A 55,552-nucleotide genomic window follows, 5' to 3' on the forward strand; every position below is an offset into this window, starting at 1 on the left:
AGGGGGTGTGAAGGAGAACCCCCCACACCCCAGCCCCCCCCCCCCCCCCCCACACCCCCCCCCCCCCCCCCCCCCCCCCCCCCCCGCGCCCGGTGCTCAGCCGACCTTGCGTCCCCGCAGCGGTTCCGTCGCCGCGCCCGCGCCCTCCCGGAAGCCCCGCAGGAACTCCTCCAGCACCTCCGTCGCCGTGCGCACCGGGCGCCAGCCGAGCTCCGCGCGCGCCCGCGTGCAGTCCATCAGCGGGAGCCGCAGCACCGCGTCGAACAGGTGCGGGGACGCCGGCAGCAGATGCAGCCCCCAGGCGGCGGCGATCGCCGAACGGGCCGCCGTACGGGGCAGCCGCACCGGACGGGCCCCGGTCATCTCGCCCAGCAGCTCCGCGTCGACCGGCGGGTCGGCCGCCAGGTTGTACGGGCCCCGGGCGTCCTGCGTGCGCACCGCCAGCCGGTAGGCGCCCGCCGCGTCGTCGGTGTGCAGCGCCTGCACCCGCAGCCCGGGGACGTCCGGCAGGAACGGCAGCAGCTCCGGACGGGCCAGCGGCCCGGGCAGGAACTTGCCGCCGAAGATCCGGCGCTGCTCGCTCGCCGACTCCCGCTTGAAGAGGAAGGCCGGACGCATCCGCACCACCCGGACGCCCGGGTGGTCGCGTTCGAAGACGTCCAGGGCCCGCTCCAGGTAGGCCTTCTCCCGGCAGTACGCCGCGTCCGGCCAGCCGTGCGTCGGCCACGACTCGTCCACGGCACGGTCCTTCGGCCCCGGCGAGTACGCGCCGACCGACGAGGCGTGCACCAGCGTCGGCACCCCGGCCGCGGCCACCGCCTCGAAGACCCGCAGGGAGCCGAGGACGTTCGTGCGCCAGGTCGTCGCGGGGTCGTGCGTCGGCTGGAACGCCCACGCCAGGTGGATCACCGCGTCGGCACCCGCGAAACGAGCGGCCGTGTCGGCCTGCTCGGAGGCCAGGTCGACGGCCGCCCACTCCGTCTTCGGGGGCGACCACTCGGGGATCCGCCGGGCCAGTCCCAGGATCGAACCGACCTCCGGATCCTCCGAGAGGAGCCTCACCACGCTGGTGCCCACGTTGCCGGTCGCGCCCGTGACCACGATCCTGCTGCCCGTCGTACTGCTCACCTCGTGCTCCTCCCGTCCGCCTGCCGGATAGGAGGCCACGGGTACCCCGCTCCGCCGCGGGCAAAGAAGAGCCCCGACCGGACGGGGGGATCACGGTCGGGGCGGTCTGTGGTGGATACGGATGGCGGTCGCCTCTCGGCGAGGGGCTCCACAGGGCTTCAGCCGAACGATCGTCCCTGTGGGCTACAGGTGAGGCCCGGGGACACTGTCCCATCCGTACCCACGCCCTCTTCAACGGCGGACACCCTCCCGGTGTTCCACCGTCTGTCCTGTTCTGGGGTGATCCGCGTCACTGGTCCCGGGGCTCGGGACCGACCTCGGCCCACAGGTTCTCGGCCTGGAGCAGCAGCGCACCCAGCACCGACGCCTGCGCGGCGCCCTGCCCGGCGTGCTTCCGCAGCCCGTCCTGCAACTGCAGGTGCAGCTCCTCCATCGTCTCCTCCGTCGCCTCGGCCGAGTCCTCCGGCCCGGCCGCGCCCTGCGTGTCCTTCGCGTCCTCCGGGCGGGGGACCGACGCCCCGCCCATCAGACGGCCGGCCTGCGCGTGGCAGGAGTCGCCGATCAGCTTCAGCAGACGCGCGTACAGGTCGAGCACCGGCCCCTCGGGCATGGCGGGGGTGCGGTTCTCGTCGGCCGCCACCGCCAGCGCACGGGTGAGCGCCGTGATGTTCCCGGTGACCCGGGTCCACCGCTGGTCCTCGTCCTCGGGCGGAGCCGGAGGAGGCGCCCGGTGCAGTACGCGCAGCGGGCCGTAGGTCAGCCGCAGGCTCTCCTGGCTCCAGGACCGCGCCGAGGTCAGCGCCTGCACGCGTCGCTGCAGCCGCGCGGACTCGCTCGACCAGCCGGCCGCGGTCTGCGCGTCCCACTCGTTCCCCCGCAGGTCGGCCGCGACGGTGTGCAGGACGTCGCCCGCGTCCCGGGCCAGCGCCGCGAGGTTCTCGTGGACGTCCCGCAGATGGATCGGCGGCAGCACGAACGCGTTCACCGCGATGCCGATGAGCGCGCCGAGCGCCGCCTGCCCCACCCGGTGCCCGACCACGGCCTCGGAGACCGGTGTCCCCGAGGCCAGGACGAACACCGCCGTGGTGGCCGCGTAGACGCCCTGCTGACCGAAGCGCGGCCAGTTCGCGAGCAGCATCAGCAACGGCAGGGACAGTGCCAGCGCCCCGGTGGTGTCGTCGGCGACCGCCTGGGCCCCGGAGGCCACCAGCGACCCGAGGCAGATCGCCCCGAACTGCTGTGCGCCCTGGCGCACGGAGCTGTAGACGGTGGCCTGGACGAGGACCACCGCCACCCAGGGAGCCATCAGGGCCATCGGATCGTCGAGCCAGACACCGGCCACGGCCCAGGCGATCAGAGCCGCGCCCGCGGCCTTCAGCGACTGGACGACCAGGTCGCGTTCCCGGCCCGGCCCCCGCCAGGCGGCCCGGACGGCCTGCCCGACGGCACCGGCCTCCCGCCGTGCCCAGTCCACCGGCCGTACCGCGCGCAGCGCCCGCGCCAGGGCGTTCCACCACCGCCGGCGCCCCGTCCCCACACTCCTGTCGTCGTCCCCGGCCGTTCGCCGGGTGTTGCGCTCCACGTCCGTCATACGCGCCGTGTGCTGCCGAGCGTCCCCGTGACCGGACGGCTCATGCGAGCGGGCTGTTCGCGAGCGAGGCCAGCAGGCCGGCCGGATCCGCGTACACCGCGTCCGCGCCCGCCTCCTCCAGGTCGGCCCGCGGCAGGCCCCCGCACAGCACACCCACGCACCGCACCCCGGCGCGGCTGCCCGCGCGCATGTCCCAGACCGTGTCGCCGACGAACACCGCCCGCTCGGCCGGCACCCCGGCGAGCTCCAGGGCGTGCTCCACCGGCTCCGGCGCGGGCTTGCCCGCGTCGACGTCGTCTGCGCTCGCGGTCGCGGTGATCGCGTCGTCGGCGTCGATCGCCCGCCGCAGCGCGCCCAGCTCGGCGCCGCCCGCCGAGGTGGCGAGGACGACCTTCCAGCCGTCGCCGGCCAGGCGCCGCAGCAGTTCCCCCGCCTCCGGGAACGCCGGCAGCCGGTCGAAGTACTGCCCGTACAGCGCCTTGTGGGCCGCGCTCAGCTGCGCGTCCTGGTCCTTGTCCCGGTCCTCGCCCAGCAGATGGGCGATGAGGTCGGTGGAGGCCAGACCCACGGCCCGGTGGACGGCGTGCATCGGCACCCGGTGGCCCGCCTGCCGGAACGCCTCCCACCAGGTGACCACGTGCAGATGATTGGTGTCGACGAGGGTTCCGTCGACGTCGAACACGGCCGCCCGTTCCATGCACCGTTCCTCTCTTCTCGGCTTCTCGGCTTCTCGGCTTGTCGTCTTCTCGCCGCGTGAGCCCGGCGGGTACCACGTCAGCCGCCCGCCACTCCGGCCGGTACCCGGCCCCGGCGGGTCCAGGCCGGCAGTTCGTCGAACGACCAGGTGGTCACCACCCGCTCGGCGGGCACCCCGCACTCCTCGGCCCGCACGCACCCGCGGATCTGCCGGTCCGGCTGTCCGGGCGCGTGCGCGTCGGTGTCGACGGAGAACAGCACGCCCGCCTCCACCGCCCGGCACAGCGGCCTCCACCGCCCGGCACAGCGGCCGCCGCCGCCCGGCGCAGCGGCCGCCGCGGCGGATCGAGCCGCTCCGGCCGGCTGTTGATCTCCACTGCCGTGCCCGACTCCGGCCGTCCCCGCCCGGTCAGGAGCCGTCCGGTGCGGTGCCCGAGGCCGTCCGCGTGCGGATCGTGGACGGCGGCCACCACGCGACGGGTCATCGAGCGGGCGTCCATCCGCAGCCTGGAGTGCACGGAGACCACCACGACGTCGAGCCGCTCCAGCAGCTCCGGTTCCTGGTCGAGCGAGCCGTCCTCGAGGATGTCGCACTAGATGCCGGTCAGCAGTCGGAAGGGCGCCCACGTCCCGTTCAGCTCCGCCACCGCGTCCAGCTGCTCGCGCAGCCGCTTCCGGGGACAGGCCGCGCGCCACCGTCAGCCGGGGGGAGTGGTCGGTCGGCGCCGCCCGCCCGTGCCCGAGCGCCGCCGGGGCCCGGCCCATCTCCCCGATCGGGCTGCCGCCGTCCGACCGGTCGGAGTGCGGGTGGCGGTCACCGCGCGACCGGGCCCGCGGCTCCTCGCCCCCGAGGGCGAGCGGGGCCCCGGCCTCGTCCTCCAGCTTCTCCAGGTGGCCGGGCACCCGCCCGGCCGGCGCCTCCCGGGCCGCCTGCGCCGTCTTCGGGCCGACCCCCTCGAGGGTCTCCAGCGACCCGGCCTCCGCCCGCTCGCGCAACTCGGCGCCGGGCAGCCCGCCGAGCACCCGGGCCGCGGTGCGGAAGGCGCGGACCCGGTACGTCGGCGCCTGCGACCGCTCCAGCAGGAAGGTGATCCGCTCCAGCGCCTGAACGGGTTCCGCCACCGCCTCCTCCTCCGGCACCTCCAGGGTTCCCCGGTGGACCGGGGAGCGCACGACGGTCCCGGCGGTTTGCCCGCGCGGCCCCCGGGTACTGCGATGCCCCGTCCACCGTTCGCGCCCACGAGGAGGCCCACCGTGCCCAGTCCCACGCCGACCGACACCAAGGTGGCCGTCGTCACCGGTTCCGACTCGGGGATCGGCCGTGCCACGGCCGTGCGCCTGGCCGAGGCGGGCATGGACATCGGCATCACCTGGCACGCCGACGAGAAGGGCGCCGAGCGGACCGCCGAGGAGGTCCGGGCCCTCGGACGCCGCGCCGAGGTCGCCCACGTGGACCTGACCCTGCTGCCCGAGGCCGCCGACACGGTGGACGCGCTGTGCGAACGGCTCGGCCGGATCGACGTCCTGGTCAACAACGCCGGCACGGGCACCGCCACGCCCTTCCTCGACCTCGGCCTCGACGACCTGCGCCACGTCCTGGACGTCGACCTGGCCGGGCCCTTCCTGTGCGGGCAGAACGCGGCCCGGCGCATGATCCGCCAGGGCGACGGCGGCCGGATCGTCAACGTGACGTCCGTGCACGAGCACCAGCCGCGGGTGGGCGCCGCACCGTACTGCGCGGCCAAGGGCGGCCTCGGCCTGCTCACCCAGGTCATGGCGATCGAGCTGGCCGAGCACGGCATCACCGTGAACGCGGTGGCCCCGGGCGAGATCGCCACCCCGATGACCGGCCAGGAGGACACCGACCCGCGCACCGAGCACCGCCCCGGCGTGCCGCTCGGGCGTCCCGGCGACGCCCGCGAGGTCGCCGCCGTCATCGCCTTCCTCGCCGGTCCCGAGGCCTCGTACGTCACCGGCGCGTCCTGGAGCGTGGACGGCGGCATGCTCCGCATGGGCCCGATGGCCGGATCGCACCTGACGGGCGACGACTGGCGGCGCCCCTGAGCGGGCGCTCGCGGATCCGGCCACGAGGCCGCCACCGGGGTTTGCGGCCTACCCTCTAGTCATGACCGAAATCGCGAGCCCGCACATCGGCAGTCCGCGGATCCTCGTGCTCGGGGTACAGCCGGGCACGCCACCGTTCCGGATCGTGGAGATCGACGGACAGGTGGTCGGAGAGGCGACGACCGTCATCGACGTCCTGGAGGCCGCCGCCGCCTTCGGCATCAGGGTCCACGACCTCGACGACCCCGACGTGGTCCGCTGGGTCGGCGGGGACAAGTTCACCTGGACGCCGCGCACCTAGGGCCCGTCGCCGGACTCCCGCCGTCGTCGCCGGCCGGTGCCCGGCGGGCCGGGCGCGCCGGCGCACGGCGGCCCGGGCTCCGGCCCCGCGGCCGCGGACCCGGCGGGGAGGGCCCCGTTCCCGCCCGCCCGCCCGCCCGCGCGGGCGGGCCGGGCCGCGAAGCCCGGCGCACGCATAACCGGTTGCCCGCCGTCGGCGGCGGTGGATGCAATGTCCGCCATGACCACCCGGATACGCCCGCCACGGCGGGACGAGACGAACGTCAGGATCGGAGCGCTCGTTCCGCTCACCCCGCCCGGCTGGACCGAGGCGGGACGGCACCTGCTCGCCGGGCTCGAACTGGCCGCGCGCGAGGTCAACGAGGTCGGCGGGATCCTCGGACGACCGCTCGAACTGGTGGTCCGGGACACCGCGGGCGACCCGGACAGGGCCGCGGCGGCCGTAGAGGAACTGGCCGGCCTGGGCGCGGCCGCCGTGGCGGGGGAGTACCACAGCGTCGCCGCCCGCGCCGCCGCCACCAGGGCCGACGCCCTCGGCCTGCCGTTCCTGTGCTCGTCGGCGGTTCTCGACGCGCTCACCGACCGGCCGACGGACTGGGTCGCGCGTCTTCCGCCGGCGCAGTCCCGCGGCTGGCGGCTCTACGGGGACTTCCTCCTCGAGGCGGGGCACCGCCGGATCGCCGTCGCGACCCGGCCGAGCGTGTACTGGGAGTCCGGGACCCGCATCCTGCGGGACCACCTCGCTCCGCACGGCGGCACGGTCGTCGAGCTCGACATGAACGTGCTGGAACCCGCGGCGGTGTGCGACGAACTCGTCGCACACCGCGCGACGGCACTCCTGCTGCTGGTCGGTCACCCGGAGCCCGCGGTGCCGATCGTCAGGGCCGTCCGCCGGGACGAACGCCTCGCCCGGGTCCTGGTCGGCGCTCCCGCCGGACAACCGGAGTTCGCCGGATGGGCGGCGGAGCTGGGCGACGACGGCGCCGGGATCCCGTTCCTGCGCTATCTGCCCGAGCGCCTCGGCGCACTCGGCACGCGCGTCGGGACGGCGCTGCGGGAGCGGCTGGCCGAAGCGCCCTCGTTCGTCGCCTTCGAGGGATACGACGCCGTCGTCGTCCTCGCCGAAGTGCTGCGCGCGCACGGCGTGGACCGGGCGCGCACGGCCGCGTCCTGGTCACGGGCCGAGGTCGAGGGCACCCGCGGACGGATCCGGTTCTCCCGCACGCCGGGCACCGGCGTCTGGCAGTGGACGTGGCCGCCCGTCCAGGTCGTCGACCGGGACCCGGCGGAACCCGGCCGCTTCCGGGTCCTCCACGCCGGCTGAGAGCACCGGGCCCCGGCCCGGCCCCCGGCTCGGTGCCGGAGCCGGCTTCCGAAGGTGACGGGACCCGTCCCGTCGAGGGGAGGACGTTCGCATCCTTCGCCGTGCCGCCCGGGGGCCTGCCGGCCGGGGCTCGGGCCGGAGCCGCTGCGGCTGCCGCGCGCCCGAGGGGTCCGAGCGGGGGAGCGAGCCGCCCCCGCACCAGCACGGACCCTTCGACGGGGGTCAGTCGCGAGGCCGGCGCGCGTGCACCGCGCGGCTCGTCCGCCGGCCCAGGAGCAGGTAACCGATCAGCGCGCCCGTGCTGTTGAGGATCACGTCGTCGATGTCGAAGGCCCGCCCGGTGACCAGGGCGCCCTGCGCGAACTCCACCAGCAGCATCACCACGGCGGTCAGCAGCAGCACCCGCAGCACCCCGCGCGTGCGCGGAGCGACCACCGGGACCAGGACGCCGAAGGGGACGCCCAGCAGCAGGTTGCCGCCGATCTGCTTCCCGGCGTCGCGCAGCGCGGGCTGGTCCAGATAGGCCCGCAGGGAGCGGCCGGGATGCATGTTGGTGTGCGTCAGCGCCTCCGAGGCGGGGGAGGGGTGCAGGGTCAGCCGGGCCAGCACGGCCGCGAACGCCACCATGAACACGAACGCGCACGCCATCGCCAGCAGGCGCAGCGGCAGGGGGAGCGGGCGCCGTTCGCGCCGGTCGGCGTCCCGCGTCCTGGCGGCGCGGGGGCGCCACAGGGAACTCGGTCGTGAGACGGCACGAGCCATGCGGTCCTCCAGTCGTCGACTTCCCCGCGTGCCGGTGCGGTTACCCGCGAAGCCGCCGAGGATGCGGGGGCGTTCCCCGGCGCGGCCCCTGCGGTTCAGGAGCCGTAGGTCACCCGTACCTCCTGGAAGCCGAGGGAGTGCAGCAAACCCTGGAGCATCGCCGTGGTGTTGCCCTCGGCGCGCGCGGTCAGTTCGCTGTCCTTCGCCGCGTCTCCGATGTGCCGGGCGGCGAGCTTCTGCACGGCCTGCTCGCCGTTGGGGTTGTCCGAGAACAGGTCGCCGAGCCGGTCGAGGAGGCCCCGCCGCTTGGAGACGGCGTACGAGTGCTCGGGGTCGAGAGCCGGTTCGCCGAGCGCGGCGTGCGGCAGCCGCAACGTGGCCGACGTGCGGTCGTCGTCCACCGTCACGTCGTCCTCGCCCACCTTCCCGAGGTCGACGTAGGCGTCGACGGTGCCGGCACCGACGTACAGGGTGCGGGTGCCGCGGATCGCGTCGGGCAGGAACTTGGCGTCCTTCTCCAGGTCCACGACGACCTGGAAGGAGCCGGAGGCGGCCTCGTAACGGCTGATGTCCTGGATGGACTTCAGCAGCGCGGGTCCCGACCGGTCGTGGGTCTCGGAGCCGAACAGGTCCTTCAGGCCCGGCAGGACGCTCAGCCGCAGTCCCGCGAAGAGCACGACGAGCACCAGCACGATCGCACTCAGCGCCTTGGCCCAGCCGGGCATCCGTCCGGGGCGGTGCCTGATGGGAGTCGTCATGGCGGCGGCCCTCCTTCCTCCAGTCCGCTTGCCCCCCATCTCCCGCGCCAGGCACGGGAGTTGATGATCAAGTCTCTTCGACGGCCGGCCCTGGGAAGGGTCGGAGGACCACACCGCCTCCCCGCGCGTGGGCCCCGGCAGGCGCAGTTCGGCCTCCCGCACCCGCCGGGCCGGCAGCTCGCCGGTGATCAGCCGGGCGGGATCGCCCCCCGTCGTCCCGGCGAAGTCGGCGCCCGGCGACGCGAGGCGGGCGGTCACGGACGCCGGCGCGTCCGGCGGCACCTCCGCCTCACCGTCGTGGAGCCGCAGATACGCGGTCCGCTCACCGCCCGGACCCGGGCGTACGGCGAACACCGTGCAGCGCGGGGCACGGGAGCGGCCTTCGGCGTACGGGCCGGGACCAGGCGGACCAGGCCCTCGGTCAGCTCCGCGACGCCCTGGCCGCCGAGTGCCGAGCCGAAGCGCAGCGGGTGGGACGAGCCGTCGGCGGTACGGGCGGCGAGTGCGGCGCGCACCTCGTCCGCGGTCGGCTCCGGGCCGTCCACGACCGCGGCCGGCATGCCCGTGTCCACCTCGGCGAGCGCCTCGGCGGTACGGGCGCGGACCGGCGGACCCGTCAGGCGGCAGGGCCGCACGCGCGCACCGGCGCCGCCGAGCCCGGCGGCGACCTCCGTCAGGGGCACGACGTGCGGGGTCAGCCGGTGCCGGACGTCGGCGAGCAGGCCTCCGGCGCGGGCACCGGCCCGGTCGGTCTTGTTGACGAAGACGAGCGTGGGCCGCCGCAGGGCGCGCGTCAGCACCCGCGTCCGCGCCTGGACGCCCTCGACGGCGGACAGCAGCGGCACCGCGCCGTCGAGGACCTCCGGGGCGTGCTTCGACCTCGGCGGTGGAGCCGGAGCGGCCGGGGGTGTCGATCAGGTTGCCCCGGGTGTCGCCGGCGGTGAACGCGGCGACCGCGGAGCGGACGGTGATGCCGCGCCGGCGTTCGATCCCGCCGCCGTCGGTACGGGTGTCACCGGCGTCGACGCCGCCGAGCCGGTCGACGGCACCGGGGTCGCACGGCAGCCGTTCGGTGGGGCTGGTCCCGCCGGCGTCGACGTGGGCCGGAATTCCGATGTCCAGGGTGTGCGTGCGCGCGGGAGTCCTCGAGAACCGTGGGCCGGGAGGGGCACCGGGTGATGTCGAGGAGTCGGCGCACGCGAGGGATCCCGGCCTGAGGGAACACGGACGGCGCCGTCACGACGCCTGCCCCCGGGGCCGCCGCAACCGGATTTCCGTAAGCTGGGACTCCGGCCGGACAGGATCACGCGAGGAGCGGTCCGTGCGAGACATCGCCGTGTTCAGCGGTAGTGCCCACCCCGGGCTGGCCGAGGAGGTCTGTGCCCATCTGGGCGTGCCCCTCAGCCCCGTCCGGGTCAGCCGGTTCGCCAACGACTGCCTGGAGGTGCAGCTTCGGGCCAACTGCCGGGAGCGGGACGTCTTCCTGGTCCAGCCGCTGGTCAAGCCGGTGCAGGAGCACCTGGTCGAGCTGCTGCTGATGTGTGACGCGGCCCGCGGGGCGTCGGCCGGGCGCATCACCGTCGTCCTGCCGCACTACTCCTACGCCCGCTCGGACAAGAAGGACGCGCCGCGCATCTCGCTCGGCGGGCGCCTGGTCGCCGAGCTGCTGGTGGCGGCGGGCGCCGGCCGGGTCCTCGCCATGACCCTGCACTCGCCCCAGGTGCACGGCTTCTTCCCGGTCCCGGTCGACCACCTGCACGCGCTGCGCGAACTGGCCGCGCACTTCCGCCGGTACGACCTGTCCCGCACCACGGTCGTCTCGCCGGACCTCGGCAACGCCAAGGAGGCCGCCGCGTTCGCCCGGTTGCTCGGCGCCCGGGTGGCGGCGGGCGCCAAACAGCGGTTCGCGGACGACCGGGTCAGCGTCAGCGCCGTGATCGGGGACGTCGCCGGGCGCGACGTCATCGTGCTCGACGACGAGATCGCGGGCGGCAGCACCGTACTGGAACTCCTCGACCGGCTGCGGGAGCAGGGTCCGCGCACGATCCGGCTCGCCTGCACGCACGGGCTGTTCGCGTCCGGTGCGCTCGGCCGGCTCAGCGAACAGCCCGACGTGCTGGAGATCGTGTGCACCAACACCGTCCCGGTGCCGGCCGACGGCCACACGGAGAAGCTGCGGGTCCTGTCCATCGCCCCCGCCCTGGCCGAGGCCGTGCGCCGCATCCACAACGGCGAGTCGGTCAGCGCCCTGTTCGGCGCTCCTGTCGCGGCGGACTGACGCCGAGCACCTCCGCCAGGGCCGGTCGCGGGGGCAGCAGCCGCGCGAGTCCGGTGATCCGCAGCATGCGCAGCGTCAGCGGATGGACGCACACCAGGTGCACCTCGCCGCCCCCGTCGAGCACCCGGCGCCGTGCCCGGTACAGCAGCCGCAGTCCCGAGCAGTCGAAGAACTCGACCCCGCCGAGATCGAGCACGATCCGGGCGCCGGGACGCCCCGTCTCCCGGTCCAGGTGCGGGACGATCTCGTCGGCCGACGCGATGTCGATCTCGCCGAGGAACTCCAGCACCGTGTGCCCCCGGTCGCGGCGGACGCGCAGATGTCTGGTGAGCGACGCGGATTCCTGTCGCACGACGCCAACGCCTCCAGTCTGCTCCGGGGGCCCAACTGCCCAACCTCACTCGCAAGTTACCCCGAACGAGCGAATCTGAGCATGTTCGATTGACATATGTCGTCGAATTCTCACAGTGCGGTCCGTCAGTCGACCACGAGGACCAGCTTCCCCGTCGTGCGTCCCGTCTCGCCGAGCTCGTGGGCCTTCGCCGCCTCGGCCAGCGGGAACGTCTTCTCGATCGTGGCCCGCAGCCTGCCCGACTCGACCAGGCCGGCGATCTCCCGCATGTCGGCCCGGTCCGCGTCGACGAGCATCCGCACCGCCCGCACGCCGAGCCGCTCCGCCTCCTCGAAGAACTCGTCCGAACCGACCGGCAGGATCGACACCACGATCCCGCCCGGCCGCAGCACGCGCAGGGACCGCAGCGAGGTCTCGCCGCCGATCGTGTCCAGGACGACGTCGACGTCCTTCACGGCCTCGGTGATGTCCGTCTCCCGGTAGTCCACCGTCTCGTCCACGCCGAGGGAGCGCAGGAACTCGTGCTTGCCCGCGCTCGCCGTGCCGATCACGTGCGCGCCCCGGGCCTTCGCGATCTGCACCGCCACGTGCCCCACGCCGCCGGCGGCCGCGTGGACCAGCACGCGCTGCCCCTCCCGCAGGCCGGCCCGCTCCACCAGGGCCTGCCACGCCGTCAGCGACACCAGTGGGAGCGCGCCGGCCTGGACGTGGTCGACCCCGGCGGGCTTGTGGACGAAGGTGCGGGCCGGGGCCGTGACGTACTCCGCGTGGGAGCCGTGGCCGAACGGGTAGGACAGCATGCCGAAGACCTCGTCGCCCGGCCGGAACGCGGCGACGCCGATCCCCACCGCCTCCACCACGCCCGAGACGTCCCAGCCCAGGACGAAGGGCGGCTCGCCGAGGAAGCCGCCGTTCGCCCGGTGCTTCCAGTCGGTGGGGTTCACTCCGGCGGCGCGCACCCGCACCAGCACCTCGTTCGGGCGCGGTTCGGGGCGTTCCAGCCGTACCTCGCGCAGCACCTCGGGACCGCCGAGGGTGTCCTGGCTGATGGCTCGCATCGTGTTCACATCGTTCATGGTGACCCAGCCTGCCGTCCTCCGCCCCTCAGGGAAATGGCATGATTGCCACGCTCCGATAGAATCGTGCCATGCGACATGCGAAGCGCCCGGCGGGGCGGACGGAACGGGTCGTGGTACTGGCACTCGACGGCGCCTATCCCTTCGAGCTCGGCATCCCCAGCCGGATCCTCGGCGCCGCCGACGGCCGGTACGAGGTGATCACCTGTACCGTCGACGGCCGGCCGGTGCGCACCGACGCGGACTTCACCGTCACCGCCGACCACGGACCCGAGGCGCTGGACTCGGCCGACACGGTGGTCGTCCCCGCCGTCCGGCCCTCCCTGGTCACCGGCGAACCGGTCCCCGAGGTCACGGCCGCCCTCGCGCGCGTCCGCCCCGACGCCCGCATCGTCTCCATCTGCACCGGCGCCTTCGTCCTGGCCGCCGCCGGGCTCCTCGACGGGCGCCGGGCGACCACCCACTGGCAGCTCGCCGACCGGTTCCGGCGCATGTTCCCGCACATCCCCCTCGACCCGGACGTCCTCTTCGTGGCCGACGGCCGCATCATCACCTCGGCGGGCGCGGCCTCCGGCGTCGACGTCTGCCTCCATCTCGTGCGCGAGGACCACGGCAGCGAACTGGCCAACAAGGTCGCCCGCCGTTGCGTGGTCCCGCCCTTCCGGGACGGCGGACAGGCGCAGTACATCGAGCAGCCGGTGCCCGAGCAGGGCGCCGCGAGCACGGCGGCGACCCGGGCCTGGGCCCTGGACCACCTCGACGAACCCCTGACGCTGGCCCGTCTCGCCGCGCACGCCCGGATGAGCCTGCGCACCTTCGCCCGGCGCTTCCACGACGAGGTGGGCACGAGCCCCGGCCGCTGGCTGACCCAGCAGCGCATCGCCCGGGCCCGGCACCTGCTGGAGTCCAGCGACCTCCCGGTCGACCGGATCGCCGGCCAGGTCGGCTTCGCCACGGGCGCCTCGCTGCGCCAGCACCTGCACGCGTCGATCGGCGTCTCGCCCCAGGTGTACCGCCGGACGTTCCAGTCGGCGCGCTGAGCGGGCACCCGGCGGGCCGGCGTCTCGTCGCGGCTCGTGAGGGGTGGTCAGGAGCCCCGCCGCACCACGTCGTCGGCCGGTGACCGACTGAATCCGCCGGGCCGGGATATGCGCAAGGCAGAGGGCCGCGGGGTCCGACGCCCCGTGCCCGGAACCCTTCGGAGGAGACATGGCACTGGTCAACGCGGGCGTCGTGGTGCTCGACTGCGCCGAACCCGAGAAGCTCGCCGAGTTCTACAAGGGCCTGCTGGGCGCGGAGGAGACCGACGCGTCCGCCAACCGCATCGAGATCGAGGGTCCCGGAGGCTTCCGCATGGCGTTCCGACGGGACGTCAACGCGACCCCGCCCAGCTGGCCCCGCCCCGAGAACTCCCTCCAGGCCCACCTGGACTTCGTGGTGGAGGACCTGGACGCGGCCGAGCGCGGGGTCGTGGGGCTCGGCGGGCGCCCGCTGGAGGCGAAGGACGCGGCGGGCCCGCACGAGGAGCGCGGCTTCTCCGACCCGGCGGGCCACTCCTTCACCCTGCGCCGCAGCACGCCGCCGACGGCGCCCAAGCAGGGCTGAGGCCCCAGGGCCCGGGTGCCGTCGGCGCGGTGGGTGCGGCCAGGGGCCGGACTCCGGTCCGGTCAGTCCCGTCCGCCCTTGTCGCCGCCCGGCCAGACCCCGGTCGACCGTTCGATCGCCTTGGCGCCCGTCCGGTCCACGGCACTGCGCACCGCGGCGAAGATGGCGCCCTGGACCGCCGCGGCCAGGAGGATCTCGCCCCAGCCGCGGTCCGGGTCCAGGGCGTCGGGCGCGTCGTCCTCGTGCCGGATCAGCTTCCACGTCTTCTGGAAGGCCATCCCGGCCAGCGCGCCGCCCGCCCAGCCCAGGACGAAGCCGACGGGCTTGTACGCGAGGGGGAGCTTCTGCTTCTTCTTCTTGCCCACGTGGGTCTCCTTCTGGTTCGCTCGGTGATGTCGGGGCGTGACGAGCACGGCCCGCGGGATCAGGGCCTGCCGGCCGCCGGTACCTCCTCGCCGGCGGGCACCGGCCCGGGCGGCGTGCCGTCGCCGAACGGGCGGCCGCCCAGCTCCTGCCGGTGGTGCGGCGCGAGCCAGCCGGACAGGTCCGGGCCCAGCGGTACGATGCCGGTCGGGTTGATGCCGGTGTGGACCCGGTAGTAGTGGCGCTTGATGTGGTCGAAGTCGACGGTGTCGCCGAAGCCGGGCGTCTGGAACAGGTCGCGGACGTAGGCCCACAGCACCGGGTTCTCCGCCAGCTTCCAGCGGTTGCACTTGAAGTGGCCGTGGTAGACGGCGTCGAAGCGCACCAGCGTGGTGAACAGCCGGATGTCCGCCTCCGTGATGGTGTCCCCGACCAGATAGCGCTGCCGCTCCAGCCGGGGCGTCAGCTGCTCCAGGCGGCGGAACACGCCCGAGCAGGCGGCCTCGTACTCCTCCTGGCCGGTGGCGAAGCCCGCCCGGTACACACCGTTGTTGACGTCCTGGTAGACGTCCGCCATCACCTCGTCGATCTCGTCGCGCAGGGCGTGCGGATACAGGTCGGGCGCGCCCGGCCGGTGCAGGGACGTCCACTCGGTCGCGAAGTCCAGGGTGATCTGCTGGTAGTCGTTGGTCACCAGTTTCCTGCTGGGCACGTCCACGATCGCCGGCACGCTCACCCCGCCCGGGTAGCCGGTCTCCCGTTCGTCGTAGGCCTCGCTGAGGTGGCGGATGCCGAGGACCGGGTCGCGGCCGTCCGGGTCCAGGGTGAACCGCCAGCTGCGGTCGTCCTGGATCGGATCGGCGACCGCCAGGGACAGGGCGTCCTCCAGGCCGAGCAGCCGCCGGGAGACCAGGGCCCGGCTCGCCCACGGACAGGCGCGGCTGACCACCAGTCGGTAGCGGCCGACCGCCACCGGCCAGCCGTCCCGGCCGTCCGCGGTGATCCGGTCGGCGAAGTGGCTCTTGGAGCGCTTGAACGCCTTCCTGCCGTAACCGCTGTTGCCGGGCGTCCCGTCGTCGCCGCTCATGGGACGTACCTCCCTGTCGTCGGTGGATCCTGGTAACGCGTTCCCCGTTTTCGGCCGTCGGCACGGGCGGGCCACCCACAAGAGGGGTGTGAGCCCGGCCCGCAGGGGGCAACCGGCGAATCGTGAGCCGGACAACCTCGAACAGGACAGCGAACGAACGGACCGACGGAGAGGAGGACGGGGCCGGCGGGCCCGCCGGCAAGGCGGACCGCAGGACGCGGGTCACCGTGCTGGTCGCCCTGGCGGCCAACCTGGTGATCGCGGTCGCCAAGGCGGTCGGCGGCTTCCTCGCGGGGTCCCCCGCCCTGCTGTCGGAGGCCGCGCACTCGGTGGCCGACAGTCTGAACGAGGTCTTCCTCCTCGCCGCGCTGCGCCGCAGCCGCCGCCCCGCCGACCGTCGCCACCCCTTCGGCTACGGCAAGGAGCGATTCTTCTGGTCCCTGCTGGCGGCCGTCGGAATCTTCGTCATGGGCGGCTGCTTCTCGGTCTTCCAGGGCGTCGAGGCCCTCCGGACGGGAGCCGAGGAGGAACTGAGCGGGTACGTGGCCGGGCTGATCGTGCTCGGCGTCGCCCTGCTCGCCGAGGGGGCCTCGCTGCTGCGGGCGCTGCACCAGGTGCGCCGCCAGGGCGGTGCCGCCGCCGGGATGCGCGACCCGGCCCTGCGCACGGTCGTCGCCGAGGACGGCACCGCGGTGCTCGGCGTCACCCTCGCCATGATCGGCATGGTCCTGCACATGGTCACCGGACAAGTGGTCTGGGAGGCCTGCGCCTCGCTCGCCATCGGCGCGCTGCTCGTGTACGTGGCCTACCGGCTGGGCCGCGAGGCCCGCGACCAGCTGATCGGCGAGGCCGCGGACCCGGAGGCGAGCGGCCGCATCTGCGCGCTGCTCCGCGCCCAGCCGGAGATCGACAGCGTCGAGGCGCTGTTCACCATGAAGACGGGCCTCGACTCCACGTTGGTGGCCGCCCGCATCGACCTGGTGCCCGGTCTGGACAGCGAGCGGGTGGAGGAGGTGTCCGTGCGCATCAAGAGGTCCATCGCGCACACCGTCCCCGAGGCCCGGCAGATCTTCCTCGACGTCACCGACCGGACCGCGCGCGAGGCAGCGGAAAGCCCCGCCGCGACGGGGGAACGCGGCGGGGCCTGACCCACGTGTGCCCGGCGTCAGCCGGGCCATGCACGCGGATCCGGGACTTTCCCGTCCGGTCCGGGATCAGCTCCCGCCGGCCGGTTCCAGCACGAAGACCGGGATCTCCCGGTCGGTCTTCTCCTGGTACTCGGCGTACGTCGGGAACGCCGCGACGGCCCGCTCCCACCACTCGGCCTTCTCCGCGCCGGTGACCTCACGGGCCGTCATGTCCTGCTTCACCGGGCCGTCCTGGAGCTCCACGTGGGGATCGGCCTTGACGTTGTGGTACCAGACGGGGTGATCGGGCGCCCCGCCCAGGGAGGCGACCACCGCGTAGCGGCCCTCGTGCTCGACGCGCATCAGCGGCGTCTTGCGGATCTTGCCGCTGCGGGCGCCCCGCGTGGTCAGCACGATCACGGGCAGGCCCGTGTCCAGGAGGGTCGTCCCCTGCGTGCCGCCGGAGCTCTCGTAGAGCTCCACCTGCTCGCGCACCCACTGCGTCGGGCTGGGTTCGTACTCGCCCTCAAGAGGCATGGTTTCCGTCCCATCGTCGCGTCGTACGGCTGACTGGCACCGCGGTCCGACACCGGCCGGTGCACGCTCCATCCATACCGCATCCCGGCCGTGGACCGCCGACGTCCGCGCGACACGCGGTGCCCGGCGCGGAGCCGGAAGGCAGCGCGGTCACGGCGCCGGCGCGCCCGCCCCGGCGGCCGTCAGGAGCATCCGGGCGGCTTCCCGTGCCTCCTGTGCGGGCTCCGGGCCGCCCGTGAGGCCCGCCGTCGTCATGGCGCCCTCGGCCAGCAGGAACAACTGCGCGCCCACCGCGGCGGACAGGCCCGCCTCGGCCGCCAGACCGTCGAGGAACTCCCGGAACGCCCGCTTGTGCGCCCGCACGTGCTCCGCGACCCGGGGCGAGCCGGCGCCCAGCTCGCCGTACGCGTTCAGCCACGCGCAGCCGCGGAAGTCCGGCTCGGCGAACCACTGCGCGAGCCAGTCGAAGACGGCCAGGATCCGGGGGACCGCGCCCTCGTGCCGGTCGACGTACCGCGCCAGCCGGCCCCGCCAGCGCACGTCGCGCCGCTCCAGGTACGCCAGCACCAACTGCTCCTTCGCCGGGAACAGCTGGTAGAGGCGCTTGAGGGAGACCCCCGAGGCGCCGCGGACGTCGTCCATGCCGACGGCCTGGACGCCCCGCCCGTAGAAGAGCCGCTCCGCGGCGTCCAGCGCCCGTTCACGGGCGGCCTCGCTGTCCATGAAGGGCCTCTTCCTTGACGTGAGAACGATCGTTCTCCTACCGTAACAGGCACAGTGGAGAACGACCGTTCTCCGGTCTGTCGACGGAGGGTCCGCCATGTCCACCGACCGCCCGCCCCTGCCACCGTTCAGCCGTGAGACCGCCGCCCGGAAGGTCCAGGCGGCCGAGGACGCCTGGAACACCCGCGACCCCCACAAGGTCGCGCTCGCCTACTCCGAGGACTCGGTCTGGCGCAACCGCGACACCTTCCTCACGGGCCGGGCCGCCATCGTCGAGTTCCTGACCGCCAAGTGGGCGCGCGAGCGCGAGTACGCGCTGCGCAAGGACCTGTGGGCCTTCGACGGCAACCGCATCGCCGTCCGCTTCCAGTACGAGTCGCGCGACACCGAGGGGCAGTGGTGGCGCTCCTACGGCAACGAACTGTGGGAGTTCGACGAGCACGGCCTGATGACGCGGCGGGAGGCGAGCATCGACGACGTCCCCATCGAGGAGGCGGACCGCCGCATCCGCGGCCCGCGGCCCGAGGCGGAGCGGGGACTGTCCTTCCCCCTGCGGTAGGCCCGGCCGGCCGGTTGAGTAGGGTTCCGGCGTGACCCGAGCGGCCCGAAGCACCGAGAAGCCCTTCCTCTACGTCGTCGTCTGCGCCGCCGGGGTGGCCTTTGGCGTCGGCAGGCTGATCACCGCCGCGCAGGAACGCGGCTGGGAGGTCGGCGTCCTCGCCACCCCGGTCGCCATGAACGGCTTCTTCGACGCCGCCGCCGTCGAGGCGCGGACCGGCCGTCCGGTCCGCTCGGCCTGGCGCCGGCCGGACGACCCGCGCCCCTTCCCGGCGCCCGACGCCGTCGTGGTCGCGCCCGCCACCTTCAACACGGTCAACAAGTGGGCCGCCGGTCTGGCCGACACCCTCGCCGTGGCCACCCTGTGCGAGGCGTGCGGCCTCGGCGTCCCCGTCGCCGCCCTGCCCTGCGTGGCCGACGCGCTGGCCGCCCACCCCGCCTACCGGGACAGCCTGGAGAGGCTGCGCGGGATGGGGGTGCGCTTCGGCGACCCGTACGCGGGGCAGGCCGAAACGGACGGCAGCCGCCGGGAGTTCGGCTGGGAGCGGGTCCTCGACCTGATCGAGGGGCCCTGACCCGCGCCGGATCCGGGCCCGCACGAGGACGTACGCTCGCCTGGTACCGATCCGGAAGGCAGGAGCAGCAACGATGCAGTACGTGAAGCTCGGTTCGACGGGCCTGGACGTCTCGCGGATCTGTCTGGGGTGCATGACCTACGGCGTGCCCGACCGCGGCGCGCACGAGTGGACCCTCGACGAGGAGGCCTCGCGTCCGCTGATCCGGCAGGCGCTGGAGGCCGGCGTGACCTTCTTCGACACCGCCAACGTCTACTCCGACGGCACCAGCGAGGAGATCGTCGGCAAGGCGCTCGCGGACTTCGCCCGCCGGGACGAGATCGTGCTCGCGACCAAGGTGCACGGCCGGATGCGGCCCGGGCCCAACGGCGCCGGACTGTCCCGCAAGGCCGTCATGAGCGAGATCGACCACAGCCTGCGCCGCCTGGGCACCGACTACGTCGACCTCTACCAGATCCACCGCTTCGACCCGCACACGCCGGTCGAGGAGACGATGGAGGCGCTCCACGACCTGGTGAAGGCGGGCAAGGTGCGCTACATCGGGGCCAGTTCGATGTACGCCTGGCAGTTCTCCAAGATGCAGTACACCGCCGAGCGGCACGGCTGGACCAAGTTCGTCTCCATGCAGAACCACTACAACCTCCTCTACCGCGAGGAGGAGCGCGAGATGCTGCCGCTCTGCGCGGACCAGGGCGTCGGCGTGCTGCCCTGGAGCCCGCTGGCCCGCGGCCGCCTCACCCGGGACTGGGGGGCGCAGACCGGGCGCAGCGCCACCGACGCCTTCGGCAGCACGCTCTACCAGGAGGGCGACCGCGCCGTCGTCGAGGCCGTCACCCGCATCGCGCAGGAGCGCGGCGTGCCGCGCGCCCAGGTGGCCCTCGCCTGGCTGCTGCACCAGGACACGGTGACCGCGCCCATCATCGGCGCCGCCAAGCCGCGGCACCTCGAGGACGCCGTGGCGGCGGTCGAACTCACCCTCACCGACAAGGAGGTCGAGGAGCTGGAGCGGCCGTACGCGCCGCACCCGATCGCCGGTCACTGACCGCGGGGCGTCCGGGCGCTCAGGGGCCCGTCCCGGGGGCCAGGGCGGTGACGGACACCGACGACTCGTTGCCGCCCACCGGGACCTCACCGGCCGTCCACGTCACCTCGATCGGCTCCCGCTCGTCCGGCGGGGTGACGAGCAGCTCCGCCGGGGTCGCCGTGCGGGCGCCGCTGATCTGCGGGCTGGAGAACGACAGCCCGGCCCACGCGCTGCCGCCCGGAGACAGCGTGACCGTCCCCGGCGACGCGGGGGCACGCTCCGGGTCCGGACCCAGCTGCTTGCCGGACGCGTCCACGAAGGCGGCACCCGGATAGCCGTACAGGGTGCAGGTGCGCTCCGAGGTGTTGGTCAGCACGAGGGGGAAGTTGCGCTGGCCGGCCCCGGGGTCGACGCGGCCGACCGACGCGCGCAGCTCGGAGGTGTGGCAGCGGCCGTCGGTGCGGGCGGAGGCGGACGCGGAACCGGCGGTGTCGGTGGGCACGGTTCCGGCCGTGGGCGCGCCGTCGGTGCCCCGGCCCGGGCCGGCCGTCGGTCCGCCGTCGGCACCCCGGTCCGGAAGCGCGCCGCTGCTGGTCGCACCGGCCGAGTGCTCGGCCCGGCCGGACTGCGCCGTGCTCGCCGTGCCGCTGTCGGTTCCGCAGGCGGTCAGCATGCCGAGCACCGCGACCGCGCTCGCCAGCAGGGCCGTCCGGCCTACGGGCTGGGACGTCTTCGCCATCGCTTCTCCACACTCCCGTGAGGTTCGTCGCGCACGGCCCGGCACGGGTGCCGGACGGCACGCCCTGCCTTCGAGTGTCCCGTGTCACGGGTCCGGAAACCGGGGGTCACTCGTCCTCGAGCAGGGCCAGCTCCGCCCAGATCGTCTTGCCCTCCGCGGTGTGCCGGCTGCCCCAGCGCTGGGTGAGCTGGGCCACCAGCAGCAGACCGCGCCCGCCCTCGTCCCAGGTCTTGGCCCGGCGCAGGTGCGGCGCGGTGTGGCTGGTGTCGGAGACCTCGCAGATCAGCGTGGTCCTGTCGTGGATCAGCCGCAGCCGGATGGGCGACGAGCCGTACCGGATGGCGTTGGTGACCAGCTCGCTCACCACCAGTTCGGCGGTGAAGGACGCCTCCAGCAGCGCCCAGGCGGACAACTGGTCGACGACCTGCTTGCGGATGGGGGCGACCAGTGACGGGTCGGCGGGAATGTCCCAGGTGGCCACCTGGCCGGGGGGCAGTCCCCGGGTGCGGGCCAGCAGCAGCGCCACGTCGTCGGTGGCGCCGCCGTTCGGCAGCAGGGCGTGCAGCACCCGGTCGCAGGCCGCGTCCAGCGAGCCGGCGGGGGCGGCCAGGGCCTCGCACAGCAGCGCCTGACCGGTGTCGGCGTCGCGGTCGCGGCTCTTGACCAGTCCGTCGGTGTAGAACGCGAGCACGCTGCCCTCGCGCAGTTCCAGCTCGGCGGACTCGAAGGGCAGGCCGCCCACGCCGAGCGGCGGACCGGAGGGCAGCTCGAGCCGGCGGGGCGGGCCGTCCGGCGGGACCAGCACGGGCGGCGGGTGCCCGGCCCGGGCGAGGGCGAAGTGCCGGGAGACCGGGTCGTACACCGCGTACAGACAGGTGGCGCCGACCTCGCCCGTGCCGTCGCCGCCGGACTCCTCCGACAGCCGGACGACCAGGTCGTCCAGGTGGGTGAGCAGCTCCTCGGGGGTCAGGTCGATGTCGGCGAGGGTGCGCACGGCGGTCCGCAGCCGGCCCATGGTGGCCGATGCCTGGATGCCGTGGCCGACGACGTCCCCGACGACCAGCGCGACCCGCATCCCGGACAGGGGGATGATGTCGAACCAGTCGCCGCCCACCCCGGAACGGGCCGCCGGGAGATAGCGGGAGGCCGCCTCCAGCGCGGCGGTGGGCGGCAGCCACCGGGGGAGCAGGCTGCGCTGCAGCATCAGGGTCGTCTCGCGCTCGCGGGAGTAGCGGCGGGCGTTGTCGATGCAGACCGCGGCGCGGGCGCTGACCTCCTCGGCCAGCAGCACGTCGTCGTGCGTGAACGCGTAGGGGTGGCGGAACCGGGTGAAGACCGCGATCCCCAGGGTGGTGCCGCGGGCCTGCAGCGGCACGGACATCGTGGAGTGGATGCCGTACTCCTCGACCCGTCCGACCCGGACGGGGTCCCACTCCCGCCACCGCTCGAGGTCGCCGGAGGGCACCTGGGCGACGATCGCGTGCCCCGCGGCCAGGCACCGGGCCTGCGGCGACGCTTCCGGATACACGTCGAGGCGGCCCGGTTCGGCCACCGCCTCCGGGCAGCCCGGGTTGACCGACTGATGGGCGGCCCGGCGCAGGGCTATCGGCGGCGCCGGCGTGGTGACGGGGTCGTCACCGTGTTCCTGCGGGTCCAGCAGGTCGACGCTGACGAAGTCGGCGAGCGCCGGGACGCACACGTCGGCCAGCTCCTGCGCGGTGCGGGTGACGTCGAGGGTGGTGCCGATGCGGACGCTGGCCTCGTTGACCAGCTGGAGTCGTTCCCGGGCGAGGTGCTGCTCGGTGAAGTCGTGGGCGCTCACGCAGACACCGCGCACCTCGCCGTCGGAGCCGGTGAGCGGGGCGACGCGGGCGAGCCAGGCGTGGGCGCGGCTCTCGCCGGGGGCCTTGAGGTGGGTGTGCATGTCGTGGCCCCGGCCGGTGGCGAGTACGCGCCGCATGTGCTCCTCGAGCTCCGCGGCCCGCGTCCGGCCTCCGAGGTCGGTGGCCCGCAGGCCGCGGACGCGGTCCGCGGGGAGCTCGAAGAGGCGCGCCATGGCGTCGTTGACGCCGCGGATCCGGAGCCGGTCGTCGAAGATCATCGTGGCGCAGGGCGACTGGGTCAGGGCGGCTCTGACCAGCGGGTCGTCCGGCTGTTCGGGACCGCTGTCCAGAGGGGTGACGACCAGCCACGTGCCCGGACCGCCGGCCTCGGGCGGCCTGTGGCGGGCGAGCACCCACACGGACACCGTGTGCCCCTCGCGGTGCCGCAGGGCCAGCGTCCCGTTCCAGCGCTCGGTCCCGGGGCCGGGCACCGGGCCGTCGGACCCGTCGGCCAGCAGCTCGGCGGCGGGACGACCCACGACGTCCGCGGCCGGGTGGCCGAGCAGCAGACGCGCGCCCTCGCTCCACTCCCGCAGCGTGCCGGAGTCGTCGACGACGGCGCGCGCCGCGGCATCGTCGTGCGGGTTGACCGGACTCATCGTCGCCACTCCATTGCGCACACCCACGGTGAACAGCGCGTCACCTGGGCCCAGCCTAGTGCGTCCGCGCTCCGCGCGGACCCGAACCACCGGGCTCGCGGGGCCCCCTCGGCGCACGGGCCGCAGGGCCTCCGGGACGCCCGGGGCAGAAAGTGCTTTCCGCGGCCTTGACGGCCGCATGTGGGCCGACGTCAGAATCTGTTTGTTCACGATCAGTTGTGAGTACTTCTGATTCCTGGTGAGGGAGATCCGGCATGACGGTCACGCGCAGATCGGTCCTGATCGCCTCCGCGGCGGCGCCCACGGCGGGCGTCCTGGCGGGCGCCCCGTCGGCTTGGGCCGTGGACGCGGCGGAAGAGGGCACGGGCCGCCGCACGCTCGCCCTGCGGGACGGCTGGCGCTTCGCCCTGGTCGATCCGGGCGGGACCACCGACCCGACCGGGGCGTACGCGCGGGCCGCCGAACCGGACTACGACGACTCGGCGTGGCGGGAGGTGGCCGTCCCGCACGACTGGAGCATCGAGCAGACGCCCACCACCGAGCACGGCACCACCAGCGGCACCGGCTTCCTGCCGGGCGGCCTCGGCTGGTACCGCCTCGCCTTCACCCTGCCGCCCGCACTGGCCGGGAAGCGGATCTCGGTCGAGTTCGACGGCGTCTACATGGACTCCCGCGTCCACTGCAACGGTCGGGAGGTCGGCCGTCATCCCTACGGGTACACCGGTTTCGCCCTCGACCTCACCGGCCTGGTGCACACCGACGGCCGCACCGAGAACGTCCTCGCGGTCGAGGTGCGCAACCAACTGCCCAGCAGCCGCTGGTACTCGGGCAGCGGGATCTACCGGCAGGCCCGGCTCGTCGTCACCGAACCGGTGCACGTGCGGCGCTGGGGCACGTACGTCACCACGCCCGAGGTGAGCGGCGAGCGGGCCCTCGTCCGGGTGGAGACGTCGGTGGTCAACGCCACGGGCACCGCCCGCGAGGTCGAGATCAGGTCGGCGGTCGAGGACGCCGAGGGGCGGACGGTGGCCCGCACCGCCTCCACGGTCACCGTCGCGGACGACCGGAGCGAGATCCACGAACTCACCGTCCGCCGCCCCCGCCTGTGGGACTTCGCGGACCCGCACCGCTACACCCTGCGCACCGAACTGCGCGTCGGCGGGCGCACGGTCGACACCTACCGCACCCCCTTCGGCGTCCGCACCTTCCGCATCGACCCCGACGAGGGCTTCCACCTCAACGGGGTCCACGCCAAGCTCAAGGGCGTCGACCTGCACCACGACCTCGGCGCGCTCGGCGCGGCCGTCAGCGTCGACGCGGTCCGCCGGCAGATGACCCTGATGAAGTCGATGGGCGTCAACGCCTTCCGCACCTCCCACAACCCGCCCTCGCCCGAGATGACCGAGGTCTGCGAGGAACTGGGCATCGTGATGCTGGTCGAGGCCTTCGACTGCTGGCGCACCGGCAAGAACCGCTACGACTACGGCCGGTTCTTCGACGAGTGGTGCGAGCGGGACGCCACCGAGATGGTGCTCGCGGCCCGCAACTCGCCCGCCGTCGTCATGTGGTCGATCGGCAACGAGATCCCCGACTCCACCTCCACCGCCGGACTCGCGATGGCCGACCGGATCATCGCCGCGATCCGGGCCGCCGACGCCACCCGGCCGCTCGTCATCGGCTCCGACAAGTACCGTCGGCTGCCCGCCAGGGGCTCGGCGGCCGACCTGATGCTGGCCAAGCTCGACGGACTCGGCCTCAACTACAACACCGCCAAGTCGGTGGACGCCCTGCACGCGGCCTATCCGCACCTGTTCCTGTTCGAGTCCGAGTCGTCCTCCGAGACCTCCACGCGCGGCACCTACCAGGAGCCCGAGCACCTCAACACCGGTGAGAACCACACGCCCGGCGGGCGGGCGACCTCGTCGTACGACAACAACCTCGCCTCCTGGACCATGAGCGGCGAGTACGGGCACAAGAAGGACCGGGACCGCAGGTGGTTCGCCGGGCAGTTCCTGTGGTCGGGCATCGACTACATCGGGGAGCCCACGCCCTACGACGTCTTCCCCGTGAAGGCGTCCTTCTTCGGCGCGGTCGACACCGCGGGCTTCCCGAAGGACATGTACCACCTGTTCCGCAGCCAGTGGACCGACGAGCCGATGGTCCACCTGCTGCCGGAGACCTGGAACCACCGCGAGGGCGACACCGTCGAGGTGTGGGCGTACGCGAACGTCGACACCGTCGAGCTGTTCCTGAACGGGAAGTCCCTCGGCGTACGCCGGTTCGACACCAAGAAGACGGTGGACGGGCGGACCTACCTGGAGACCACCGAGGCCACCGGCGACGACAAGACCTTCACCGACGGCCCCTGGCCCGGCAGTTACACCAGCCCGAACGGCAGCGCGGGCAAGCTCCACCTGACCTGGAAGGTGCCCTTCGCGCCGGGCGAGCTGAAGGCGGTCGCCCGGCGCGGCGGCAGGACCGTCGCCACCGACGTCCTGCGCACCGCCGGGGCGCCGCACGCCGTGCGCCTCACCCCGGACCGGGAGGCCGTCGCCGCCGACGGCCGCTCCCTGGTCTTCGTGACCGCCGAGGTGGTCGACCGGCGCGGGGTGGTGGTGCCCGACGCCGGGCACCTGATCTCCTTCGAGGTCGCGGGCGGCTCCCTCGCCGGGGTGGACAACGGCCGCCAGGAGAGCGCCGAGCGGTACCAGGCGAGCACCCGGACCGCCTTCCACGGCAAGGCCCTCGCCATTGTGCGCTCCGGCACGCGGCCGGGGACGGTGCGCGTGACCGCCCGTGCGGAGGGGCTGCGCGCGGACACGGCGACCGTACGCGCCCGGCGGGCCGCGTCCCCCGCGACCACCCCGGCCCCGCGGTTCGCGCCCGAGCACCCGGCGCCGGTGGACCACCCGCACGCGGACGCGAGCTACTCCGGGCGCCCCGACACCCTGCCCGCCGCCATGCTCGACGGCGACCCGGCCACCGGCTGGTCCAACGGCTTCCACAAGGCGGCCACCGCCCTGCTGCCCGCCTTCGAGGGCGCCCGCGCCGAGGACTGGGTCTCGGTGGACCACGGGCGGACCCGCCGCTACGGCCGCATCGAGGTCTCCTTCACCGCGGACGCCGCGCACAGCCTGCCCGCCGCGGTGGAGGTCGCCGTCTGGGACGGCCGCGCGTGGCGGACGGCCGAAGGCGCCCGCGTCGAGTGGGCCACCGCGTCCGACGCCCCCACGGTGATCACCTTCGACCCGGTACGCGGTTCCCGGGTCCGGCTGACGCTGACGAGCCGTCACCCCGGTGAGGCGCGGGGAGCGGTGCGGATCAGCCGGCTGGAGGCGCCCGCCGTCTGACCGCAGCGCCCCGGTCCGGACGGGAACGGATCCGTCCGGACCGTTGACGGGCTGTCATGTCTGCCACAACCATGGCCCTCGACCTTTGTTGGGAGCGCTCCCATGATTCCGGGTGGCGCTGCCCGTCCCTCATCCCCGAGGAGCCCGGACGTGAAAAGACGCAGAACCGCGCTCGTCTCCCTGACGGCCCTGCTCGCGGCGGCCGTCACCGCGCTGCCCGCCGCCCCGGCCGGGGCCGACGAGACCGAGCAGGTCAGGAACGGCACCTTCGACAGCGGCACCGACTCCTGGTGGGCGAGCAGCGGCGTCACCGCCGGCGTGTCCGACGGCCGGCTGTGCGCCGACGTCCCCGGCGGCACCGCCAACCGCTGGGACGCCGCCGTCGGCCAGAACGACATCACCCTGGTCGCGGGGGAGTCGTACCGGTTCTCCTTCACCGCGACCGGCGATCCCGCCGACCACGTGGTCCGGGCGATCGTTGGCCTGTCGGTGTCCCCCTACGACACCTACTACGAGGTCAGCCCCCAGCTGAGCGTCTCCGGCAACACCTACTCGTACACCTTCACCTCGCCCGTCGACACCACCCAGGGGCAGGTCGGCTTCCAGCTCGGCGGCACCCCCGACGCCTGGCGCTTCTGCGTGGACGACGTGTCCCTGCTGGGCGGCGTGGCACCGGAGCCGTACGTCCCCGACACCGGACCGAGGGTGCGGGTCAACCAGGTCGGCTACCTGCCGTCCGGACCGAAGAACGCCACGCTGGTCACCGACGCGAGGGCGCCTCTGCCCTGGCAGCTCAAGAACGCCGGCGGCCGGGTCGTGGCCCACGGCCGGAGCGTGCCGCGCGGCGTCGACGCCTCCTCCGGGCAGAACGTCCACTCGATCGACTTCGGCCGCTACACGCGGCGCGGCGACGGCTACACCCTGGTCGCCGACGGGGAGACCAGCCGCCCGTTCGACATCGGCACGGCCGCCTACGAGCGGCTGCGCGTCGACTCCGCGAAGTACTACTACACACAGCGCAGCGGCATCGCCATCAGCGACGAGCTGCGCCCCGGCTACGCCCGCCCCGCCGGGCACGTGGGCGCGGCACCCAACCAGGGCGACACCGAGGTGCCCTGCCGGCCCGGCGCGTGCGACTACACCCTGGACGTCTCCGGCGGCTGGTACGACGCCGGCGACCACGGCAAGTACGTCGTCAACGGCGGCATCTCCACCTGGGAGCTGCTGAGCACCTACGAGCGCTCGCTGCACGCCCGCACGGGGGAGCCGTCGAAGCTCGGTGACGGCACGCTCGCGATCCCGGAGAGCGGGAACGGGGTGCCGGACATCCTCGACGAGGCCCGCTGGGAGCTGGAGTTCCTGCTGAAGATGCAGGTGCCGGCCGGGCAGCCGCTGGCCGGAATGGCCCACCACAAGATCCACGACGCGCAGTGGACCGGGCTGCCGCTGCTGCCGGGCGACGACCCGCAGAAGCGCGAACTGCACGCCCCGACCACCGCGGCCACCCTCAACCTGGCGGCGACGGCCGCCCAGGCGGCCCGCCTCTACCGGCCCCACGACCGGGCCTTCGCGGCGAAGGCGCTCGACGCCGCACGCACGGCCTGGACCGCGGCACTCGCCCATCCGGACGTGCTGGCCGACGAGAGCGACGGCATCGGCGGCGGGGCCTACCCCGACAGCCGGGTGGACGACGAGTTCTACTGGGCGGCCGCCGAGCTGTACCTGACCACGGGGGAGCGGACGTTCGAGAAGTACGTGCTGGCGTCCCCCGTCCACACCGCCGACATCTTCGTCCCGCTCGGCTTCGACTGGGCGCGCACCGCGGCGGCCGCCCGCCTCGACCTGGCCACCGTGCCGAACCGGCTCCCCGGCCGGGACGCCGTGCGCCGCTCCGTCGTGAAGGGCGCCGACCGCTATCTCGCCACGCTGAAGGCGCACCCCTACGGGATGCCGTACGCCCCCGAGGGCAACGTCTACGACTGGGGCTCCAGTGCCCAGGTCCTCAACAACGCGGTCGTCCTCGCCTCCGCCTACGACATCACCGGCGGTTCCGCCTACCGTGACGGCGCCGTCCAGACCATGGACTACATCCTGGGCCGCAACGCGCTGAACATCTCCTACGTCACCGGCTACGGCGAGGTCAACGCTCACCACCAGCACAGCCGCTGGTACGCCCGCCAGCTCGACCCCTCCCTGCCCGACCCGCCGGACGGCACCCTGTCCGGCGGACCGAACTCGGCCATCCAGGACCCCTACGCGCAGAGCAAGCTCCAGGGCTGCGTCGGCCAGTTCTGCTACATCGACGACATCCAGTCCTGGTCGACCAACGAGCACACCATCAACTGGAACGCGGCACTGGCCCGCATGGCGTCCTTCGTGGCGGACCAGGGCTGACCGTCCGCTCACCCGTTCGCTTCCCGCGGTACCGTCGCGCTCCTGCTCTGACCTGGGGGTATTTACGGTTCAGTACCCGCGCGGTACCGTGGGAGGCATGCCAGCTCTGAACGTGGAGTTCAGTGACCGCGAGCTCGAGGACCTGCGGCAGATCGCCAAGGAACGCGGTACGTCGATGAAGGCGCTCGTGCGGGAGGCCGCCGCCGCCGACATAGCCCGGCACCGGGCGCTGCAGGAGGGCGCGGAGGCGTTCCGCCGGTTCTTCACCGCCCACGCCGACGAGTTCGCGGCCGCCTTTCCCGACGACGAACCACCGTCCGCCCGGGGCGAGGGGCGGGTCGCCTGACCCATGGCACCCGCCCTGCACATCGACGTGCCCTGGCTGCTCCAGCGTCACGAGGAGGTGCTGCCGGAGCAGCCCACGATCAACGACTTCTCCGCACTGGTCGCCGCCGCCGCGCGGCACCGCGTCGATCCGCCCCGCCTCGGGGTGGACTCCGACCCCGCCTGGCGGGCCGCCGCCCTGCTGCACACCCTCGCCGTGCTCAGGCCCCTGCCGTCGGCCAACGCCCGCTTCGCCTGCGCGACGGCCGTGGCGTACATGTTCGCCAGCGGCGTCGGCATCGACCCGCCCTACGGCGCGCTGGTCGACCTCGCGCGCGACCTGCTCACCGGTGACGCCGACGTCTACGGGGCGGCCGACCGCCTGCGGTCCTGGCAGATCTGAGCCCGCCCGGCGCGGCCCTTCCCGGGGCCGCCGGCCGAGGGCGGGGGGAACGGGACCGGCGGCCCTCGCGCGCGGGAGGGCCGCCGGTCCGCGCGGGGCCTTCCGGGAAGGACCGTCGCCAGTCCACCACGCCGCCGCGCACGCCGGGAGCGTGCGCGGCGCACCGGCGTGTGCGGGCCTTTCGCACGGGGCGTGCCGGGAAGGCCGAAAACCCGTGTAAACGGCATCGGTTTCCGTGGATTCCGGCTTTCTTCCCCGGAGGCCCGACGTTTCCCGAACGCCTTGTTGACCATGAGTGGTTCGTGCGAGAGTGAAGCACTCGTGCGGGGGGTGAAGGCCGGGTCTCGCGCGCACCGTGGGGAGCCGGGTCCGGTGTCGCCGTGGCGCATTCACGCCCCCGTGCCGCGCCCAAAAGGTATACATCAATTCCCTTTCGGCGACCGGAGCTTCTGCGTCACCTGTGCGTGGGAAGGAAACAGCTCAGTGCCCATCCCCCACCCCCCTCGTCCCGTCCACCCGCCCTCCGGCCGGGACCCCGGGGAGCCCGACGAGTGGCTGGCCGCCCGCCTCCGGGACGGTCCGGAGAGCGAGGCCGCCAGGGCCGCCGCGCTGCTGACCGCCCGGCACTGGCAACCGGCCCACGACTACGCGGCCATCTGCCTCGCCGCGTCGGGGCAGACCGCCGCCATGGTCACCGCCGCCGCCCAGCACCGGGTGCTGGACCGTCTCGCCCAGGGCGAACCGGCCACGGCCCTGCGTCCGCGGCTGCTGGTGGCCGTGCGCGACACCGTCCGCCAGTGGTCGGCCGACGACGCGGTCAACGGCCTCCTGCCGCAGTTGCTCAAACCCGCCGGGGGGCGCGGTATGCGGGCGGCGAAGTCCCTGATCCCGGAGAACCGCACCCTGGCCGCACGCGCATTCGCGTCCCTTCCCGGGCCGGCCCGTTGTCTGCTGTGGCACACGGAGGTCGAGGGCGAGCCCATTGCCGTTCCGGCCGGTCTCCTCGGCATGGACACCGACACCGCGTCGGCCACGTTCGAACAGGCGCGTGAGAAATTCCGTGAGGGTTGTCTGCACGCGCACCGGCAACTCGCGCCGGCCCGGGACTGCCGTTTCCACAACCGCCTCCTCGACGTCCCGATACGCCGTGGCGGGGATCTGCTGCCGGACGTGCGGAAGCATCTGGCGGAGTGCCGGCACTGCCGCCACGCGGCCGAACAACTCGCCCATTTCGAAAGCGAGCTGGGGCCGCTGATCGCGGAGGCGGTGCTCGGCTGGGGCGCCCGGCGCTATCTCGATTCCCGCCCGGGCCGCGCGGGCCGGGGCACGCAGGCCAGGGGCGCCGCCCGGCACCGCGGCGGCCGCCCGGGCCTGCCGGCCCGGCTCCCCGCGCTCGTCCGCCGGCTCCCGGGCCGGCCGCGCTCGGTCCGGTCGATGCTCAAAGGAGCCGGCGCCGCCTCGGTGGGGGCGCTGGCGATCGCCCTCGTGGTGAACGCGTGGTCGTACGACGGCGGCGGCGCCGATCCGGCCGCGTCCACCAGCGCCGTCGACGGCCGGGGCACGGCGTCCGCGACCTCCCGCCCGAAGCCGCCCGGCGCCGCCGGACTGCCCACGGCCGCGGAACCCACCCGGCTGCGCAACGTCGCCGCCGGGCTCTGCCTCGACGTCCGGGGCGAGCCGAAGGCCGGGGCGGGCACCCGGCTGGCGGCGTGCTCCGAGGCGTGGACGCAGCAGTGGACCCTGGAGGACGACGGCCTGCTGCGCAGCGTCGCCGACCCCGGGCTGTGCCTGGACTCGCAGGCGGACGCCGGCGTCGTCGTTCTCGGTACCTGCGCCGACGAGGGGACCGGGCGGGGCGACGACGTGCGCTACGACCGCACCGCGCAGGGCGCGCTGCTGCCGCGCCGGCAGAACCGGCTCGCCCTCGCCGCCACCACCGGCGCGCCGGACGCCGACGTCGTCGTCGAGGTGCACGACGGCTCCGCCGGACAGCGCTGGCGGATCGAGAAGGCGCCGGCCGCGGACGGGGCCCTGTCGATCGCCGGCTCCGGCACGGCCCCGGCCGCACGACCCGTGGATCTGCCGGGCACGTAGGAGCTGTCCTCGCCGTCGCCCCCGCGCCGGCGCGGGGGCGACGGCCGCCCGTCCGGAACTCGTCGCTCAGCCGCGCACGTGCAGCCCGAAACCCGAACGGCCCGCGGGCTCCAGCCCCTCCTTCAGGTGCAGCGAGGGGATCGCGTAGTCGCCGGCGTTCTGCCGCCGGAACGCGATCGGCTCGGTCGACTCCAGGGTGAGCAGGCGCCGTTCCCAGGCCTTGGCGGCGTCCGGGTAGTCCTCGACGGTCATGCGGTCGGTGCCGTACAGCACGAACGGCGGCAGCACCTCGAGGCCCGGGTAGTAGAGGATGCCGTGCTGGATCGGGAACAGCAGATCGTCGATGGGACCGTTGATCCCGCGAGCGGAGTAGTGCGACTCCAGGCCGCCGACGGTCACCGACAGCAGGGCCCTCCTGCCCGCGAGGGTGCCTTCGCCGAACCGCTCGCCGTACCTGGTGTCGCTGTGCTCACCGACGCCGTACGCGAAGTGGAAGGTGAACACCCGGTCCACCCAGCCCTTGAGGACGGCGGGCATCGTGTACCACCACAGCGGGAACTGGAAGATGACCGTGTCGGCCCACAGCAGCTTCTCCTGCTCGGCGCGGACGTCCGGGGTGAGCGCCCCGGCGTCGAAGGCCCGGCCCGAGTCCCGGGCGACCCTCAGCGGACTCGAGGCGTGGGGGCCGTAGTCCGCGGCGTCCACGGCCGCCTTCCAGTTCATCGCGTACAGATCGCTCACCCGTACCTCGTGTCCGGCGCTCTCCAACGTGGACACCGCGAGGTCCTTCAGCGAGCCGTTGAGCGACTTCGGCTCCGGGTGGGCGTGGACGATCAGCGTCTTCACGGGGACTCCTTCGGGTCGGGTGCCTCCGATCCTGGACGTCGCGGCGCCCGGCGTTCAGGGACGGCCCTTCCGTCGGACGGGGCTTCCTGGTACTGGCAGGACCACCTTCGCGGGCGGCGCCGGGGCCATACTGGGCGCATGGATGATCTCGCGGGCTTCCTGCGGACCCGGCGCGCCCGGGTCGACCCGGCTACCGCCGGCATCCCCGTCGACCGCCGCCGCCGGGTCGAGGGGCTGCGCCGCGAAGAGGTCGCTCACCTGTCGGGAGTCAGCGTCGACTACTACGTGCGCCTGGAGCAGGGCCGTGCGACCCAGCCCTCCGAGCAGGTCCTGGACGCGCTCGCCCGCGTCCTCGGCCTCGACGGGACCGAACGCGGGCACCTCCACCGGCTCGCCCGGCAGCGCCGCCGCCCCGCGAAGGCGCCGGGCGGGCGGGTCCGGCCGGAGCTGCTGCGCGTCCTCGACCTGGTCGCCGGCGCACCGGCGCTGATCATGAACCACCGTCTGGACGTGCTCGCCGGCAACCGCCTCGCCGGGCTCCTCCACGGCCGGCCGGTGACGGGCCTGAACACCGCCCGGCACCTCTTCCTCGAGGAGGCCGAGCGCGGCCTCTACGCGGACTGGGAGACCTGCACCCTCGACGCGGTCGGGCACCTGCGGCTGGCCGCCGGGAAGTACCCCGAGGACCCCCGTCTGGCCTCGCTCGTCGGCGAGCTGGCGATGGGCAGCGAGCGCTTCCGCCGCCTGTGGGCCCGCGCGGACGTGCGCGCCCGCACGCACGGTCGCAAGGCCTACCGGCACCCGCTGGTCGGACTGCTGGAACTGCACCAGGAGAACTTCTCGCTGCCCGACGCGCCGGGCGTGGAGCTGCTGGTGCTGTCCGCGGCCCCCGGCAGCGCCGCGGAGGACGGGTTGCGCCTGCTCGCGGGCCTGGACGCGGCCGACGGCGACGCGCTTCCCCCGGCGAACGCCCGGGCCCGCGGGTGACCCGGCGACGCGGCGGACGTGTCCGTGCCGTGGACGGGCGTCATGGCCGCGGTCGCGACGGTGCCGCGGGCACCGGCACCCGGAGAAGGAACACCGCTCGGAGAGACACGTGAAACCGGCAGGCAGGAGGGCACCGAGGACATCCTCGGCCGCGGGCCGGTCGGACACGGCAGGCTCCCGCCGACGGCGATCCACCAGCCCCGGGACGGCACGCTCCGACACGGCGATCGCCTCGTCCGGATCATCGATCCCGCGCACCGGTTTCCGGGTGCCTATGAGCTCTTCCACGGCACGCACCCTGCCATCCCGCTCCGACGAACACGCGAGCGAGGAGGATCGCCCGGACAGAACCTAGGCTTGCCGCCATGAACCGATGGGAGCAGTTGACCGGTGGCCGGTCCGGTGAGCGGTACGCCGCTCGTTTCGCGGAACTCGCCGACCGGGGACAGGACGTGCACGGCGAGGCGCGGTTCTGCGCCACGCTGGTGCCGCCCGGAGCGCGGGTGCTGGACGCCGGCTGCGGCACCGGGCGGGTGCTGATCCAGCTCGCCCGCCTGGGGTACGACGGCGTGGGCGTGGACCAGGACGCCTCCATGCTGGCCGTGGCACGCCGGAACGCGCCGGGACTGACCTGGCTGCGGGCCGACCTCTCGGAGTTCGACCCCGCCACCGCGGGCGTCGCCCCCGGCTTCGACCTCGTCGTCGCCGCGGGCAACGTCTTTCCCCTCCTCGCCCCGGGCACCGAGGCCGCCGTCGCCGCCGCGCTCGCCCGGGCCCTGCACCCGGGCGGCCTGCTCGTCGCCGGCTTCGGCCTGGACCGGGACCACCTTCCCGTGCCACCGAGCCTGACCCTCGCGGAGTACGACGCCCACTGCGCCGCGGCCGGCCTCACCCTCGCCGACCGCTTCGCCACCTGGGACGCCGACCCGTACGACGGCGGCGGCTACGCGGTCAGCGTCCACCGCCGCTGAGGACGGCCCCGCCCGGCGGCCGGCGCTCCCCGCGGGGGGCACGGGCCGCCGGTACCGCGACCGTCGCGATGGTGGGCACCGGAGGAACCCGGCCGGTCGTCCTGCGGGACGACAGCGCCTCGGGCGAGTCGTCCGTCGCGGCCGGCCTCCGTGAGCGGTTCGGCCGCTGCCTGGCTCCGGTCCTCCGGCCGGCCGGGACGACCTCCGCCGCGTCGTGCTCCGCGAGCGCGGCCGGCCCGGCGCCGCGAACACCGGCCTGATCGACCTGACGGCCCGCTACGCCCTGGACGCCGGGTGTCACGTCGTGGTCGAAGGCGTCCTGTACGCCGACCGCTACGGCGACATGCCCGCCCGGCCGCGCGCCGACCACCGGGGCCCGACCCGCGGTCACCACCTGGACGTGCCGTTCGGCGAAACCCTCGCCCGGCACGCCGGCAAGCCGATCGCCGACGGGGTCGGCGAGTCGCGGCTGCGCGACTGGTGCCGGCCGCGCGACCTGCTGCCCGGCGGCGTCGGGACCGTCATCGCCGCCGACAGCGCCCTGTACGGGACCGTCGACCGCATCCCGCGCGACACCGGCCTGGCCGGCCTGCCCGCCGTGGACCACTGACCGGAGCTCAGGCCCGCTCCTCCACGAGGTCGGCCGGGCCGGGCGTGGTGGGGGAGGCGTGTCCGGACAGGGCGAGCGTCAGATCGAGTTCGGCGAGCAGACAGCGGATCACGTGCTCGACGCCCGCCTGCCCGTCCAGGCCGAGGCCGTAGACGTACGGGCGGCCCAGCAGCACCGCCCGCGCGCCGAGCGCGAGCGCCTTGAAGACGTCGTCGCCGGTGCGGACGCCGCTGTCGAACAGCACGGTGAGCCGGTCACCGACCGCCTCCACCACGCCCGGCAGCGCGTCGGCAGCCGCGACCGAACCGGCCACCTGACGCCCGCCGTGGTTGGACACCACCACACCGTCCATCCCTGCGTCGGCGGCGAGCCGGGCGTCGTCCGGGTGCAGGACGCCCTTGAGGACGATCGGGCCGTCCCAGTTCTCCCGCAGGAACGCCAGGTCCGGCCAGGTCTTGCCCGGGTCGGAGAACATGGCGACGAAGTGCATCACCGCCGCGTTCGGATCCTCGTGCACCGGCTTGGCCAGACCCGCCCGGAACGCCGGGTCCGAGAAGTAGTTGGCGGTGCCCACCCTGTGCAGGAACGGCAGGTACGCCTGGTCGAGATCGCGCGGGCGCCACGACAGCAGCGGGGTGTCCAGGGTGACGAAGAGGGCCGTGAACCCGGCCGCCCCCGCCCGCTCCAGGAAGCTGCGGGCCACCTCGCGGTCCTTCGGCCAGTACAGCTGGAACCAGCGCTCGGCGTCCCCCATCGCCTCCGCGACCTGCTCCATCGGCGTGCTGGACGCCGAGGACAGGACGAACGGCACGCCCTGCGCGGCGGCGGCCCGGGCGGCGGCCCGCTCCGCGTCCGGATGCATGATCGACAGCACGCCCACGGGCGCCAGCGCCAGCGGAGCCGGCAGGGCGCGCCCCAGCACCTCGACCGAGAGGTCCCGCTCGTGCACGTCCCGCAGCATCCGCGGCACGATCCGGCGCCGCTCCAGGGCCCGCCGGTTGGCGCGGGCCGTGGAGCCGTCGCCCGCGGCGCCCGCGACGTAGCCCACGGGACCGGGGCCGAGCCGCCGCTCGGTCAGCTCCTCCAGCCGGGTCAGGTCGGTGGGCAGCCGCGGCACCGCGCCCGTCATCCCGTTCAGGTAGATCTCGTACTGGAAGTCCGCCCAGTGCTTCGCCATCCGTACGTCCCGCCCCTCGTCGTCGAGCTCGCGCAGCCAGCACCATACTCGCGAGTAGGCCGAGGGGGGTCCGGTGGGTGCCGGACCGTTTCGGGGATGTTTCCGGCCTATTGGCGAACGGGGGGATCACGCCATCCGGCCGGAACACATGATCAAGAACCGCCCCGTTCCGGACTTGGAACGTTCTAATTCCGTGACTTCCCGCCACTGATTCAACACGCAAGGTTACCGAAACCCATGGGGTCGATGTGTTTTTCGGCAGCGGACTCGGCAGACTCGCGCTCGCCGCTCCGGCTCCGACCGGGCTGGGCCGGCACCACTCCCGAACCGAGCGGAAGGATGCACACCATGCGGAACACCGCGCGCTGGGCAGCGACTCTGGGCCTGACGGCCACCGCCGTCTGCGGGCCCCTCGCCGGGGCCTCCCTCGCCTCCCCGGCCACCGCCCCCGCGTCGCTCTACGCCCCCTCGGCCCTGGTGCTGACGGTGGGGCACGGAGAGAGCGCTGCCACCGCCGCACCGCTGCGCGCCGTCACCCTGACCTGTGCGCCGAGGGCCTCCGGCACCCACCCGGCCGCCGGTCCGGCCTGTGCGGAACTGCGCGACGCGGGCGGCGACCTCGACGCCCTGACGGGCGACACCGGTGTGCTGTGCACCCGGGAGTACGCCCCGGTCGTCGTCACCGTCGACGGGGTCTGGCAGGGCCGGCGCGTCTCCTACGAGCGCGCCTTCGCCAACGAGTGCGTGAAGAACGCGGGCAGTACGAGCGTCTTCGCGTTCTGAGAGACCGGGACCGCGCGGTCCGCGCGACGTGACCGGCTGCTCGTCGCTGGGGAGTGCGAGCGCCGCCGCGTGGACGGGTCGCGGTCCCGCACCGGGGACGGCGGGCGGAGTGGGGCCGTCCGCCGTTCCCCGGTACCACCGCCGGGCGGCCGGGCTTCAGCCCTCGTCCGCCGGCCCGTCACCCCGCCCCGACGACCGGGCGCGGTGGCTGGTGTCGCACCAGGGGTAGCGCCGGCTGCGGCGACAGGTGCACAGGGCGACCCGGAAGCGGTCGGAGGACACCGTCGTGCCGTCCTCCAGCTCGACCTCCACCGGCCCCTCCACCAGCATCGGCCCCCGGCGCTGGACGGTGATCCGGCGGGGCGTGTCAGACGGGGAGTTCGGCACGGACGACCACCAGCTCCTCCTCGTTGTCGGCCAGGGACAGCAGACCCCGCTGCCGCAGCCAGCGTTCCCGGCCGCGCACCACGGGTCCGAAGGCGATCCGCTGCCGCCGGGTCACCGCGGCCTTCAGGCCGGCCTCCCGCAGGTGCCCGACGGTCCGCCCGGGGTCGCTCAGCGCGGACTGCACGAGCAGCAGCACACCGCCGGGCCGCAGCAGGGCGGGCGCCTCCCGGCAGATCCGGTCCAGCACCAGCCGGCCGTCGTGACCGGCGTCCCAGGCCCGGGCCGCACCGCGCGGCCGGCGGCCGCCGCCCGGCGCCGGGACGTACGGCGGATTGGCCAGGACGAGGTCGAACGACTCGCCCCGTACCGGAGTGAAAAGGTTGCCGCGCAGAACGCGCACGCGCACGCCGGCCCGTGAAGCGTTCAGCCGGGCGGCCCACACGGCACGCCGTGACACGTCCACGGCGGTGACCCGGCCGCCCCGCCGGGCGGCTGCCAGCGCCAGGGCGCCCGTGCCCGTCCCCACGTCCAGAACGGCCGCACCGGGCGGCAGCGACTCGTCGGACAGGGCCCCGACCAGCAGGGCGGTGTCCTCCTGAGGGGCGTAGACGCCCGGTAGCACCATGAAATTCACGGAACCCGCGTACCCCGGCGGTCATGAAATATGGGAGGCTCCGGAAGGCTCGGGGGACACGTCCGCCAGGGGAGTGCGCAGGGACGAGCGGCCGGCGCGCCAGTCGGCGAGCAGCCGGTCGCCGAACCGGTCCTCCAGGTACCCGGTGGCGTCGATGCCGAAGACGACGTCCGCCGCGAGCTGGGGCTCCTCCTCCAGCAGGCCGTCGATCACCTCGTGCCGGACGATCTGCTCGTGCACCGCGTCGGCCTCGACGTGCTCGTCGTAGAAGTGCTCGGCGGCCGGACCGGCGCCGGTACGGCGCATCGCCTCGGCGAGCCGCCGGGAACCGGGCGACGAGGTGATCTCCACCGCCGCGAAGTGCCCCACCAGCGCGCCGCGCAGCGACCGGTGCAGGCCGAACAGGGACATCATGTTCACCGTGGCCAGGCACTCGGCCGAGGCCGCGTCGAGATGACGCCCGTACGCCGTGTCCAGGCCCAGGTCCGTCATCAGGTCGGCGAACAGCCGGGCGTGCACCCGGTCGGCGCGGCCGCCGCCGTACTCGTCGAACTCCACCGCCGCCATCGCCGCCTTCGCACGGCCCCACAGCCGCGGCAGCACCCACGCGTGCGGGTCGGCCTCCTTGAGGTGGTACAGGGAGCGCTGGGCCGCGTACTCCCGCAGGTGCCACAACTCGCCCTCGTCCCGCAGGAAGTGGCTCACGCCCTTGCCGTCGACCGGCTCGACCAGCAGCGCCCCGACCGCGTCCGCCACGCTGTCGTGGACCGGTGTGTCGGCGCGCAGCGCGGACAGGAAGCGGTCCTCCAGCGCCGCCCGGACGCGCAGCAGGCCGGGGTCCCACTCCAGGCCGGGGGACACGCCGGCGAAACCGCGGTAGTGCAGCTCGTAGCACTGGTACAGGGCCAGCTGAAGGTCGTCGCCGTACGGTGCCGCGGCGGCGACGTCCTCGGCGCGGGGCAGCGGGGCCGTGCCGAGCAGATACGAGCCGACGGCCGCGGAGAGCGGGCCCCGGGCCGTCGGCAGCTGTGGTTCTTCGCGGACGTTCTCCATGCGTCGCGGGTACCCGTCGGACGCCGTCGCATCCGTGTCGCGCCGGGCCTCCGCGTCGCCGGCCTACTCCTTGCCGGACTCCTCCTGCGCCTCGACGTTCGGGGAGGTGGCGTCGCCCGCCTCGCCCCGGTGCCGCCGCTCCTCGGCGGACTCCGGGTCGCGGGTCTCGGCCTCCTCGATCTCGCGCATGACCTCCTCGATGGCCGTCTCGGGCTGCTGGTGGTCGCGGTCGCCGTGATGGGACACGAAGGGACTCCTCTTCTCTTTCGGTTTCTCGTCCGGCTTCTCGTCCGGTCCGGTGTGGTCGCCGGCCCCGTCCGGGGCCCGTGGCGGTGTCAGTTCGCCGTGGTCGCGATGCGCAGCGGCACCGGGCCGGGGGCGGCGGGCTCGCCGCCGCGGCGGACGACCTCCGACCACCAGGACGGCCCGTCCTCGATGTGGCGCAGCAGGACGCCCTCGCGGATCGCCCAGGGGCACAGCGTCACCGCCTCCAGTCCGGTCAGTTTCATCGCCGTGTGCCCGACGACCGCGCCCGCCAGACTCTGCGCGGAGCGCGGCGCGGAGATGCCGGGCAGGCGGGCCCGCTCGGCGGCGGACAGGGCGGCCAGGCGGCCGGCCGCCCGCTTGAGGTCCGCGCGGCTCATCCGGCGTTCCTCGAAGGGCCCGTGGCGGCCGGGCAGGGCCCCGCACAGCCGCCCGAGCTGCTGGAACGTCCGCGAGGTCGCCACCGCCGTGCGCGGCCCCTCCCAGCGGATCCGCGCCGCGACGTCCCGCAGCTGGTGGCGGACCGTGCGGCGCAGCGCCCGCAGCTGCTCCGGACGCGGTGCGTCCTGGCCGCCCGCGAGGAACTCGTGGGTCAGCCGCCCGGCCCCCAGCGGCAGCGACGCCACGAAGTCGGGCAGCCGGCCGCGGCCGAAGGCGACCTCCAGCGAGCCGCCGCCGATGTCCAGCAGGGCGAGCGGTCCCGACCGCCAGCCCATCCAGCGCCGGGCCCCGAGGAACGTCAGCTCGGCCTCCACCTCGCCCGGCAGGGTGCACAGGTCGACCCCGGTGCGGGCCCGGACGGTGTGCAGCACCTCCTGGCGGTTGGGCGCGGCACGCACCACGGCGGTCGCGAAGGCCAGCGGGCCGGCCGCGCCCCACCGGGCCGCGGTCCGGTCCGCGTCGGCGACCGCCGCCACCAGCCGCTCCACCGCCTCCTCGGGCACCGGAGCACCCGGCGGGACCTGCTCGGACAGCCGCAGGCGCCACTTCGCCGTGTGGACCGGCAGCGGGACACCGCCCTCCGCGTCCGCCACCACGAGCCGGACGGTGTTCGACCCGACATCCACCACGCTGATTCGCATGAAGGCCCAGGTACCCACTTACGCGCCGGTCCAACTGCGCGCCGGCCGGGCACCGCCGGACCGGCGCCTCAGGCCAGCTGCCGCCGCACCAGCTCGTGCAGCCGGCCGCCCGTGTCCGCCAGCAACTCGGCCGGCGGGCCCTGCTGGGCGATCCTGCCGTCCTCCATCACGATCACCCGGTCGGCGTCCAGCACCGTGGTCAGCCGGTGGGCGATGACGACGCGGGTGGCGTTCAGCGCCTTGGTCGACTCGATCACCGTGCGCTGCGTCGCGTTGTCCAGGGCGCTGGTCGCCTCGTCGAGGAAGAGGACGCGCGGGCGGCGGATCAGCGCCTGCGCGATCATGAGCCGCTGCCGCTGGCCCCCGGAGACCGCCCCGCTGCCCGACACGATGGTGTGCAGGCCCATCGGCATCCGCTTGATGTCCTCGGCGAGCCCCGCCATCTCGGCCGCAGCCATCGCCTCCTCGGGCGTGTACGGCTCGGTGCCGCAGATGACGTCCAGGATCGAGCCGGTGAACGGCTGCGCGTGCTGGAGCACCACCCCGCACTGGCGGCGCACCGCCGACCGGTCGAGCGCGGCCAGGTCCTGGCCGTCGTACAGGACGCTGCCCGACAGCGGACGGTCGAAGCCGATCAGCAGCCTCAGCAGGGTCGACTTGCCGCAGCCGCTGGGCCCGACGATCGCCACGAACTCGCCCGGCCGCACCGCGAACGACACGTCGTCGAGGACCAGCGGCCCGTCGTCGGTGTACCGGAACGACAGCCGCCGCGCCTCGATCGCCCCGGACAGCGGTCCCGGCCGGGTGCTCGCGGTGCGCACCTCGGGCGCCGCCTCCAGCACCGGCTTGATCTCCTCGAACAGCGGCAGCGCCGCCACCGCCGACACGAAGGCACCGGTCAGCTGGGTGACCGAGGTCAGCAGCATCGTCACCGACGTGTTGAAGGTGAGGAACGCCGCCGCCGACATCGAGCCGCGGGCCGGGCCGGCCAGCAGCATGAACATCAGCAGCGTGCACAGCGGCAGGTACACCGCGCCGAGCACCGCGTTGAGGTTCTTGACCCGCCCGGCCCGCTGCTGGAGCTCACGACTGCGCGCGAACTGCGCCGCCCAGGCCGCGTAGGCGTAGTTCTCGGCCGCCGCGACCCGCAGCTTGGGCAGTCCGCGCAGGGTCTGGAAGGCCTGGTTGTTCAGCTTGTTGGTGAGCCGCACCAGCCGTCGCTGCCAGCGCACCTGCCACAGTCCGAGGCCCAGGAACACCGCGGCGACGACCACGAGCATGCCGATCGCCGCGAGCGCCATCGGCACGCTGTACCACAGCAGCAGCCCCAGGTTCATGGCGCCGACGGTCACCGACTGGGCCACCGTCGGCCCGACTCCGGCCAGCAGCCTGCGGATCGCGCTGACGCCCATGGCCGCGCTCGCCAGCTCACCCGTGGAGCGCTCGGTGAAGAACCGGGTCGGCAGCCGCAGCAACCGGTCCCACACGGCCGGCTGGAGGGCCGCCTCGATGCGGCCCTCCAGCCGCAGGATCGTGAGGTTCTGCAACAGCGTGAACGCCGCCGCGACGACACTGCTCAGCATCACCGCGAGACACACCTGCACGATCAGCCCGGTCTGCGCCTTCGGCACGAACTCGCCGAGCACCTTGCCGGTCGCGACCGGCACCAGCGCGCCGATCGCCACGGTCACCAGCCCGGCGAGCAGCAGGCCCGCCAGGTCACCGCGCGTGCCCCGCAGACAGAACCGCAGCAGCCGCAGGGGACCGAGCCGGCGCTCGGGCAGCGGCCGGTAGAACATCACCGCGCGCGGCTCGAACTCCTCGGCGTTCGCCTTCCCGACCGGAGTCTCCCGGCCGGTCGCCGGGTGGACGGCCACGTAGCCGCCCCGCCGCCACAGCAGCGCCACCGGCGCGCCCGACAGGGCCCGGTGCCCGACCAGCGGCCCGACGTCGTCCCGCCACCAGCGGCCGTCCAGCCGTACGGCCCGGGTGCGGACCCGGGAGGCCAGGGCGATCCGCTCCACCGGGTCGAGCCGGTCGCTCTCGGCGCCGTTCCGCGCGGGCTCGGCCAGCGTGATCCCGGCCGCGCGGGCGACCAGCTCGCAGGCCGCGTAGGTGGCGTCGGCGTCGGCGGCCGTGGCGCGCTTGCCCGGCCGCCCGCCGATGGAGGCCAGCAGCGTCCGGTCGGCCTGGGCGCGTACCGCCTCACCGGCCCTGATGCCGGCCGCGGTGCGCGTCTCGTGGGTGCGCTCCAGCTGCTCGATCCAGCGGTCCAGGGTGGTCAGCAGCCGGTACTGCTGGTCGACCATGCTCTGCCACAGCGCGGGGTCCATCAGCAGATCGGCGGCCGCCTCCTCGCCGTACACCGCGCCGTACTGGACGCTGCCGGGCGGCACCTGCATCCAGAACACGTCGTCGTCGGTGGGCGCCGCCGCCCGTTCGGAGGCCATCGGCGCCTGGAAGAGGACGGACAGACTGCGCCCGACGCCGAGGGCGAGGGCATACTCCAGCGGACTCGTCGTCGGCGGCACGTACCGGGGGTTGCCGTACTCGTCGTACGACCAGGTCTGCGTGGGCGCCGGCCGGTACAGCTCGCGCAGCCCGATGCGGTGCACCACGCAGTCCCGCAGGGGGCGGGCGACCAGCGTGTGCTGGGGGCCGGCCACCGGGCCGAGCAGCACCGAACCCGCCTCCAGGCGGCCCAGGTGGTGCCAGTGGCCCCGCTGCTCCGCGTCCACCGCGAACAGGTCCACCGCGCCGGACACGACCAGCCAGAGCACCTGCGGGCCCTCCAGGTCGAGGCGGTTGGAGCCGGCGCAGTCGACGCGCGTGCCCAGGGAGCCGAGCGGGCCGAGGACGAGATCGCCCTGCCCTTCGTGCACCGACGTCATCTCACCGCTCCCCGACCAGCGCCGCGTACGCGCCGCCGCGCGCCACCAGTCCCTCGTGCCGCCCGCGCTCCACGACCGTGCCGTGCTCCAGGACGACGATCTCGTCGCTGTCCCGCACGGTGCTCAGCCGGTGCGCGATGACCACGCACGCGCAGCCGCGCCGGCGCAGGTTGTCCATCACCACCAGCTCGGTCTCCGCGTCCAGCGCGCTGGTCACCTCGTCCAGCACCAGGATGCTGGGCCTGCGCACCAGCGCCCGCGCGATCTCCAGGCGCTGGCGCTGCCCGCCGGAGAAGTTGCGGCCGTCCTGCTCGACCCTGCTGTGGATGCCGCCGGGACGGCGCATCACGACGTCGTACAGCGCGGCGTCCCTGAGCGCCTCCACCACGGCGTCGTCCGGGACCGAGGGGTCCCACAGCGCCACGTTGTCGCGCACCGAGCCCTCGAAGAGGAACACGTCCTGGTCGACGAAGGAGACGGAGGACGCCAATGCCCCGCGCGGAATGTCCTCCAGGCGCTGCCCGTCGATGCGGATCACGCCCTCCCACGGGGTGTACAGGCCGGAGATCAGCCGGGACACCGTGGACTTCCCGCTGCCGGAGCCGCCGACGAGGGCCACCTGGCGCCCCGGACCGACGGTCAGGTCGAAGCCGGTCAGCAGCGGCTTGTCGAGGGGGCTGTAGCCGAACGAGACGTTCTCCAGCTCGACGTGGCCGCGCAGCCGGCGCGTGGAGTCGCCACCGCCGGGGCGGCCGTACAACGGGTCGGCCCGGAAGTTCTCCACGTCCTTCAGCCGGGCCACGTCGGCCGCGAAGTCCTGGATGCGGCCCGCGACGCCGTTCAGCCGGGTCAGCGGAGCCGTGAAGCGGGTGACCAGCGCCTGGAAGGCGACCAGCAGGCCGACCGAGATGTGCCCCTCGACCGCCCGCATGCCGCCGATCCACAGGATCAGCGCGCTGTTGAGCGTGGCGAGCGTCGGCGCGACCACGCCCAGCCAGGCGCTCGGCACCCCGAGCCGCTGCTGCTCCTCCAGCGTGGTGGCGTGCTGCCCGGCCCACTTGCGGAAGTAGCCGTCCTCGCCGCCGGTCGCCTTCATCGTCTCGATCAGCTGAAGGCCGGTGTACGCCGTGTTGGTCAGCCGGGCCGTGTCCGCGCGCAGCTTCGCCGTCCGGGTCGCGCGCAGCTTGACCACGACCCGCATCGCGACGACGTTCAGCAGCGCCACGCCGATGCCGACGAACGTGAGCTGGGGGTCGTACGTGTACAGCAGCACGGCGTACAGCACGACCACGATCGCGTCGACGCCCGCCGCCGCGAGGTCGCGGGCCAGGGTCTCGGCGACGGCGTCGTTGGACTGGAGCCGTTGCACCAGGTCGGCCGGGCTGCGCTGCGAGAAGAACGTCACCGGCAGCCGCAGCAGATGCCGCAGGAAGCGGGCGCTGGAGAGCGTGGAGGAGATGATGCGGCCGTGCAGCAGGTTCGCCTGCTGGAGCCAGGTCAGCACCACCGTGAGCAGGACGCACGCCGCCATCGACGCGAACAGCACGCCCAGCAGCGAGGTCTGCCCGCCGATCAGGAACATGTCGATGTAGGTGCGGCTGAGCGCGGGCACCGCCGCGCCCACCGCCACCAGCAGCAGGCTCGCCAGCACGGCGGCGGGCAGGGTGCCCGCGGTGCCGCGCAACCGGGCCGGCATCGCGCCGAGCACGCCCGGCCTGCGGCCGCCCCGGGCGAAGTCCTCGCCGGGCTCCATGGTCAGCACGACCCCGGTGAAGCTGCCGTCGAAGTCCTCCAGGGTCACGAAGCGGCGGCCCTTGCCCGGGTCGTTGATGAACACCCCGCGCCGGCCGAAGCGCCGGCCCATGCCGTCGTAGACGACGTAGTGGTTGAACTCCCAGAACAGGATGGCCGGCGCCGTCACCTCGGCGAGGGCGGCCAGGTCCATCTGCATGCCCTTGGCGGTGAGACCGTAACCGCGCGCCGCCTTCAGCAGGTTGCTGGCGCGCGAACCGTCGCGGGAGACGCCGCAGGCGATGCGCAGTTCCTCCAGCGGGACGTGCCGGCCGTGGTGGCCGAGCACCATCGCGAGGGAGGCGGCGCCGCACTCGACGGCCTCCATCTGGAGCACGGTGGGCGTACGGACGGTCCTCGCCCGGTTCCCGGGCGCCTCGCGCCTCGGCGGGGCGGCGCGGCGTCTGCCCCGGGTGTCGGTCGCGGTCCTCACGGCAGCAGCCAATCGACGGGACGCTGCCCGGCCAGCCGGATGGAGCCCGTGGCCAGCGTCATGGAGGTCAGTTCGTACGGCGGTCCGCCCGCGGACGACCACGCGTAGCCGCTCTTCGTGGTCGTCGAGGTGTCGAGGCGCACCGTCACGGCCACCGGCCTGCCGTCCTGCGTGAACTGCTCGCCGAGCCGGCCGTCCCCGAGGAACGCGCCGATCGACTGCGCCGACTGGGCCGAGCGGTCCACCGACTTCACGTGGCCGCGCAGTACGCCGTACTCCTGGGCCGGCACCGACTGGACGGTCAGGTCGACCGGGGCGCCGGCGGGAATGGCGGCGGCGTTCTCGGCGGGGACGTAGACGGTGGCGTAGAGCGGGTCGCCGGCGTGGGCGACCTTCTCGATCGACGCGACGTCGGCGCCGGTCCGGATGATCTGGCCGACGGCGGCGGCGAGCGCGCTGACACGGCCCGCGTCGAGCGAGCGGACCACGGCGTCGCCCTCGGCGGTGCGGACCTTCAGCACCGGCGAGCCGGCGGCCAGCCGTTCGCCCTGCCGGGCGAGAACGGCGGTGACCTGTCCGGAGACCGGGCTCTGCAGGACGTAGCTGCCCTGCCCGTGGGTGAGGACGGCGGGTGCGCCGACCGTGGGGGCCACCGAGCCGGTCACCGCCCACACGGACGCGGCGGCCATCGCGACGACGGTCACGGACAGCACCAGCCAGCCCTGCGGGCGGGCGAAACGCACCGGGAGGTCGAGCTCCTCCGGTGACTGGAGTCTGGCGAGGGCCTGTTGGCGGAACTGCACGTCGGACGTATCCCAGGGGGTCGCTGTGAAGCCGTAGGGGAACGGCCGAGAAGTCCCGGAGCCGGGGTACGGCTCCGGGACTCAGCGGCACGAGGGCGCGATCAGAGACCGGCGACCAGGTTGGTGACCGGGGCCGTGTTGAGGCCGGTGACACCCTCGACGGTGCCGACGGCGGTGTTGAGCAGGCCCGAGACCGGGGCGATGCCGTCCACCAGACCGGTGACGGTGCCGACGGCGTTCACGCTCAGGCCGCCGGAGACGTTGTCGAGCTCGGCGTCGGAGATCTCGGCGGTCTCGACCTGGGGGGTGGAGTTCATGATGGAACTTCCCTTCGTATAGCCAATTCACAAGGGGGGAGCGGCCCCCTCTGGGGACAGATGACGGCCGCGGCCACGGGCGGCCGGGCGCCCTTGTCCGGAGCCCTCCGCGGCCCCCGCGGTGCGATGGATCAAAGCACGTGGCCGGTCGGCCCTTCCAATCAATCACCCCTCCCACCTGGACACTTGCGACGTCGAGGCACCCAACCGTGCAGGAGTGCGCACGTCTTCGCGGCGACTTCTTCACACCCGGTGCGGCATCGGGCCGTGCGGTTCCGCACCCGCGCCGCCGCGAATCCGGCACTCCCGCACCAAAGGCGTGCGCGGCCCCCGGCGATTGTGGAGAACGGCCAATCGGGGTGTCCGGGTTGGGCAGTGGGTGTGCAGATTCGCTGAAGCCGGGATTCCGCTCCGAGCGGGGAACGGAACGTCACCGGCCGGGCGCGGAGCGTGCCGGAACGGGGTGATTGAACGGCCCCTCCGGGCCGCGCGTACCAACAGCCGTCCAGGCGTCCCCCGGACAGCTGCCGTCCGGCGGCACGGACCCCGTCCCAGGAGGCCGAGAAGGTCGAGTCACCAGCGAATCCCGAAGCGCAGGGCCGCGATGGCGGCAGGCTCGGTGGTGGCGCTCGGCGCGGCCGCCGTCCTGCTGCCGAACGCCGACGCCTCGCAGGACGGCGGTGGTCCGGGCGGCGCCGCCGTGCCGAGGACGCTCGAGGCGGTCGACGCCTCGGAACTCGCCTCACGGCTCCCCGGACTGCTCGGCGACGCCTTCGCCGGCTCCTACTACGACGCCGGCGAGCGGCGGCTCGTCGTCAACGTCGTACCCGGCGGTGACGACGACGTCCTCGTGCGGGCGGAGAGGGCGGGCGCGGCCGTCCGCGAGGTGGACAACAGCATGGCCGAACTCGAGACCGGCGCACGGACCCTGAAGTCCGAGGCCACCGTCCCCGGCACCTCGTGGGCGATCGACCCGCGCGCCGACAAGATCCTGGTCACCGCCGACAGCACCGTCACCGGCGCGGCGTGGGACCGGCTGGAGTCCACCGTCGAGAGCCTCGGCCCGGGCATGGCGACCCTCGAGAAGTCCGGCGGCGCCTTCAAGACGTACCTGTCGGGCGGGGACGCCGTCTTCGGCGGCGGCGGGCGCTGCTCGCTCGGCTTCAACGTCACCGCGGCGGACGGCTCGCCCGCCTTCCTGACGGCCGGCCACTGCGGGGTCGCGGCCGCGCGGTGGTCCGACGCGCAGGGCGGGCGGCCGGTCGCCACCGTCGACCGGGCCGTGTTCCCCGGCCGGGGCGACTTCGCGCTCGTCACGTACGACGACCCCGCGACCGTGGCGCCGAGCGAGGTGGACCTCGGGAACCGGACCGTTCCGATCGGCGGCGCGGCGGAGGCGACGGTCGGACAGCAGGTCTTCCGGATGGGCAGCACCACCGGACTGGCCGACGGGCAGGTGCTCGGCCTGGACGCCACCGTGAACTACCCCGAGGGCACGGTCACCGGCCTCGTCCGGACCGACGTGTGCGCCGAGCCCGGGGACAGCGGAGGCTCCCTGTTCACCCGGGACGGCCTCGCGATCGGCCTCACCTCCGGCGGCAGCGGCGACTGCACGGTGGGCGGGGAGACCTTCTTCCAGCCGGTCGCCACGGCCCTGCGGGCGGTCGGCGCCACGCTGGGCGGCGGCGGCGCGGCGGACGGGGCGGGGGACCGGGCCGGTGAGGGCGCAGGGGCCGGTGGTGCCGACGACGGCACGGGTACCGGCCGTGCCGACGGCTCCGGCCTCACCCGGACCCGCTGACCCGGCCGCTTCGCCGCCTCCCGCCCCCCCGCGGGCCCGCGGGGGAGGTCCGGCCCTCCGGGGGAGGGCCGGACCGCCGCGCGTCCCGGGGACGAGCGCCCCGACGGCGCACCGGACGCCGGGTGCGCGGAGCGGGCCCCCGGCCCACCGCCGTGCCGCGGTCCGGACGCGTCCGCGCTCGGCGGGGACGGCGCGGAAGTCCCCGCGCACCCGGCCGGGGCCCGCGGGGTCCCTCCCGCGCCCGGGATCGCGGGTTCCCCGCTCACAGGGGCTGCGCGGCCGTCCCGTACGCGCTGTAATGGCGACGTGGTCAGTGAGGGCGCCGCGGAGAGCGGGACGAGGACGCTGCGTGCCGAGGACGCCCTGAAGGCGATCGCCGCCCTCCCCGGCCGGAGGGAACGGCTGCGCCGCGTCCTGGAACAGGCGCTCGTGTTCGGCGGGGCCGCCTTCGCCGCCGTGTACCGACCCGGCGAGGACCGCGAGCTGCTCTGCCTCACCGAGTCGGTGGGTGTGCCGAGGACGCTGTACGGCGTGCGCGACAGCTATCCCGCGGACGGCGGCTCCCCGGTCGCCGACGCCCGCCGGGGCGGGGCGCCGGTGTGGCTCGGCCCCGAGGCGTTCGCCGAGTCCGCCGAATCGCGGCGCGTCCCGTCCAGCGGCTTCTCCCTCGCCGCCCTGCCCGTGCCGGGCGACGGCGGCTGCCTGCTCGCCCTGACCGAGCGCCCGGGGGGCTTCGGCCCCGAGGACCGGGCCTGCCTGGAACTGGTCGCCGGGGCCGCCGCCGGCCCCGCCCCGCCCGTGGCCACCGAGAGCCGGGAACTGCGGCCGGACGCGTTCTCCCTGGCCATGGACACCGGCCGGGTCCAGGTCGGCGACGACATCCTGCGGCTGTTCGCCCTCGCCCCGGGCGACTTCGACGGCAAGGTCGAGACGCTGCTCGGCCTGACCGTGCCCGAGGACCTGCCCTCGCTGATGTCCGTGGTGGAGGCCGACCACATGTCCATCGGCGACCGGGAGCTGGAGTTCCGGGTGCTGCAGCCCACCGGCCCGCCGAAGTGGCTGCAACTGCGCGGGCGCCTGCTGCCGGGCGGCGACGGCCGGCCCGCCCGCCTCGTGGGCACCGTCGCCGACGCCTCCACCCTGCGCCCCGACGTGACCGACGTCGCCCGCGTCCAGCGCCTGGCCGCCGCGCTGGCCACCGCGGGCACCGTCCGGGACGTCAGCCAGGCCGTGGTCGCCGCCCTGCGCAGGCCGCTGCGCGCCGACCGGATCGCCCTGGCCGAGCTGGAGGGCGACCGGCTCGTCGTCACCGTCCTAGACCCGCCCGAACCGGAGTCGTGGCCCGAACTGTGGCGGCTGGAGTGGCGCACCGAGTGGCCCGACGCGCCCGTGCGCGCCATGCCCACCCTCGCCGCGGCGCTGCGCGAGGGCCGCGCCCAGATCTGGCCCGCCGGCACCGCCCTGGAACCGGCGCTCGCCGACGTCGGCCCCGGCGGCCTGGCCGTCCTGCCGCTGCCGGCCGCGGGCCGCACGGCCGGCGTCTGCCTGATCGGCTGGGACTCCCCGCACGACTTCGGCCCCGACGAGCGCGCCCTGCTCACCGCCTCCGCCGGCCTCGCCGGGCAGGCCCTGATGCGCGCCCACGCCTTCGACGCCGAGCACGAACTCGTCGGCATGCTCCAGCGCCAGCTGCTCCCGCGCCGTCTGCCGGAACTGCCCGGCGCGGTCGCCGTCGCCCGCTACCTGCCCAGCACCGCCGGGCTGGAGCTCGGCGGCGACTGGTACGACGTGATCCCGCTGCCCGACCACCACGTCGCCCTCGTCATCGGCGACGTCCAGGGCCACAGCGCCGGCGCCGCCACCCTCATGGGCCAGATGCGCACCGCCCTGCGCGCCTACGCCGTCGAGGGACACCCGCCCGACGTGGTCGTCTCCCGGGCCAACCGCCTCCTGACCGACATGGGCACCGACCTCTTCGCCACCTGCGCCTACGTCGACCTCGACATGGAGGAGGGCTCCGCCTGGTGCGTCCGCGCGGGCCACCCGCCGCCGGTGCTGCGCCACCCCGACGGCACCACGGAGATCGCGGAGGCGGAGGGCGGCCCGCCGCTCGGCGTGGTGACGCAGGCCGACTTCCCGATGAGCCCGCTCCGGCTGCGCCCCGGCACCCTGATCGCCCTCACCACGGACGGGCTCGTGGAGTCCGCCGACGCCGACATCGACGAGGGCATGGACCGCTTCGCGCACGCGCTGGCCGTGTCCGACCCCGCCCACCTCGCTCTCGTCGCCGACGCCCTGCTCGGCAACGCCCGCCGCAGCGACGACGTCGCCCTGCTGCTGGTGCGCTACGACGGCATGGCCACGCGTCCGAAGCGCGAGACCTGGACGGTGTGGCGGCTGCCCGAGGCCGTCCGGCACGCCCGCCGCTTCACCCACCGCACCCTGCGCTCCTGGGGCGTGCCGGCGGCCGACATCGACGCCGTGCTCCTCGTCGTCTCCGAGCTGGTCACCAACGCCCTGGTGCACACCGACGGCGCCGTCCGCCTCGACCTCACCCTGGTGGGCGGCCGGCTGCGCGTCGCGGTCGCCGACGCGTCGCCGCGTACGCCCGTCAAACCGACCAGCATCGGCTGGGAGGCCACGGGCGGGCGCGGCATCCTGCTGGTCGAGGCGGTGTCGGCCACCTGGGGGACGCTGCCGGTCAGCGGGGGCAAGCAGGTCTGGAGCGAGATCGCGCTGGGCCGGTGAGACCGCCGGACGCACCCCGCGCCCGGCCGGAACCGGACGGGTCGCCGCCGCCCCGCCGGGTACCCGGCCGGTGACGCCGACAGCGATGCATGAGGAGTGCGCCATGACACAGCACGTCCGCGACATCATGACCGCCGATCCGGTGACCGTCGAGCCGCAGACCTCGGTCACCGCGGTGGCCCGCATCATGCGCGACCAGGACCTCGGAGCCGTCCTGGTGACGGAGGACGACCGGCTGCGCGGACTGGTCACCGACCGTGACCTGGTGATCCGCTCCGTCGCGGAGGGCGGCGACCCGGAACGGAGCACCGTGGCCGGCGCCTGCAGCGACGACCTGGTGACCGTCCGCCCCGACGACGAAGTGGACCGTGCGATCCAGGTGATGCGCGAGCACGCCGTACGCCGTGTCCCGGTCGTCGAGGGCGACCACCCCGTGGGCATCGTCGCCCTGGGCGACCTGGCCATGGAGCGTGACCCGGACTCGGCACTGGGCGACATCAGCGTGGCCCGGCCCAACCCGTGAGGACGGCGCGCGCCCGTTTCACCGGCGTGCGCCCGGGGACCCGGAGGGCAACGGCACCGGACACAGAAGGAAGATGATGCCTCGTGACCGCGGACACCAGCGACAAACCCGCCGTCCGCCGCCTGGAGACGGGCTGGTCGCAAGCCCGCCGCCTGCGCGGCAAGGGCGCCCCGCGCACTTGGGTACCGGCCGTCGAGGACGGCGGCACCCCGCGCGCGCCGCAGGCGGGCCAGGAGTCGAACATAGTCCGGGGTGAGGACTGACCGCACCCCGCGACAGAGACCGTCGAGCGCCGGCCACCGTGCCGGCGCGGCCCGTGTCCAGGCCCGCCGCCCACAGGTCCCCGACGGCGGCGACGGGCGGGGCCGGACGGTTCTGGTCGGCCGGTTCCGCCAGTTCACGGAGGATTCCGCGCGGTGAGGGTGGATCACGTGCGCCTGCTGCTCATGTCCGACACGCACCTGCCGAAGCGGGCCAGGGAACTGCCCGCGCCCCTGCTGGCGGAGATCCCGCGTGCCGACGTCGTCCTGCACGCGGGGGACTGGGTCGACACGGACACGCTCGATCTCCTGGAGGAGCGCAGCCGGCGACTCGTCGCGGTGTACGGCAACAACGACGGACCCGGCCTGCGCGCCCGGTTGCCCGAGGTGGCCCGTGCCGACCTCGGCGGTCTGCGCTTCGGCGTCGTCCACGAGACGGGTGCCGCCAAGGGCCGGGAGGCGCGCTGTGCCGCCCGCTTCCCCGACCTCGACGTGCTGGTCTTCGGCCACAGCCACATCCCGTGGGACACCACGGCCGGCACCGGCCTGCGGCTGCTCAACCCCGGTTCCCCGACCGACCGGCGGCGCCAGCCGTACTGCACGTACATGACCGCCACGGTCGCCGACGGCCGCCTCGGGGACGTCGGACTGCACCGCCTGCCGCGGCGCTAGCCGGCCTCGCGGAGCGTTCGCGGGGCACCGTGCGGGGGAGCGCGGGGGAGGGGGACGCAGAGGAACAGGGGCGGGCAGCGCCCACGAGGACGCTGCCCGTTACGTGCCGGGTCGCTCCATGTCGGGGGAAGCGGCCCGGGCGCTACGAGTGTGCGCTGTCACGGACCTCCTTCCGTCAGGAGTGCTGCCGAGGTCATGCATGCCTCATCCGATGCCGGGCGACTACCCGCCTGCGCGCGGCCCACACACGAAGGGGCGGACATTTTCGGCGCGGACCGCGGACCGCGGACCGGGTCAGCCGGCCGACGGCCCGGCCCAGCCGGCCGTGACGTGGCCGAGCCGGACGCGCTGCGGATGGTCGCCGACCGGGACGGAGACCGTCTTCTCGCCGGTCGCGAAGTCGATGGCGGTGACCTGGTCGGCGCCGCTCTCGGAGACCACGCAGTGGGTGCCGTCGCCGCTGACCGTGGCCCAGTAGGGCTTGGCGGCCGCGACCAGCGGTCCCTCCTTCAGGGTCGTACGGTCGACGACCGTCGCGTAGTCGTCCATCGTGCCCGCGACGCAGATCTTGGCGCCGTCCGGGCTCATGGACAGGCCGTGGTGCCGTGAGTCGTTGACCCAGGTCGTGCGGTCCTCACTGGTGGCGGGGTTCTTCGGCAGCGTCTTGGTCCGGGTGATCCGGTCGGTGGCGAGGTCGTACTCGAAGAAGCCGTTGAAGAAGGAGACCTGGAAGTACAGCTTGGACTCGTCGGGCGAGAACACGGCGGGCCGCACGGCGTCGGAGTGGTCGCCGAGACCGGCCGCGTCGAGACGCTCGCGCATGTCGATCACCCTGACCTGCCGGAACGTCGTCGCGTCCACGACGGTGATGCGCCGGTCACCCTTCGTCCAGTCCAGCCAGGGGGCGTCGAGCGCGGTGTTGACCTCGCCGATGGACATGTTCCAGATGTACTTGCCGTCCTCGGTGAAGATGTTCTCGTGCGGCTTGTCCCCCGTGCCGAAGGACCCGAGCTGCCGGCCGGTGCCGATGTCCAGCACGTGCACGGTGTTCGACGTGGAGGCCGACACCGCGACACGGGTGCCGTCCGGCGAGACCGCCATGTGGTCGGCGCGGTAACCGGACACGGGAAAACGCCAGTTGATCCGCCCGGTGGCGAGGTCGACGGACACGACGTCCGCGAAGCTCGGACGGGAGACCACGACCGACCTCCCGTCCGGCGTCGAGTACATGTCGTCGGCGAACTGGTCGTGTCCCTCGCCGACGCCGTTGCGGATGGCCTGGAAGTAGATCCACCGGATCGGGTCGGCGTTGATCTCGGCCATCCGCTGCTTCCGGTCCGGGACGACGCTGATCCGGCCGATCCTCGCGAAGTCACCGGTGGAGCGGATGACGTCGGCGGTGCCGTCCCAGTTGTTGCCGACGAACATCACCTCGCGCAGCGCGGCGGGGTCGTCCGGGGACGTGGTGGTGGCGGTCGCTGTCACGGGAGCGGCGACGGTGAGTGCGAGGGCGGCGGCCACGGAGCAAAGGTGCCTGGATCTGGGGACAGGCATGCTGCTCTCTCCTCTGGAGGCGGGGGCGAGGCGTGCGGGTGCGGGGACTCTGGACGGAGCCGCGTCCAGAGAGAACTTACTGAAAAGTAAGGAAGGGTCGCCCCTCTCCACAAGACCGCGTACACGACAAAACCGGCCCCGGCGCGAGGAAGTCGCGCCGGGGCCGGTGCGCGAGGGGGCGCGGCCACCGGATCACCGCGACGCTCGACGCGGTCGCCGGCGAACCGGTCCGCCGTTCCGGCTACTCGTCCCAGGCCTGGATCATGGTCTGCCGGACGATCTTCCCGTCCCGCAGCGACATCATCGACTCCGCCAGGACCCGGACGCCGTCGGGATAGGCGCAGGACTCCGTGAAGGCGGCCTGGTCGCCCTGGACGACGCAGTTCTCGAGCCGGTGCGTCATGTCGCGGCTGTAGACGTCGTCGAGCAACTCGGCGATCTCGTCGCGGCCGTGCAGGACCTTGGGGCTGCTGGGCTGCGCGTAGCGGTCCACGATGCGGACCTCCGCGTCGTCCGCGTAGAGCGACAGGAGGGTTTCCGCCGTCTCGTCCTCGATGCCCCGGCGCAGCGCTTCGGTGTCGAAGCCGGGGCCTGTGCTGGTGCCCATGACGACCTCCTTCGAAGGCCGCGGCCCGACCGGGAACGGGCCGCCTGGGGCCTCTCCTTCGAGAGTCCTCCGTCCGGGCGGCTCCGGCAAGCCCTGTCGTACCGCTGCTCCCGACGGGTGAGGGCGGTGGGCCGCCCGTGTCCGCCACCGGCCCGCCGGCGTTGCCGAAGACATGATCCCCACACGACGCATCGTCGCCGCCGCCGCTCTCGCCGCGGCTGCCACCGGCCTCGTCGCACCGACGGCGAGCGCCGCCGACCCGGGCCCGCCGGCCGCCGGCGCACTCAGCCCGACGCTCCGCTCGCTCGCCGCCGACGGCCTGCCCACCGGGGACGGGAACGCCCGGACCACTCCCTCCACCCATCTGCACCGGCCCGACACCCGCGACCAGGCGCAGCGGCTCGCCCTCACCGGCCTGTTGTCACCGCTGCTCGGCAAGGCCGCCCGGAGCTGACGCCCGCGCCACGTCCCCCGCAGAGGGCCGCCCGCGTCCGGGCGGCCCTCAGGCGTGCGCGGGCCCCACCGCCGGCCGCGCGGACGCGGCCCGCTCCGCCACGACGACCGGGCCCGCCGCGGTGTCCCGCGGCGCCGCCCCGCCGGACGCGGCAGCACCGCGCGGCCCGCTCCGCCGTCCACCGGCCGCC

50 protein-coding genes and 3 pseudogenes are annotated in these 55,552 nt (G+C 74.3%); 25 read left to right on the forward strand and 28 right to left on the reverse strand.

Annotated elements, in window-relative coordinates; translation table 11 throughout:
* Positions 1-96 precede the first annotated feature (96 nt).
* From ACZ4V6_RS25000 to ACZ4V6_RS25015, 4 genes and pseudogenes are all read right to left on the reverse strand, one after another.
* The gene (locus ACZ4V6_RS25000) at positions 97-1,128 is read right to left on the reverse strand and encodes an SDR family oxidoreductase (RefSeq protein WP_467831298.1); all 1,032 of its coding nucleotides are present in this window, start codon (positions 1,126-1,128) and stop codon (positions 97-99) included.
* 289 nt (positions 1,129-1,417) lie between these two features.
* A complete protein-coding gene (locus tag ACZ4V6_RS25005) occupies positions 1,418-2,719 on the reverse strand; it encodes an FUSC family protein (protein WP_467831301.1) in 1,302 nt (433 codons plus the stop codon).
* 40 nt (positions 2,720-2,759) lie between these two features.
* Positions 2,760-3,416, reverse strand: coding sequence for an HAD family hydrolase (locus ACZ4V6_RS25010; RefSeq protein WP_467831304.1), 657 nt, complete (start codon positions 3,414-3,416; stop codon positions 2,760-2,762).
* Positions 3,417-3,493: 77 nt separating this feature from the next.
* Positions 3,494-4,537 (reverse strand): annotated as a pseudogene (locus ACZ4V6_RS25015) (PHP domain-containing protein).
* Positions 4,538-4,630: 93 nt separating this feature from the next.
* Between ACZ4V6_RS25015 and ACZ4V6_RS25020 the strand changes: the two are divergent.
* From ACZ4V6_RS25020 to ACZ4V6_RS25030, 3 genes are all read left to right on the forward strand, one after another.
* Complete coding sequence (locus ACZ4V6_RS25020) at positions 4,631-5,479, forward strand: SDR family oxidoreductase (RefSeq protein ID WP_467831306.1); 849 nt, start codon at positions 4,631-4,633, stop codon at positions 5,477-5,479.
* Positions 5,480-5,540: 61 nt separating this feature from the next.
* Positions 5,541-5,780, forward strand: coding sequence for a hypothetical protein (locus ACZ4V6_RS25025; protein ID WP_467831309.1), 240 nt, complete (start codon positions 5,541-5,543; stop codon positions 5,778-5,780).
* A 210-nt stretch (positions 5,781-5,990) separates the two neighbouring features.
* Positions 5,991-7,103 carry an ABC transporter substrate-binding protein gene (locus ACZ4V6_RS25030; RefSeq protein ID WP_467831311.1) on the forward strand — a complete coding sequence of 371 codons (1,113 nt, stop codon included), beginning with the start codon at positions 5,991-5,993 and terminating at the stop codon, positions 7,101-7,103.
* A 222-nt stretch (positions 7,104-7,325) separates the two neighbouring features.
* Here the strand turns inward: ACZ4V6_RS25030 and ACZ4V6_RS25035 are convergent, their stop codons facing one another.
* The 3 genes and pseudogenes from ACZ4V6_RS25035 to ACZ4V6_RS25045 form a co-directional block, all read right to left on the reverse strand.
* Positions 7,326-7,865: a VanZ family protein gene (locus tag ACZ4V6_RS25035; RefSeq protein WP_467831314.1), complete on the reverse strand. Its 540-nt coding sequence runs from the start codon at positions 7,863-7,865 to the stop codon at positions 7,326-7,328.
* Positions 7,866-7,960: 95 nt separating this feature from the next.
* The gene (locus ACZ4V6_RS25040; protein ID WP_467831589.1) at positions 7,961-8,623 is read right to left on the reverse strand and encodes a DUF4230 domain-containing protein; all 663 of its coding nucleotides are present in this window, start codon (positions 8,621-8,623) and stop codon (positions 7,961-7,963) included.
* A 288-nt stretch (positions 8,624-8,911) separates the two neighbouring features.
* Positions 8,912-9,745 (reverse strand): annotated as a pseudogene (locus tag ACZ4V6_RS25045) (GTP-binding protein); the annotation flags it as partial.
* Between the two features lie 199 nt (positions 9,746-9,944).
* Between ACZ4V6_RS25045 and ACZ4V6_RS25050 the strand changes: the two are divergent.
* The gene (locus ACZ4V6_RS25050) at positions 9,945-10,901 is read left to right on the forward strand and encodes a ribose-phosphate diphosphokinase (RefSeq protein WP_467831316.1); all 957 of its coding nucleotides are present in this window, start codon (positions 9,945-9,947) and stop codon (positions 10,899-10,901) included.
* Here ACZ4V6_RS25050 and ACZ4V6_RS25055 read toward each other — a convergent pair.
* Both ACZ4V6_RS25055 and ACZ4V6_RS25060 read right to left on the reverse strand, forming a co-directional pair.
* Positions 10,864-11,253 carry an anti-sigma factor antagonist gene (locus tag ACZ4V6_RS25055; RefSeq protein ID WP_467831318.1) on the reverse strand — a complete coding sequence of 130 codons (390 nt, stop codon included), beginning with the start codon at positions 11,251-11,253 and terminating at the stop codon, positions 10,864-10,866. The genes ACZ4V6_RS25050 and ACZ4V6_RS25055 overlap by 38 nt on opposite strands.
* A 125-nt stretch (positions 11,254-11,378) precedes the next feature.
* Complete coding sequence (locus ACZ4V6_RS25060; RefSeq protein WP_467831321.1) at positions 11,379-12,329, reverse strand: NADP-dependent oxidoreductase; 951 nt, start codon at positions 12,327-12,329, stop codon at positions 11,379-11,381.
* A 71-nt stretch (positions 12,330-12,400) separates the two neighbouring features.
* Between ACZ4V6_RS25060 and ACZ4V6_RS25065 the strand changes: the two genes are divergently transcribed.
* Complete coding sequence (locus ACZ4V6_RS25065) at positions 12,401-13,369, forward strand: GlxA family transcriptional regulator (RefSeq protein WP_467831324.1); 969 nt, start codon at positions 12,401-12,403, stop codon at positions 13,367-13,369.
* A gap of 169 nt (positions 13,370-13,538) precedes the next feature.
* Positions 13,539-13,934: a VOC family protein gene (locus ACZ4V6_RS25070; RefSeq protein WP_467831327.1), complete on the forward strand. Its 396-nt coding sequence runs from the start codon at positions 13,539-13,541 to the stop codon at positions 13,932-13,934.
* Positions 13,935-13,996: 62 nt separating this feature from the next.
* On the opposite strand, the gene ACZ4V6_RS25075 is transcribed toward ACZ4V6_RS25070, so the two are convergent.
* Together ACZ4V6_RS25075 and ACZ4V6_RS25080 are read right to left on the reverse strand one after the other, a co-directional pair.
* Entirely contained in the window at positions 13,997-14,299 is a 303-nt protein-coding gene (locus ACZ4V6_RS25075; RefSeq protein WP_467831330.1) for a DUF4235 domain-containing protein, read from the reverse strand.
* Between the two features lie 59 nt (positions 14,300-14,358).
* Positions 14,359-15,384 carry a glutathione S-transferase family protein gene (locus ACZ4V6_RS25080; protein WP_467831333.1) on the reverse strand — a complete coding sequence of 342 codons (1,026 nt, stop codon included), beginning with the start codon at positions 15,382-15,384 and terminating at the stop codon, positions 14,359-14,361.
* Positions 15,385-15,611: 227 nt separating this feature from the next.
* Between ACZ4V6_RS25080 and ACZ4V6_RS25085 the strand changes: the two genes are divergently transcribed.
* Positions 15,612-16,532: a cation diffusion facilitator family transporter gene (locus tag ACZ4V6_RS25085; RefSeq protein ID WP_467831592.1), complete on the forward strand. Its 921-nt coding sequence runs from the start codon at positions 15,612-15,614 to the stop codon at positions 16,530-16,532.
* Between the two features lie 66 nt (positions 16,533-16,598).
* On the opposite strand, the gene ACZ4V6_RS25090 is transcribed toward ACZ4V6_RS25085, so the two are convergent.
* Both ACZ4V6_RS25090 and ACZ4V6_RS25095 read right to left on the reverse strand, forming a co-directional pair.
* Positions 16,599-17,048, reverse strand: coding sequence for a nitroreductase family deazaflavin-dependent oxidoreductase (locus tag ACZ4V6_RS25090; RefSeq protein ID WP_467831336.1), 450 nt, complete (start codon positions 17,046-17,048; stop codon positions 16,599-16,601).
* A gap of 150 nt (positions 17,049-17,198) precedes the next feature.
* Complete coding sequence (locus ACZ4V6_RS25095) at positions 17,199-17,771, reverse strand: TetR/AcrR family transcriptional regulator (protein WP_467831338.1); 573 nt, start codon at positions 17,769-17,771, stop codon at positions 17,199-17,201.
* Positions 17,772-17,868: 97 nt separating this feature from the next.
* Here ACZ4V6_RS25095 and ACZ4V6_RS25100 point away from each other — a divergent pair, with 97 nt between their 5' ends.
* From ACZ4V6_RS25100 to ACZ4V6_RS25110, 3 genes are all read left to right on the forward strand, one after another.
* Positions 17,869-18,330, forward strand: a complete 462-nt coding sequence (locus ACZ4V6_RS25100) for a nuclear transport factor 2 family protein (RefSeq protein ID WP_077797172.1) — start codon at positions 17,869-17,871, stop codon at positions 18,328-18,330.
* Positions 18,331-18,361: 31 nt separating this feature from the next.
* On the forward strand, positions 18,362-18,904 hold the full coding sequence (locus ACZ4V6_RS25105; protein WP_467831341.1) for a flavoprotein: 543 nt from the start codon (positions 18,362-18,364) through the stop codon (positions 18,902-18,904).
* 73 nt (positions 18,905-18,977) lie between these two features.
* Positions 18,978-19,946, forward strand: coding sequence for an aldo/keto reductase (locus ACZ4V6_RS25110; RefSeq protein ID WP_467831344.1), 969 nt, complete (start codon positions 18,978-18,980; stop codon positions 19,944-19,946).
* A gap of 19 nt (positions 19,947-19,965) precedes the next feature.
* On the opposite strand, the gene ACZ4V6_RS25115 is transcribed toward ACZ4V6_RS25110, so the two are convergent.
* Positions 19,966-20,667: a DUF4232 domain-containing protein gene (locus ACZ4V6_RS25115; RefSeq protein WP_467831347.1), complete on the reverse strand. Its 702-nt coding sequence runs from the start codon at positions 20,665-20,667 to the stop codon at positions 19,966-19,968.
* Between the two features lie 106 nt (positions 20,668-20,773).
* A complete protein-coding gene (locus ACZ4V6_RS25120) occupies positions 20,774-23,149 on the reverse strand; it encodes a SpoIIE family protein phosphatase (RefSeq protein WP_467831349.1) in 2,376 nt (791 codons plus the stop codon).
* A gap of 254 nt (positions 23,150-23,403) precedes the next feature.
* Between ACZ4V6_RS25120 and ACZ4V6_RS25125 the strand changes: the two genes are divergently transcribed.
* The 5 genes from ACZ4V6_RS25125 to ACZ4V6_RS25145 all read left to right on the forward strand — a co-directional run bounded on the left by ACZ4V6_RS25125 (position 23,404) and on the right by ACZ4V6_RS25145 (position 31,714).
* Positions 23,404-26,499 (forward strand): glycoside hydrolase family 2 TIM barrel-domain containing protein, encoded by a 3,096-nt coding sequence (locus tag ACZ4V6_RS25125; protein WP_467831351.1) that lies wholly within the window; start codon positions 23,404-23,406, stop codon positions 26,497-26,499.
* 150 nt (positions 26,500-26,649) lie between these two features.
* The gene (locus ACZ4V6_RS25130) at positions 26,650-28,893 is read left to right on the forward strand and encodes a glycoside hydrolase family 9 protein (RefSeq protein ID WP_467831354.1); all 2,244 of its coding nucleotides are present in this window, start codon (positions 26,650-26,652) and stop codon (positions 28,891-28,893) included.
* Between the two features lie 97 nt (positions 28,894-28,990).
* The gene (locus tag ACZ4V6_RS25135) at positions 28,991-29,239 is read left to right on the forward strand and encodes a hypothetical protein (RefSeq protein WP_467831357.1); all 249 of its coding nucleotides are present in this window, start codon (positions 28,991-28,993) and stop codon (positions 29,237-29,239) included.
* A 3-nt stretch (positions 29,240-29,242) separates the two neighbouring features.
* Positions 29,243-29,620: a toxin Doc gene (locus tag ACZ4V6_RS25140; protein WP_467831359.1), complete on the forward strand. Its 378-nt coding sequence runs from the start codon at positions 29,243-29,245 to the stop codon at positions 29,618-29,620.
* A 483-nt stretch (positions 29,621-30,103) separates the two neighbouring features.
* Positions 30,104-31,714 carry an RICIN domain-containing protein gene (locus tag ACZ4V6_RS25145; protein WP_467831362.1) on the forward strand — a complete coding sequence of 537 codons (1,611 nt, stop codon included), beginning with the start codon at positions 30,104-30,106 and terminating at the stop codon, positions 31,712-31,714.
* Between the two features lie 66 nt (positions 31,715-31,780).
* Here ACZ4V6_RS25145 and ACZ4V6_RS25150 read toward each other — a convergent pair whose 3' ends face one another.
* The gene (locus ACZ4V6_RS25150) at positions 31,781-32,560 is read right to left on the reverse strand and encodes an NAD(P)H-dependent oxidoreductase (RefSeq protein ID WP_467831364.1); all 780 of its coding nucleotides are present in this window, start codon (positions 32,558-32,560) and stop codon (positions 31,781-31,783) included.
* A 138-nt stretch (positions 32,561-32,698) separates the two neighbouring features.
* On the opposite strand from ACZ4V6_RS25150, the gene ACZ4V6_RS25155 reads away from it, so the two are divergent.
* The 3 genes and pseudogenes from ACZ4V6_RS25155 (at position 32,699) to ACZ4V6_RS25165 (ending at position 35,128) form a co-directional block, all read left to right on the forward strand.
* Positions 32,699-33,547, forward strand: coding sequence for a helix-turn-helix transcriptional regulator (locus tag ACZ4V6_RS25155; protein ID WP_467831366.1), 849 nt, complete (start codon positions 32,699-32,701; stop codon positions 33,545-33,547).
* A 365-nt stretch (positions 33,548-33,912) separates the two neighbouring features.
* Positions 33,913-34,518, forward strand: a complete 606-nt coding sequence (locus tag ACZ4V6_RS25160) for a methyltransferase domain-containing protein (RefSeq protein WP_467831369.1) — start codon at positions 33,913-33,915, stop codon at positions 34,516-34,518.
* 68 nt (positions 34,519-34,586) lie between these two features.
* Positions 34,587-35,128: pseudogene (locus ACZ4V6_RS25165) on the forward strand (P-loop NTPase family protein).
* 7 nt (positions 35,129-35,135) lie between these two features.
* On the opposite strand, the gene ACZ4V6_RS25170 reads toward ACZ4V6_RS25165, so the two are convergent.
* The gene (locus ACZ4V6_RS25170) at positions 35,136-36,305 is read right to left on the reverse strand and encodes a lactate 2-monooxygenase (protein WP_467831372.1); all 1,170 of its coding nucleotides are present in this window, start codon (positions 36,303-36,305) and stop codon (positions 35,136-35,138) included.
* A gap of 348 nt (positions 36,306-36,653) precedes the next feature.
* Between ACZ4V6_RS25170 and ACZ4V6_RS25175 the strand changes: the two genes are divergently transcribed.
* A complete protein-coding gene (locus tag ACZ4V6_RS25175; protein WP_467831375.1) occupies positions 36,654-37,088 on the forward strand; it encodes a protease inhibitor in 435 nt (144 codons plus the stop codon).
* A gap of 156 nt (positions 37,089-37,244) precedes the next feature.
* Here the strand turns inward: ACZ4V6_RS25175 and ACZ4V6_RS25180 are convergent, their stop codons facing one another.
* The 9 genes from ACZ4V6_RS25180 to ACZ4V6_RS25220 all read right to left on the reverse strand — a co-directional run bounded on the left by ACZ4V6_RS25180 (position 37,245) and on the right by ACZ4V6_RS25220 (position 46,743).
* Positions 37,245-37,475: a CDGSH iron-sulfur domain-containing protein gene (locus tag ACZ4V6_RS25180; protein WP_467831377.1), complete on the reverse strand. Its 231-nt coding sequence runs from the start codon at positions 37,473-37,475 to the stop codon at positions 37,245-37,247.
* Entirely contained in the window at positions 37,456-38,100 is a 645-nt protein-coding gene (locus ACZ4V6_RS25185) for a HemK2/MTQ2 family protein methyltransferase (protein WP_467831380.1), read from the reverse strand. Before ACZ4V6_RS25185 ends, ACZ4V6_RS25180 begins: the two co-directional genes overlap by 20 nt.
* Positions 38,101-38,130: 30 nt before the next feature.
* Positions 38,131-39,162 carry an iron-containing redox enzyme family protein gene (locus tag ACZ4V6_RS25190; protein WP_467831383.1) on the reverse strand — a complete coding sequence of 344 codons (1,032 nt, stop codon included), beginning with the start codon at positions 39,160-39,162 and terminating at the stop codon, positions 38,131-38,133.
* Positions 39,163-39,225: 63 nt separating this feature from the next.
* Complete coding sequence (locus ACZ4V6_RS25195; RefSeq protein WP_467831385.1) at positions 39,226-39,408, reverse strand: hypothetical protein; 183 nt, start codon at positions 39,406-39,408, stop codon at positions 39,226-39,228.
* An 89-nt stretch (positions 39,409-39,497) separates the two neighbouring features.
* Positions 39,498-40,508 (reverse strand): Ppx/GppA family phosphatase, encoded by a 1,011-nt coding sequence (locus tag ACZ4V6_RS25200; RefSeq protein WP_467831388.1) that lies wholly within the window; start codon positions 40,506-40,508, stop codon positions 39,498-39,500.
* A 68-nt stretch (positions 40,509-40,576) separates the two neighbouring features.
* Positions 40,577-43,399: an NHLP bacteriocin export ABC transporter permease/ATPase subunit gene (locus tag ACZ4V6_RS25205; RefSeq protein WP_467831390.1), complete on the reverse strand. Its 2,823-nt coding sequence runs from the start codon at positions 43,397-43,399 to the stop codon at positions 40,577-40,579.
* Between the two features lies 1 nt (position 43,400).
* The gene (locus ACZ4V6_RS25210) at positions 43,401-45,623 is read right to left on the reverse strand and encodes an NHLP family bacteriocin export ABC transporter peptidase/permease/ATPase subunit (protein WP_467831393.1); all 2,223 of its coding nucleotides are present in this window, start codon (positions 45,621-45,623) and stop codon (positions 43,401-43,403) included.
* Positions 45,620-46,426 carry a hypothetical protein gene (locus ACZ4V6_RS25215; protein WP_467831396.1) on the reverse strand — a complete coding sequence of 269 codons (807 nt, stop codon included), beginning with the start codon at positions 46,424-46,426 and terminating at the stop codon, positions 45,620-45,622. The genes ACZ4V6_RS25210 and ACZ4V6_RS25215 overlap by 4 nt, the downstream gene beginning before the upstream one ends.
* 101 nt (positions 46,427-46,527) lie before the next feature.
* Positions 46,528-46,743 (reverse strand): type A2 lantipeptide, encoded by a 216-nt coding sequence (locus tag ACZ4V6_RS25220; protein ID WP_467831399.1) that lies wholly within the window; start codon positions 46,741-46,743, stop codon positions 46,528-46,530.
* A 604-nt stretch (positions 46,744-47,347) separates the two neighbouring features.
* Here ACZ4V6_RS25220 and ACZ4V6_RS25225 point away from each other — a divergent pair.
* From ACZ4V6_RS25225 to ACZ4V6_RS25245, 5 genes are all read left to right on the forward strand, one after another.
* Entirely contained in the window at positions 47,348-48,544 is a 1,197-nt protein-coding gene (locus ACZ4V6_RS25225) for a S1 family peptidase (protein WP_467831401.1), read from the forward strand.
* A gap of 306 nt (positions 48,545-48,850) precedes the next feature.
* On the forward strand, positions 48,851-51,292 hold the full coding sequence (locus tag ACZ4V6_RS25230) for a SpoIIE family protein phosphatase (RefSeq protein WP_467831404.1): 2,442 nt from the start codon (positions 48,851-48,853) through the stop codon (positions 51,290-51,292).
* Between the two features lie 103 nt (positions 51,293-51,395).
* The gene (locus ACZ4V6_RS25235) at positions 51,396-51,815 is read left to right on the forward strand and encodes a CBS domain-containing protein (RefSeq protein ID WP_467831407.1); all 420 of its coding nucleotides are present in this window, start codon (positions 51,396-51,398) and stop codon (positions 51,813-51,815) included.
* A gap of 83 nt (positions 51,816-51,898) precedes the next feature.
* A complete protein-coding gene (locus ACZ4V6_RS25240) occupies positions 51,899-52,078 on the forward strand; it encodes a hypothetical protein (protein ID WP_467831409.1) in 180 nt (59 codons plus the stop codon).
* Positions 52,079-52,246: 168 nt separating this feature from the next.
* Positions 52,247-52,747 carry a metallophosphoesterase family protein gene (locus tag ACZ4V6_RS25245; RefSeq protein WP_467831595.1) on the forward strand — a complete coding sequence of 167 codons (501 nt, stop codon included), beginning with the start codon at positions 52,247-52,249 and terminating at the stop codon, positions 52,745-52,747.
* Positions 52,748-53,041: 294 nt separating this feature from the next.
* Here the strand turns inward: ACZ4V6_RS25245 and ACZ4V6_RS25250 are convergent, their stop codons facing one another.
* The gene (locus tag ACZ4V6_RS25250) at positions 53,042-54,301 is read right to left on the reverse strand and encodes a YncE family protein (RefSeq protein WP_467831412.1); all 1,260 of its coding nucleotides are present in this window, start codon (positions 54,299-54,301) and stop codon (positions 53,042-53,044) included.
* A gap of 241 nt (positions 54,302-54,542) precedes the next feature.
* On the reverse strand, positions 54,543-54,908 hold the full coding sequence (locus tag ACZ4V6_RS25255) for a nuclear transport factor 2 family protein (RefSeq protein WP_467831414.1): 366 nt from the start codon (positions 54,906-54,908) through the stop codon (positions 54,543-54,545).
* A 172-nt stretch (positions 54,909-55,080) separates the two neighbouring features.
* On the opposite strand from ACZ4V6_RS25255, the gene ACZ4V6_RS25260 reads away from it, so the two are divergent.
* A complete protein-coding gene (locus ACZ4V6_RS25260) occupies positions 55,081-55,362 on the forward strand; it encodes a hypothetical protein (RefSeq protein ID WP_467831417.1) in 282 nt (93 codons plus the stop codon).
* The last annotated feature ends 190 nt before the right edge of the window (positions 55,363-55,552 follow it).

The organism is Streptomyces sp. NPDC029152, from assembly GCF_055564355.1.

Excerpts from the sequence above, each read along its gene's own strand:
- ACZ4V6_RS25185 (WP_467831380.1), bottom strand. The coding sequence starts at position 38,100 with ATGGTGCTACCGGGCGTCTACGCCCCTCAGGAGGACACCGCCCTGCTG.
- ACZ4V6_RS25025 (WP_467831309.1), top strand. The coding sequence starts at position 5,541 with ATGACCGAAATCGCGAGCCCGCACATCGGCAGTCCGCGGATCCTCGTG.
- ACZ4V6_RS25080 (WP_467831333.1), bottom strand. The coding sequence starts at position 15,384 with ATGAGCGGCGACGACGGGACGCCCGGCAACAGCGGTTACGGCAGGAAG.
- ACZ4V6_RS25220 (WP_467831399.1), bottom strand. The coding sequence starts at position 46,743 with ATGAACTCCACCCCCCAGGTCGAGACCGCCGAGATCTCCGACGCCGAG.
- ACZ4V6_RS25060 (WP_467831321.1), bottom strand. The coding sequence starts at position 12,329 with ATGAACGATGTGAACACGATGCGAGCCATCAGCCAGGACACCCTCGGC.
- ACZ4V6_RS25205 (WP_467831390.1), bottom strand. The coding sequence starts at position 43,399 with ATGACGTCGGTGCACGAAGGGCAGGGCGATCTCGTCCTCGGCCCGCTC.
- ACZ4V6_RS25140 (WP_467831359.1), top strand. The coding sequence starts at position 29,243 with ATGGCACCCGCCCTGCACATCGACGTGCCCTGGCTGCTCCAGCGTCAC.
- ACZ4V6_RS25070 (WP_467831327.1), top strand. The coding sequence starts at position 13,539 with ATGGCACTGGTCAACGCGGGCGTCGTGGTGCTCGACTGCGCCGAACCC.
- ACZ4V6_RS25160 (WP_467831369.1), top strand. The coding sequence starts at position 33,913 with ATGAACCGATGGGAGCAGTTGACCGGTGGCCGGTCCGGTGAGCGGTAC.
- ACZ4V6_RS25095 (WP_467831338.1), bottom strand. The coding sequence starts at position 17,771 with ATGGACAGCGAGGCCGCCCGTGAACGGGCGCTGGACGCCGCGGAGCGG.
- ACZ4V6_RS25035 (WP_467831314.1), bottom strand. The coding sequence starts at position 7,865 with ATGGCTCGTGCCGTCTCACGACCGAGTTCCCTGTGGCGCCCCCGCGCC.
- ACZ4V6_RS25250 (WP_467831412.1), bottom strand. The coding sequence starts at position 54,301 with ATGCCTGTCCCCAGATCCAGGCACCTTTGCTCCGTGGCCGCCGCCCTC.
- ACZ4V6_RS25030 (WP_467831311.1), top strand. The coding sequence starts at position 5,991 with ATGTCCGCCATGACCACCCGGATACGCCCGCCACGGCGGGACGAGACG.
- ACZ4V6_RS25100 (WP_077797172.1), top strand. The coding sequence starts at position 17,869 with ATGTCCACCGACCGCCCGCCCCTGCCACCGTTCAGCCGTGAGACCGCC.
- ACZ4V6_RS25115 (WP_467831347.1), bottom strand. The coding sequence starts at position 20,667 with ATGGCGAAGACGTCCCAGCCCGTAGGCCGGACGGCCCTGCTGGCGAGC.
- ACZ4V6_RS25260 (WP_467831417.1), top strand. The coding sequence starts at position 55,081 with ATGATCCCCACACGACGCATCGTCGCCGCCGCCGCTCTCGCCGCGGCT.
- ACZ4V6_RS25010 (WP_467831304.1), bottom strand. The coding sequence starts at position 3,416 with ATGGAACGGGCGGCCGTGTTCGACGTCGACGGAACCCTCGTCGACACC.
- ACZ4V6_RS25200 (WP_467831388.1), bottom strand. The coding sequence starts at position 40,508 with ATGCGAATCAGCGTGGTGGATGTCGGGTCGAACACCGTCCGGCTCGTG.
- ACZ4V6_RS25040 (WP_467831589.1), bottom strand. The coding sequence starts at position 8,623 with ATGACGACTCCCATCAGGCACCGCCCCGGACGGATGCCCGGCTGGGCC.
- ACZ4V6_RS25125 (WP_467831351.1), top strand. The coding sequence starts at position 23,404 with ATGACGGTCACGCGCAGATCGGTCCTGATCGCCTCCGCGGCGGCGCCC.
- ACZ4V6_RS25225 (WP_467831401.1), top strand. The coding sequence starts at position 47,348 with ATGGCGGCAGGCTCGGTGGTGGCGCTCGGCGCGGCCGCCGTCCTGCTG.
- ACZ4V6_RS25005 (WP_467831301.1), bottom strand. The coding sequence starts at position 2,719 with ATGACGGACGTGGAGCGCAACACCCGGCGAACGGCCGGGGACGACGAC.
- ACZ4V6_RS25155 (WP_467831366.1), top strand. The coding sequence starts at position 32,699 with ATGGATGATCTCGCGGGCTTCCTGCGGACCCGGCGCGCCCGGGTCGAC.
- ACZ4V6_RS25235 (WP_467831407.1), top strand. The coding sequence starts at position 51,396 with ATGACACAGCACGTCCGCGACATCATGACCGCCGATCCGGTGACCGTC.
- ACZ4V6_RS25090 (WP_467831336.1), bottom strand. The coding sequence starts at position 17,048 with ATGCCTCTTGAGGGCGAGTACGAACCCAGCCCGACGCAGTGGGTGCGC.
- ACZ4V6_RS25020 (WP_467831306.1), top strand. The coding sequence starts at position 4,631 with ATGCCCCGTCCACCGTTCGCGCCCACGAGGAGGCCCACCGTGCCCAGT.
- ACZ4V6_RS25190 (WP_467831383.1), bottom strand. The coding sequence starts at position 39,162 with ATGGAGAACGTCCGCGAAGAACCACAGCTGCCGACGGCCCGGGGCCCG.
- ACZ4V6_RS25120 (WP_467831349.1), bottom strand. The coding sequence starts at position 23,149 with ATGAGTCCGGTCAACCCGCACGACGATGCCGCGGCGCGCGCCGTCGTC.
- ACZ4V6_RS25135 (WP_467831357.1), top strand. The coding sequence starts at position 28,991 with ATGCCAGCTCTGAACGTGGAGTTCAGTGACCGCGAGCTCGAGGACCTG.
- ACZ4V6_RS25255 (WP_467831414.1), bottom strand. The coding sequence starts at position 54,908 with ATGGGCACCAGCACAGGCCCCGGCTTCGACACCGAAGCGCTGCGCCGG.
- ACZ4V6_RS25110 (WP_467831344.1), top strand. The coding sequence starts at position 18,978 with ATGCAGTACGTGAAGCTCGGTTCGACGGGCCTGGACGTCTCGCGGATC.
- ACZ4V6_RS25170 (WP_467831372.1), bottom strand. The coding sequence starts at position 36,305 with ATGGCGAAGCACTGGGCGGACTTCCAGTACGAGATCTACCTGAACGGG.
- ACZ4V6_RS25175 (WP_467831375.1), top strand. The coding sequence starts at position 36,654 with ATGCGGAACACCGCGCGCTGGGCAGCGACTCTGGGCCTGACGGCCACC.
- ACZ4V6_RS25065 (WP_467831324.1), top strand. The coding sequence starts at position 12,401 with ATGCGACATGCGAAGCGCCCGGCGGGGCGGACGGAACGGGTCGTGGTA.